Source organism: Blastococcus sp. SYSU DS0539, assembly GCF_054050855.1.
In genome coordinates, this window is the sequence record NZ_JBJHAF010000011.1 from 115,344 (window position 1) to 164,466 (window position 49,123).

51 protein-coding genes (1 of these 51 running past the window's edge) are annotated in these 49,123 nt (G+C 76.2%); 33 read left to right on the forward strand and 18 right to left on the reverse strand.

The genetic code is table 11. The features are described from left to right. A protein-coding gene (locus tag ACI790_RS14610) for a hypothetical protein (RefSeq protein WP_456570506.1) crosses the window boundary here: on the reverse strand, positions 1-578 show its 5' portion. Its footprint begins 163 nt before the window's first position; only the first 578 of its 741 coding nucleotides appear in the window; it begins with the start codon at positions 576-578; its stop codon lies beyond the left edge, outside the window. Positions 579-676: 98 nt separating this feature from the next. On the opposite strand from ACI790_RS14610, the gene ACI790_RS14615 reads away from it, so the two are divergent. Continuing rightward, entirely contained in the window at positions 677-1,246 is a 570-nt protein-coding gene (locus ACI790_RS14615; protein WP_456570507.1) for a hypothetical protein, read from the forward strand. Positions 1,247-1,249: 3 nt separating this feature from the next. Here the strand turns inward: ACI790_RS14615 and ACI790_RS14620 are convergent, their stop codons facing one another. Further along, positions 1,250-1,513 (reverse strand): helix-turn-helix domain-containing protein, encoded by a 264-nt coding sequence (locus ACI790_RS14620; RefSeq protein ID WP_456570508.1) that lies wholly within the window; start codon positions 1,511-1,513, stop codon positions 1,250-1,252. 200 nt (positions 1,514-1,713) lie between these two features. Here ACI790_RS14620 and ACI790_RS14625 point away from each other — a divergent pair, with 200 nt between their 5' ends. The 5 genes from ACI790_RS14625 (at position 1,714) to ACI790_RS14645 (ending at position 6,573) form a co-directional block, all read left to right on the forward strand. Further along, positions 1,714-2,589, forward strand: coding sequence for an SAF domain-containing protein (locus ACI790_RS14625; protein ID WP_456570509.1), 876 nt, complete (start codon positions 1,714-1,716; stop codon positions 2,587-2,589). After that, complete coding sequence (locus tag ACI790_RS14630; protein ID WP_456570510.1) at positions 2,589-3,884, forward strand: AAA family ATPase; 1,296 nt, start codon at positions 2,589-2,591, stop codon at positions 3,882-3,884. The genes ACI790_RS14625 and ACI790_RS14630 overlap by 1 nt, the downstream gene beginning before the upstream one ends. A gap of 64 nt (positions 3,885-3,948) precedes the next feature. Further along, entirely contained in the window at positions 3,949-5,328 is a 1,380-nt protein-coding gene (locus ACI790_RS14635; protein WP_456570511.1) for a WS/DGAT/MGAT family O-acyltransferase, read from the forward strand. A gap of 58 nt (positions 5,329-5,386) precedes the next feature. Then, positions 5,387-5,899, forward strand: coding sequence for a DUF6912 family protein (locus tag ACI790_RS14640; RefSeq protein WP_456570512.1), 513 nt, complete (start codon positions 5,387-5,389; stop codon positions 5,897-5,899). 164 nt (positions 5,900-6,063) lie between these two features. Beyond that, on the forward strand, positions 6,064-6,573 hold the full coding sequence (locus tag ACI790_RS14645; RefSeq protein ID WP_456570513.1) for a MaoC family dehydratase: 510 nt from the start codon (positions 6,064-6,066) through the stop codon (positions 6,571-6,573). A gap of 28 nt (positions 6,574-6,601) precedes the next feature. Here the strand turns inward: ACI790_RS14645 and ACI790_RS14650 are convergent, their stop codons facing one another. Further along, entirely contained in the window at positions 6,602-7,018 is a 417-nt protein-coding gene (locus ACI790_RS14650) for an NUDIX domain-containing protein (RefSeq protein ID WP_456570514.1), read from the reverse strand. Between the two features lie 66 nt (positions 7,019-7,084). Here ACI790_RS14650 and ACI790_RS14655 point away from each other — a divergent pair, with 66 nt between their 5' ends. From ACI790_RS14655 to ACI790_RS14675, 5 genes are all read left to right on the forward strand, one after another. Continuing rightward, entirely contained in the window at positions 7,085-7,708 is a 624-nt protein-coding gene (locus ACI790_RS14655; protein ID WP_456570515.1) for a DUF6758 family protein, read from the forward strand. Positions 7,709-7,872: 164 nt separating this feature from the next. After that, the gene (locus ACI790_RS14660) at positions 7,873-8,031 is read left to right on the forward strand and encodes a hypothetical protein (protein WP_269192982.1); all 159 of its coding nucleotides are present in this window, start codon (positions 7,873-7,875) and stop codon (positions 8,029-8,031) included. A 5-nt stretch (positions 8,032-8,036) separates the two neighbouring features. Beyond that, positions 8,037-8,672, forward strand: a complete 636-nt coding sequence (locus ACI790_RS14665; protein ID WP_456570516.1) for a PH domain-containing protein — start codon at positions 8,037-8,039, stop codon at positions 8,670-8,672. Between the two features lie 52 nt (positions 8,673-8,724). After that, positions 8,725-9,582, forward strand: coding sequence for a PHP domain-containing protein (locus ACI790_RS14670; protein ID WP_456570517.1), 858 nt, complete (start codon positions 8,725-8,727; stop codon positions 9,580-9,582). A gap of 58 nt (positions 9,583-9,640) precedes the next feature. After that, on the forward strand, positions 9,641-10,492 hold the full coding sequence (locus tag ACI790_RS14675; protein ID WP_456570518.1) for a RecB family exonuclease: 852 nt from the start codon (positions 9,641-9,643) through the stop codon (positions 10,490-10,492). Between the two features lie 3 nt (positions 10,493-10,495). On the opposite strand, the gene ACI790_RS14680 is transcribed toward ACI790_RS14675, so the two are convergent. From ACI790_RS14680 to ACI790_RS14695, 4 genes are read right to left on the reverse strand one after another with little or no spacing between them, the layout of a single operon-like run. Beyond that, positions 10,496-11,365: an oxygenase MpaB family protein gene (locus ACI790_RS14680; RefSeq protein WP_456570519.1), complete on the reverse strand. Its 870-nt coding sequence runs from the start codon at positions 11,363-11,365 to the stop codon at positions 10,496-10,498. Further along, positions 11,362-12,279 carry an alpha/beta fold hydrolase gene (locus tag ACI790_RS14685; protein ID WP_456570520.1) on the reverse strand — a complete coding sequence of 306 codons (918 nt, stop codon included), beginning with the start codon at positions 12,277-12,279 and terminating at the stop codon, positions 11,362-11,364. The genes ACI790_RS14680 and ACI790_RS14685 overlap by 4 nt, the downstream gene beginning before the upstream one ends. 54 nt (positions 12,280-12,333) lie before the next feature. Then, positions 12,334-13,461 carry an outer membrane protein assembly factor BamB family protein gene (locus ACI790_RS14690; RefSeq protein ID WP_456570521.1) on the reverse strand — a complete coding sequence of 376 codons (1,128 nt, stop codon included), beginning with the start codon at positions 13,459-13,461 and terminating at the stop codon, positions 12,334-12,336. A gap of 14 nt (positions 13,462-13,475) precedes the next feature. Continuing rightward, positions 13,476-15,329 carry a DEAD/DEAH box helicase gene (locus tag ACI790_RS14695; protein ID WP_456570522.1) on the reverse strand — a complete coding sequence of 618 codons (1,854 nt, stop codon included), beginning with the start codon at positions 15,327-15,329 and terminating at the stop codon, positions 13,476-13,478. Between the two features lie 190 nt (positions 15,330-15,519). On the opposite strand from ACI790_RS14695, the gene ACI790_RS14700 reads away from it, so the two are divergent. After that, positions 15,520-16,170, forward strand: coding sequence for a ferritin-like fold-containing protein (locus ACI790_RS14700; protein WP_456570523.1), 651 nt, complete (start codon positions 15,520-15,522; stop codon positions 16,168-16,170). 60 nt (positions 16,171-16,230) lie between these two features. Here ACI790_RS14700 and ACI790_RS14705 read toward each other — a convergent pair whose 3' ends face one another. Together ACI790_RS14705 and ACI790_RS14710 are read right to left on the reverse strand one after the other, a co-directional pair. Further along, positions 16,231-16,479, reverse strand: a complete 249-nt coding sequence (locus ACI790_RS14705) for a DUF3107 domain-containing protein (protein WP_456570524.1) — start codon at positions 16,477-16,479, stop codon at positions 16,231-16,233. Between the two features lie 96 nt (positions 16,480-16,575). Continuing rightward, positions 16,576-17,220, reverse strand: coding sequence for a TetR/AcrR family transcriptional regulator (locus tag ACI790_RS14710; protein ID WP_456570525.1), 645 nt, complete (start codon positions 17,218-17,220; stop codon positions 16,576-16,578). 71 nt (positions 17,221-17,291) lie between these two features. Between ACI790_RS14710 and ACI790_RS14715 the strand changes: the two genes are divergently transcribed. The 10 genes from ACI790_RS14715 (at position 17,292) to ACI790_RS14760 (ending at position 29,404) form a co-directional block, all read left to right on the forward strand. Further along, positions 17,292-18,350 carry an alpha/beta hydrolase gene (locus ACI790_RS14715; protein ID WP_456570526.1) on the forward strand — a complete coding sequence of 353 codons (1,059 nt, stop codon included), beginning with the start codon at positions 17,292-17,294 and terminating at the stop codon, positions 18,348-18,350. A 113-nt stretch (positions 18,351-18,463) separates the two neighbouring features. Then, positions 18,464-19,309, forward strand: coding sequence for a DUF3152 domain-containing protein (locus ACI790_RS14720; RefSeq protein WP_456570527.1), 846 nt, complete (start codon positions 18,464-18,466; stop codon positions 19,307-19,309). A gap of 106 nt (positions 19,310-19,415) precedes the next feature. After that, positions 19,416-20,576: an adenylyltransferase/sulfurtransferase MoeZ gene (moeZ, locus tag ACI790_RS14725; protein WP_456570528.1), complete on the forward strand. Its 1,161-nt coding sequence runs from the start codon at positions 19,416-19,418 to the stop codon at positions 20,574-20,576. 79 nt (positions 20,577-20,655) lie between these two features. Continuing rightward, on the forward strand, positions 20,656-21,243 hold the full coding sequence (locus ACI790_RS14730; RefSeq protein ID WP_456570529.1) for a TIGR03086 family metal-binding protein: 588 nt from the start codon (positions 20,656-20,658) through the stop codon (positions 21,241-21,243). Between the two features lie 30 nt (positions 21,244-21,273). Further along, positions 21,274-21,579 (forward strand): MGMT family protein, encoded by a 306-nt coding sequence (locus tag ACI790_RS14735; RefSeq protein ID WP_456570530.1) that lies wholly within the window; start codon positions 21,274-21,276, stop codon positions 21,577-21,579. Between the two features lie 143 nt (positions 21,580-21,722). Further along, the gene (locus tag ACI790_RS14740; RefSeq protein ID WP_456570531.1) at positions 21,723-21,884 is read left to right on the forward strand and encodes a hypothetical protein; all 162 of its coding nucleotides are present in this window, start codon (positions 21,723-21,725) and stop codon (positions 21,882-21,884) included. A gap of 69 nt (positions 21,885-21,953) precedes the next feature. Continuing rightward, complete coding sequence (locus ACI790_RS14745) at positions 21,954-25,136, forward strand: ATP-dependent helicase (protein ID WP_456570532.1); 3,183 nt, start codon at positions 21,954-21,956, stop codon at positions 25,134-25,136. Then, on the forward strand, positions 25,133-28,465 hold the full coding sequence (locus ACI790_RS14750) for an ATP-dependent helicase (protein ID WP_456570533.1): 3,333 nt from the start codon (positions 25,133-25,135) through the stop codon (positions 28,463-28,465). Before ACI790_RS14745 ends, ACI790_RS14750 begins: the two co-directional genes overlap by 4 nt. Positions 28,466-28,496: 31 nt before the next feature. After that, positions 28,497-28,916 carry a hypothetical protein gene (locus ACI790_RS14755; protein ID WP_456570534.1) on the forward strand — a complete coding sequence of 140 codons (420 nt, stop codon included), beginning with the start codon at positions 28,497-28,499 and terminating at the stop codon, positions 28,914-28,916. Positions 28,917-29,020: 104 nt separating this feature from the next. Further along, positions 29,021-29,404 carry a VOC family protein gene (locus tag ACI790_RS14760; RefSeq protein ID WP_456570535.1) on the forward strand — a complete coding sequence of 128 codons (384 nt, stop codon included), beginning with the start codon at positions 29,021-29,023 and terminating at the stop codon, positions 29,402-29,404. Positions 29,405-29,475: 71 nt separating this feature from the next. On the opposite strand, the gene ACI790_RS14765 is transcribed toward ACI790_RS14760, so the two are convergent. After that, positions 29,476-30,327: an alpha/beta fold hydrolase gene (locus ACI790_RS14765; RefSeq protein ID WP_456570536.1), complete on the reverse strand. Its 852-nt coding sequence runs from the start codon at positions 30,325-30,327 to the stop codon at positions 29,476-29,478. A 91-nt stretch (positions 30,328-30,418) separates the two neighbouring features. On the opposite strand from ACI790_RS14765, the gene ACI790_RS14770 reads away from it, so the two are divergent. Further along, entirely contained in the window at positions 30,419-31,831 is a 1,413-nt protein-coding gene (locus tag ACI790_RS14770; RefSeq protein WP_456570537.1) for a dipeptidase, read from the forward strand. 109 nt (positions 31,832-31,940) lie between these two features. Here the strand turns inward: ACI790_RS14770 and ACI790_RS14775 are convergent, their stop codons facing one another. Then, positions 31,941-32,720, reverse strand: a complete 780-nt coding sequence (locus ACI790_RS14775) for a putative protein N(5)-glutamine methyltransferase (protein WP_456570538.1) — start codon at positions 32,718-32,720, stop codon at positions 31,941-31,943. 64 nt (positions 32,721-32,784) lie between these two features. On the opposite strand from ACI790_RS14775, the gene ACI790_RS14780 reads away from it, so the two are divergent. From ACI790_RS14780 to nudC, 4 genes are all read left to right on the forward strand, one after another. After that, on the forward strand, positions 32,785-33,678 hold the full coding sequence (locus tag ACI790_RS14780) for a DUF2510 domain-containing protein (protein WP_456570539.1): 894 nt from the start codon (positions 32,785-32,787) through the stop codon (positions 33,676-33,678). 229 nt (positions 33,679-33,907) lie between these two features. Next, a complete protein-coding gene (locus tag ACI790_RS14785; protein WP_456570540.1) occupies positions 33,908-35,218 on the forward strand; it encodes a M16 family metallopeptidase in 1,311 nt (436 codons plus the stop codon). Continuing rightward, a complete protein-coding gene (locus ACI790_RS14790) occupies positions 35,215-36,579 on the forward strand; it encodes a M16 family metallopeptidase (RefSeq protein WP_456570541.1) in 1,365 nt (454 codons plus the stop codon). Before ACI790_RS14785 ends, ACI790_RS14790 begins: the two co-directional genes overlap by 4 nt. Further along, a complete protein-coding gene (gene nudC, locus ACI790_RS14795) occupies positions 36,576-37,475 on the forward strand; it encodes an NAD(+) diphosphatase (protein ID WP_456570542.1) in 900 nt (299 codons plus the stop codon). The genes ACI790_RS14790 and nudC overlap by 4 nt, the downstream gene beginning before the upstream one ends. 8 nt (positions 37,476-37,483) lie before the next feature. On the opposite strand, the gene ACI790_RS14800 is transcribed toward nudC, so the two are convergent. From ACI790_RS14800 to ACI790_RS14810, 3 genes are all read right to left on the reverse strand, one after another. Then, positions 37,484-37,951 (reverse strand): uridine kinase, encoded by a 468-nt coding sequence (locus tag ACI790_RS14800; RefSeq protein ID WP_456570543.1) that lies wholly within the window; start codon positions 37,949-37,951, stop codon positions 37,484-37,486. A 188-nt stretch (positions 37,952-38,139) separates the two neighbouring features. Further along, a complete protein-coding gene (locus ACI790_RS14805; protein ID WP_456570544.1) occupies positions 38,140-38,790 on the reverse strand; it encodes an ANTAR domain-containing protein in 651 nt (216 codons plus the stop codon). Between the two features lie 6 nt (positions 38,791-38,796). Then, positions 38,797-39,063 (reverse strand): mycoredoxin, encoded by a 267-nt coding sequence (locus ACI790_RS14810; protein ID WP_456570545.1) that lies wholly within the window; start codon positions 39,061-39,063, stop codon positions 38,797-38,799. A gap of 187 nt (positions 39,064-39,250) precedes the next feature. On the opposite strand from ACI790_RS14810, the gene ACI790_RS14815 reads away from it, so the two are divergent. The 4 genes from ACI790_RS14815 (at position 39,251) to ACI790_RS14830 (ending at position 42,496) form a co-directional block, all read left to right on the forward strand. Then, on the forward strand, positions 39,251-41,245 hold the full coding sequence (locus ACI790_RS14815) for an ATP-dependent helicase (RefSeq protein WP_456570546.1): 1,995 nt from the start codon (positions 39,251-39,253) through the stop codon (positions 41,243-41,245). Positions 41,246-41,442: 197 nt separating this feature from the next. Next, on the forward strand, positions 41,443-41,766 hold the full coding sequence (locus ACI790_RS14820; protein ID WP_456570547.1) for a hypothetical protein: 324 nt from the start codon (positions 41,443-41,445) through the stop codon (positions 41,764-41,766). A gap of 140 nt (positions 41,767-41,906) precedes the next feature. Continuing rightward, entirely contained in the window at positions 41,907-42,251 is a 345-nt protein-coding gene (locus ACI790_RS14825; protein ID WP_456570548.1) for a WhiB family transcriptional regulator, read from the forward strand. Then, a complete protein-coding gene (locus ACI790_RS14830; RefSeq protein ID WP_456570549.1) occupies positions 42,248-42,496 on the forward strand; it encodes a hypothetical protein in 249 nt (82 codons plus the stop codon). Before ACI790_RS14825 ends, ACI790_RS14830 begins: the two co-directional genes overlap by 4 nt. Before the next feature lie 151 nt (positions 42,497-42,647). Here ACI790_RS14830 and ACI790_RS14835 read toward each other — a convergent pair whose 3' ends face one another. The 3 genes from ACI790_RS14835 to ACI790_RS14845 all read right to left on the reverse strand — a co-directional run bounded on the left by ACI790_RS14835 (position 42,648) and on the right by ACI790_RS14845 (position 45,440). Next, complete coding sequence (locus ACI790_RS14835; protein WP_456570550.1) at positions 42,648-43,970, reverse strand: ABC1 kinase family protein; 1,323 nt, start codon at positions 43,968-43,970, stop codon at positions 42,648-42,650. Positions 43,971-44,036: 66 nt separating this feature from the next. Next, on the reverse strand, positions 44,037-45,143 hold the full coding sequence (locus ACI790_RS14840; RefSeq protein WP_456570551.1) for a ThiF family adenylyltransferase: 1,107 nt from the start codon (positions 45,141-45,143) through the stop codon (positions 44,037-44,039). A 144-nt stretch (positions 45,144-45,287) separates the two neighbouring features. Beyond that, positions 45,288-45,440, reverse strand: coding sequence for a DUF5679 domain-containing protein (locus ACI790_RS14845; RefSeq protein WP_012950213.1), 153 nt, complete (start codon positions 45,438-45,440; stop codon positions 45,288-45,290). 411 nt (positions 45,441-45,851) lie between these two features. On the opposite strand from ACI790_RS14845, the gene ACI790_RS14850 reads away from it, so the two are divergent. Then, the gene (locus tag ACI790_RS14850; protein WP_456570552.1) at positions 45,852-46,442 is read left to right on the forward strand and encodes a M48 metallopeptidase family protein; all 591 of its coding nucleotides are present in this window, start codon (positions 45,852-45,854) and stop codon (positions 46,440-46,442) included. On the opposite strand, the gene ACI790_RS14855 is transcribed toward ACI790_RS14850, so the two are convergent. Further along, on the reverse strand, positions 46,439-47,881 hold the full coding sequence (locus tag ACI790_RS14855; RefSeq protein ID WP_456570553.1) for a zinc-dependent metalloprotease: 1,443 nt from the start codon (positions 47,879-47,881) through the stop codon (positions 46,439-46,441). The two genes, ACI790_RS14850 and ACI790_RS14855, sit on opposite strands and share 4 nt — an antisense overlap. 109 nt (positions 47,882-47,990) lie before the next feature. Here ACI790_RS14855 and ACI790_RS14860 point away from each other — a divergent pair, with 109 nt between their 5' ends. Further along, entirely contained in the window at positions 47,991-49,013 is a 1,023-nt protein-coding gene (locus ACI790_RS14860; RefSeq protein WP_456570554.1) for a YlbL family protein, read from the forward strand. Positions 49,014-49,123 lie beyond the last annotated feature (110 nt).

A 49,123-nucleotide genomic window follows, 5' to 3' on the forward strand; every position in this document is an offset into this window, starting at 1 on the left:
TGCCACAGGCAGTCGCCCCGCACGACGACGTGCTCTCCGGCCGCCGGTGCGCCGGGCCAGTCGGGGACGACGTCGCCGGCCCGCAGCCGGTCGTCCGGGGCCGGCGGGGCCGCCGGCGGGCCGGCCGGCCAGTCCGGTGCAGGGCCGCCGGTCGACGCGGCCGGGCCGGCGGGCGAGGCATCGGCCGAGGCGGCGGCCGGCGTCGCGGCGAGCACGGTCACCGCCGCACCCAGCACGGGCGGGGCGATCCCGAGCCCCACTCCCAGGGCCAGTGCCGCGGCACGCCGGGCGCCACGGGGGAGCAGCGCCCCGAGGGCCCCGTGCGCGGCGGACCCGGCCGCACCGGGCGCCGCGGAGAGCGCGGTCAGCAGCAGCCCGAGCGCGCCCCAGCCCCACACCAGCCAGGCCAGCAGGCCGACCAGGTGCAGGACCAGGACGTCGGCCCCGGCGGCGTCCGCGGTGCGCTGCGCCGCGGCGAGTGCGGTCAGCGAATCGGGTGGCGCGGGCGTCAGGACCGCCAGCACGCCGGCGATGCCGGCCATGCCGAGCGCCGTTCCGACCAGTCGTCGTGGTGACACCCGTGCCCTCCTCCGCGTTGACGTTGCGTCACTAAAGCAACCAAACGCAAGTAAATGCAAGTGTTCGCACGATCTAGGCTGTCGGCGGAGGTGGGGGCATGCGGTGGCAGCAGCTGTTCGCGGACCTGCAGGCGCAGTTCGAGGCCGCGGAGGAGGCGGAGTCGCGGGCCGAGTGGGCCTCGCGGGCACGGGCGGAGATGGGCGCGGTCCGGTTGAGCGACCGGCTCGGCGGCTCGATCGGCGCGGAGCTGGTGCTGACCTGCCGGGGAGCCGGCCGGGTCAGCGGGGTGCTCACCGATCTCGGCGTCGACTGGCTGCTGCTGGCCGGCGGGCGCGGCCGGGAGGACCTCGTGGCCACCGGTGCGGTCCGCGCGGTCGCCGGACTGGGCCGGTGGACCGCGCCCGCGCAGGAGGACGGCGCGGTGCGGGCCCGGCTGGACCTGCGCCGTGCGCTGCGCGGTCTGGCGCGCGACCGGACCGCCGTCCAGGTGCTGCTCGACGACGGCGCGGTGCTGACCGGGACGATCGACCGGGTGGGCGCCGACTACGTCGAGATCGCCGAGCACCACGCGGACCAGCCGCGCCGCCCGGGGGTGGTGCGGCAGGTGCACGCGGTGGTCATCGACGCGGTGGCGGTGGTCCGGACGCTGGTGCCCGGCTGGGACTGACCCTCAGACGCGCTGCTCGGAGGTCTCCGTCGCGGCGCCGGGAGCGGGCTCGGCCGCGGGCTCGGGAGGAACGGTGCCGGCGCGGGCCTCGGCGTACTTCTGCTGGATGAACCGTTCCAGCTCGTCGACCTCGATGCGCCACTGGCCGCGGCCACCGATCTGGATGGCGATCAGTTCCTTGCGGCGCACCAGCGCGTAGGCCTGCGACCAGGAGACGTTGAGGATCTCCGCGACGTCGTCGAGGGTCAGGAATCGAGGTGTGGGCATCGGCGTCTCCATCCGTTCGCCGGCCAGTCTGTCAGCCGAGCCGGTGGTCCGGAGCAGACATCCACACACGAACGTGTGGATGACCAGTGCACGAGAACGGGGTCGTGCCGCATCATCTGCGTCCGAACGTCGTCACTGACCCGCAACCGCGGTCCGATGCGCCGAACCGGCGTGCGACGTGCCGGAGGAGATGAGGTGGCGTGACCGCCGTGCGCAACCCGGGCCCCGCCCCGGAGACCACCGAGCTGCCGGCCGGCCCCGCGCCCCGGCGGGTCCGGGCGCCGGGCTGGCTGGACCTGCGCCTGGTGCTGGGGGTACTTCTGGTCCTGGCGTCGGTGCTGCTCGGCGCACGTGTGGTGAGCGCGGCGGACGCCACGGTCCCGGTCTGGAGCGCCGCGGTGGACCTGGCGGCCGGCACGGAGCTCACCGCCGGGGACCTCGTGGTGGTCGACGTCCGGCTCGACTCGGCGGCGGGTGCGTACCTGTCGGGGCGCACCCGGCCGGAGGGGCGGATCCTCGCCCGGGGGGTGCGGGCCGGGGAGCTGCTGCCCACCGCGGCGCTGGAGGAGCCGTCGGACCTCGTGCAACTGGCCCTGCCGGTCCAGGCGGGGTACGTCCCGCCGGGTCTCCGGCGGGGGCAGGTGATCGACGTGTACGCCATCGCCGATCCCGCGGCCGGTGCCACGGGCCCCGGCGTCGGCAGCGTCTCCCTGGTCGTCGGCGCCGCGCCGGTGCAGGCCCTGTCGGGCGGCTCCGACGGCGTGCTGTCCACCCCGACGACGACGGTGCAGGTGGTGGTCGCCGTGGCGGCGGGCGAGGCGGACGACGTGCTGGCAGCCATCGCCGGGCGGCCGCTCGTGGTCGTCGTCCACCCCGCCGGGGCCGGCGCGGGGGAGCGGACGGCGTCCCCGGCCCGGACCACCCCGACAACCACGCCCAGCGCCACCGCCAGGCCCAGCGCCACCGCCAGGCCCAGCGCAACCGCCACGCCCAGCCCGGCTCCCGTGCCGGCGCCGGTCCCCGCCCCGGCGGCGGCCCCGGAGGGTGCGCCCGAGCCGGCGGGGCCGGCCGGCTGATGGCGCTGCAGGTCTTCACCGCCGTCACGGGCGCGGGCTGGGAGTCGGCGCTGGTCGGCGCCCTGGACCGCGACGACCACGGGGTCACCGTCGTCCGCCGCTGCGTCGACGTCTCCGACCTGCTGGCCGCCGCGGCCACCGGCACCGGGCAGGCGGCGCTGCTGTCGGCGGAGCTGCGCCGGCTCGACGGCGACGCCGTGGCCCGGCTGCACGCGGCGGGCGTCGCGGTCGTCGGGCTGGTGGAGCCGGGGGACGAGGCCGCGGCCCAGCGGCTGCGCCGGCTCGGGGTCGCCCAGGTGCTCCCGGCCGACGCCGACCCGGAGCTCATCGCCCGCGCGCTGCGCGACGCCGTCTCGGGCGGGCCGGCGGCCGGCCACGACCTCGCCGACCCGCGGGCCGCCCTGCCGCTGCCCGGCACGCCGGGAGAGCCCGCGCGGACGCCCGGCGGCCGGGGGCGGGTGGTGGCCGTGTGGGGCGCCACCGGTGCCCCCGGCCGGACGACCGTCGCCGTCGGGTTGGCCGACGAGGCCGCCCGGCTGGGCACCTCGTCGCTGCTCGTGGACGCCGACGTCTACGGCGGCGTGGTGGCCCAGGTGCTGGGGCTGCTCGACGAGTCGCCCGGGCTCGCGGGCGCGGCCCGGCAGGCCGGGACCGGCGCGCTGGACGGCCCGTCGCTGATCGCGCTGGCGTGGGCGGTGCGCCCGCAGCTGCGCGTGCTGACCGGTCCGGCCCGCGCCGACCGCTGGCCGGAGCTGCGGCCGGGGGCGGTCACCACCGTGCTCGAGGAGGCCCGCCGGATCGCGGAGCTGACCGTGGTCGACTGCGCGTTCAGCGTGGAGGACGACGAGGAGCTCTCGTTCGACACCGCCGCTCCGCGCCGCAACGGCGCCACCCTGGCCGTGCTCGAGCACGCCGACACGGTGCTGTGCGTCTCCGGGGCCGACCCCGTCGCGCTCCAGCGGTGCGTGCGGGCACTGGACCAGCTGCGCGACGTCCTGCCCGGGGTGGCGCCCGAGCTGGTGGTCAACCAGGTGCGCCGGGGGCCGGTGCCCGGCCATCCGCGCCGGGAGGTCGGGGACGCGCTGGAGCGCTTCACCGGCCGCCGCCCGCGGTGGTTCCTGCCCGCCGACCGGCGGGCGACCGACGCCGCGCTGGCGGCCGGCCGGACCCTCGCGGACGTGGCGCCGGGCTCGGCGCTGCGCACCGACCTGCGGGCGCTCGCCGCGGAGCTGACCGGTGCCGCCGCCCCCGTCGCCGGCCGGCGGGGCCCCTGGCGCTCCCGCCGGGCCGGCTGAGCGTCCGACTGTCCGACCCCGCCGCCGCCGCCGTAGCGTGAGGCTCCGTCCCGTGAGGAGAACGATGGTCGAACGGCTGAGCACTCTGGAGGCCTCGTTCCTCTACCTGGAGGAACCCGGCACCCCCATGCACGTGGGCGGGGTGCTGATCCTCGAGACGCCGCCCGGCGGGCTGGACGCGCTGGCGGCGCTGATCGAGGGGCGGCTGTCCCTGGTGCCCCGGTACCGGCAGCGGGTCGCGGAGGTGCCCGGCCACCTGGCCAACCCGGTGTGGGTGGACGACCCCGACTTCGCCCTCGACTACCACCTGCGGCGCAGCGGGCTGCCCCGGCCGGGCACGGAGGAGCAGCTGTTCGACCTGGTCTCCCGGCTGACCTCCCGCCCGCTGGACCGCACCCGCCCGCTCTGGGAGGCCTACCTGGTCGAGGGGCTCAGCGGGAACCGCGTCGCGGTCATCACCAAGACCCATCCGGCGCTCGTCGACGGGCTCGGCGCCGTCGACATCGGGCAGGTGCTGCTGGACGTCTCCCCGGACGCGCCGGCACCGGAGCCGGCGGAGTGGCGGCCGCGCCGGTCGCCCTCCGGCGTGGAGCTGGTGTGGTCGGCCCTGGAGGACTACCGGCGGCGGCCCTCGTCGCTGGTGGAGCTGGCGCGGTCGGCGGCGACCGACGCCCGCGCCACCGCCGTGCGGGTCGGCGGCGTGGCCGGCGGCCTGCTCCGCACCGCGCGCTCGGCGATCCTCCCGGCGCCGCACAGCCCGCTCAACGCCCCGATCGGGCGGCAACGCCGGGTCGCGGTGGCCTGCGCCGACCTCGACGACCTCAAGCGGGTGCGGAAGGCGCACGGAGGCACGGTGAACGACGTGCTGCTCACCGTCGTCGCCGGGGCGCTGCGCGAGTGGCTGCTGTCCCGCGGGGAGCCGGTGGTCGGGGGGACGTCGGTGCGCGCCCTCGTCCCGGTGTCGGTGCAGGACGAGGACGGGTCGGCCGGCAACCAGGTCTCCTCGCACCTGGTGGACCTGCCCGTCGGCGAACCCAACCCGCGGGTGCGGCTGGCCCGGCTGACCTACGCCATGCGCGGCCTCACCCAGCACGGGGAGTCGGTCGGTGCCGACAGCCTCATCGCGCTGTCCGGGTTCGCGCCGTCCACGCTGCACGCGCTCGGCGCCCGCGCCGCACGCGGGCTCTCCCGGCGGCTGTTCAACTTGGTGGTCACCAACGTGCCCGGCCCGCAGGTCCCGCTGTACGCGGCCGGCGGCCGGATGCTCGGGGTGTTCCCGGTGGTGCCGCTGGCCCGCGGCCAGGGCCTCTCGATCGGCATGACCTCCTACGACGGCCGGGTCTTCTTCGGCCTCAACGCCGACCGGGACAGCGTCGCCGACGTCGACGTGCTCGCCGACCTCATCGAGCAGGAGGTCGCGGAGCTGGTCGAGACCTCGGCCTGAGCCGGCGTCCGGGTGGACGGCTACGGTCGTCCTTCCACCGACGAAGGGGGTCAGCCGGGTGCGCGTGTACCTGCCGGCGACGACGACCGTGCTGCGGACGCTCGTGGACGAGGGGCGGCTGCCCGCTCCGCAGACCGTCTTCGCGGTGACGCCGCAGCTGCGCGAGTTCTACGCGCTCAGCGACGCCGGGGCCGACACCGAGGAGCTCGAGTACGCGGCGCTGCTGGGTGCGGCGCGGGCGAGCCTGCGGCTGCTCGACCTCGACCCCTTCGCCGCCCGCCGGCGCGTGGTGGTGGCCGCCGACGTGCCCGACGGCGCGGTGACCCCGATGGACGACCCGCACGTCGAGCGGGGTGCCGCCCGGGTGGCGCACGAGATCGCGCTCGCCGACGTGGCCAGCGCGCACATCGACGCCGCCGACGCCGAGGACGACGTCCGGGCCGCGGTCAACGTCGTGCTCGAGGCCGACCTCGGCAGCGACGACGCGCAGTTCGTCGTCGACCAGGCCGAGGGTCACGAGCTGGGCTGGTACGCGACGCAGGAGATCGGTCCGGCGCTGGAACTGCTCTGAGGCCACCGGCCGGGATCCGGCCCGCGGATGCGGCGCCGGGCGGCCGCCGTAAGATCACGACCCGTCCAGACGGGTCGCCGGTGCGTCGTCGCGGGCGCCCGCCGCGGCGCGCTGCCTCCGCGCTGCCGAGGACCCGCACGCGCGTCGACGTCGGGAGCGAGTCCATGCAGTTCGGTCGGTACTACGAGGAGTTCGAGGTCGGGGCCGTCTACAAGCACTGGCCCGGGAAGACCGTCACCGAGTACGACGACCACCTGTTCTGCCTGCTCACGATGAACCACCACCCGCTGCACCTGGACGTGAACTACGCGGAGAAGACCACCGACTTCGGCAAGAACGTCGTCGTCGGGAACTACATCTACTCCCTGCTGCTCGGCATGAGCGTCCCGGACGTCTCGGGCAAGGCGATCGCGAACCTGGAGATCGAGTCGCTGCGGCACGTCGCCCCGACCTTCCACGGCGACACGATCTACGGCGAGACGACCGTCCTGGACAAGACCCCGTCGAAGTCCAAGGACGACCGCGGCGTCGTCTACGTGGAGACCATCGGCTACAAGCAGGACGGCACGGTCGTCTGCATCTTCCGCCGCAAGGTCATGGTGCCCAAGCGGTCCTACGGCGAGGCCCGCGGCGGCGAGCAGCCCGGCCGCCCCGAGCCCACGCCCCGGGGCTGATCCGCTCGCGGCGGGGCGTGCCTGCCGGTCAGCCCGGCAGCACGCCCCAGCCGCCGAGCGTCTCCACCAGCCGGGGGGTGCAGCGCAGCCCGGCCAGCGTCGCCGCGTCCGCGAAACGGGCATCGGCCGCGTCGTCCCCCGCGACGGGTCGCGCGTCGCCGTCCACCAGGGTGCACGCGACGTCGACGACGTCGTAGACCACCGGGCCGCCGTCGATGCGGATCCGGCCCACCTCGGCGCCGGCGCGCACCCGCAGGCCGGTCTCCTCGAGCACCTCGCGCTCGACGGCGGTCGCCACGGTCTCGCCCGGCTCGACCCGGCCGCCGGGGACCGACCACAGCCCCCGGCCCGGCTCGTTGCGCCGGCGCACCAGCAGCAGCCGGCCGGCGGGGTCGTGCACGATCGCGCCGACGCAGGGCACCACCGGTGGCTCGGGAGCGGTCACGCCGGGAGGCTACGCACCGCCCCGCTGCGCTTGACGATTCCGGCCGCTCCCGCGACGGTGTCCCCGATGAGTGCGTCGCCGGTCTGCCCGCGCTGCGGTGAGCCGCTGGTCGTCCGCCACGGGTCGCAGGCGCAGGCCTGGTGCCACCGGCACGGCGCCGTCACGCCGCTGCACCACACCGCCCTGGTCGCGCACGACGCGATCGCGGCGGTCACCGCCGACGCCCGGGTCCCGGCGTGGGTGCCCGACCCCGTGCCGCCGGGCTGGGCGGTCACCGGGCTGGCCTGGGGCGGGGAGCCGGGGGCGCGGGCGATCGTCGTCGACTGTGCCGGACCGGCCCCTCTCGGGGGGTCCGCCGAACTGGTGCTGGTGGCCGAGGAGCCCGGCACCGGCGTCGGCTGCGGCTACGCCGGCCTGCCGGGCCTGGACCCGGGGGACGTGATCTCCGGCCCGAGCTCGGTCGAGGTCGAGGCGGCCGGGCAGCACGCGCCGCTGTGGGCGGTCCCCACCAGCGACGACCGCGCCGCCTTCGTCGGGGAGGCCTACGGCGTCTGGCTCTGGCTGGTGATGTGGCCGATGAACGCCGCCTGGCTGCTCGTCGAGCGGCTGGAGCTGCTCGACCTGCGCGAGCGCATCTACCCGGACCTGCCGCTGGGCCCGCCGGGGGAGCACCTGCTGCCCGGGCGCTGACCGGCCGGACCCGGAACCCGACCGGCTCCGTCCCGGTCGGCGCGTCGGCCGGGGAGGCCCTGGGGCCTGTGTTACTCATGGGACGAACGCGTCCGCCGCACGCTCGGCGGGCTTCCGTGCACGCCCGGGAACGGGCCTGCCTCATCCACACCACGGAGGTGGCGGTGAACCTCAAGAAGGTCCTCACCTGGGTGGTCGTCGCCTTCGTGCTCTTCTACGTCATCCAGCAGCCGGAGAAGTCGGCCGAGCTGGTGCGCAACGCCGGCGAGGCGCTGGGCTCCGCGGCGTCGTCGCTGTCCGAGTTCGTCGGCTCGCTGGTCTGACCTCGGTGGCCGCCCCCGCCGGGATGCCGGCCCGCGCCGCCAAGGACGTCGAGAAGTACCTGCTCGACGACGAGGACGCGGTGGTGGCCACCCGCCGGCACTGGGCGGTGCTGGTCGTGCCGACCGCCAAGTTCCTGCCGGTGTTCCTCGCCGGGGGCTGGCTGCTCGTGCTGGACCCGGAGAACCGGGTCACCAGCACGGTGGGGATGCTCGTCGTGGTCGCCGCGCTGCTCCTCTACGCGCTGCGCGTCGGCGAGTGGTGGATGCGGCACTTCATCGTCAGCCGGCGCCGGGTGCTGCTCACATCCGGGGTGATCGTCCGCACCGTCACGCTGCTCCCGCTGCGCCGGATCACCGACCTGACGTGGAAGGAGACCTTCTTCGGCCAGCTGCTGGGCTACGGGACCTTCCGCTTCGAGTCCGCCGGTCAGCAGCAGGGGCTGTCGGAGATCACCTTCCTGCCGCAGGCCGGTGCGCTCTACCGCCAGGTCAGCGGCCTGCTGTTCGGCAGCGACTGGGGCGGGGGCGCCTCCGGTGGGGACGACGAGGGCAACCCGGAGTCCTCCTCCGGCGGGCCCGTGGCCACGGGGGGCCGCCGGGACACCGAGCCGATCCCGGGGCTCCCGCCGCGCGAGCCGTGACCGCGACCGGCCGCCGGGTGGACCGCGGCGCTCTGGGGCAGGCTGACCGGTGATGCGGATCGACCTGCACACCCACTCCTCGGTGTCCGACGGCACCGACGGCCCCGCCGAGCTGCTGGCCGCCGCCCGCGGCGCCGGCCTCGACGTCGTGGCCCTCACCGACCACGACACGACCGCCGGCTGGGCGGCGGCGGAGGCCGCGCGGCCTCCGGGCCTCACCGTCGTCCCCGGCATGGAGCTGTCCTGCCGCTGGTTCCCCGACGACGAGCCGCCGATCAGCGTGCACCTGCTCGGCTACCTGTTCGATCCGCTGCACCCCGCCTTCGCCGCGGAGCGGGCCCGGCTGCGCGACGAGCGGCTGAGCCGGGCCGAGCGGATCGCGACGGCCCTGGCCGCCGACGGCTACCCGGTCCGCTGGGACGAGATCGTGGCGCACGCCGGCGGGGGTGTGGTCGGCCGGCCGCACCTGGCGCGGGCGCTGGTGCGCGGCGGCGTCGTCGACACCGTCGAGCAGGCGTTCGCCGGCCTCCTGCACCACCACGGCGGGTACTACGTCGCCAAGGCCGACACCGACGTCCGGCAGGGCATCGCGCTCGTCCGCGCGGCGGGTGGCGTGCCGGTGTTCGCCCACGGCCTGGCGACCGCGCGCGGGCGGGTGGTGGGCGACGGCGCGATCGCCGCCATGGCCGAGGCCGGGCTGCTCGGCCTGGAGGTCGACCACCCCGACCACACCGAGGAGCAGCGGGCCCACCTGCGGTCGCTGGCGGCGGACCTGGACCTGCTGACGACGGGCTCCAGCGACTACCACGGCACGAACAAGCGGACGCCGATCGGCGCGTGCACCACCGACCCGGAGCAGTTCGAGCGGCTGCTGGCGGCCGGCACGGGCACCGCGCCGCTGCGCGGCTGAGCCGCGGACCGTCGGTGGCCCCGGCTACCGTGGCGGCCGTGGACGGCGGGGTGCGGGGGTGAGCGACCAGCTCGAGATGCCGGGCATGCCGCGGCGGTTGTTCCCGGCCACGCCGAGCAAGCTGGCCACCTTCGCCGACTGCCCGCGCCGCTACCGGTTCACCTACGTCGACCGGCCGCAGCCGCCCAAGGGGCCGGCCTGGGCGCACAACACCGTCGGCTCGGCGGTGCACGCGGCGCTGCGCTCGTGGTGGGACCTCCCGGTGCCGCGGCGCACCGCGGCCGCGGCGCGCCAGCTGCTGCACGGCGTCTGGTCGCCCACCGGGTTCCGCGACGCCGAGCAGTCGCAGCGCTGGCGGGCGCGCGCGGCCGGCTGGCTCACCGAGTACGTCGCCGGGCTCGATCCCGCCGACGAGCCGGTGGGCACCGAGCGCACCGTCGCGGCGACCACCGAGCGGCTGGCCCTCTCCGGGCGGGTGGACCGGATCGACCAGCGGGGCGACGAGCTGGTGGTCGTCGACTACAAGACCGGTCGCGTCCCGTCCACCGACGACGAAGCCCGCGGGTCACCGGCCCTGGCGGCCTACGTCCTCGGCGTGCGCCGCACCCTCCGCCGGCCGTGCAGCCGGGTCGAGCTGCACCACCTGCCCAGCGGCACGGTCGCCGCCTTCGAGCACACCGACCGGTCGCTGGCCAACCACGTGCGCCGGGCCGAGGACATCGCCGACGACATCACCTCCGCCACCAGGGCGCTGGCCGGCGGTGCGGAGGTCGACACCGCCTTCCCGCCGGTCCCCGGCCGGCAGTGCGGCTGGTGCGACTTCCGGCCCAGCTGCCCGGCCGGCCAGGCGGCGGGGCCGGCCCGGGAGCCGTGGAGCTTCCTGCCCGAGGAGCCGGCGACGGAGGCGTGAGCGTCAGGCGCTGAGCCGCTCCGCGCCGACCCGGTCGAAGCCGCCCCAGACGATGGGGGAGCGCTGGGCCCGGCGCGGCAGCCGCAGCACGGTCTGCCGGAAGACGCGCACCGCGGCCGTCGCCGCGGCGTCGGTGAGCCCGAGGCCGGGCAGCGAGTACAGCCGCCGGGCCCACTGCGGCAGCAGCGCCACGGCGAGCGTCGCCAGCCCGCCCCACGCCGGCTGGGCGGGGGTCAGGAAGCGCACCCAGGTCGGCATCGGGGGCAGCACGATCAGGCGGTAGGCGTCCCGGGCCGCCGCGGTGGCGGCCAGCGACGGCCGCATCCGCTCGAAGTAGGCGACCAGTTCCGCCGCCGAGGCGGGGACGTCGGCCCGCTCCACCCCGACGAGCTCGGCGGCGGTCACCTGCTCGGCGACGTACCGGTCGGCGTCGTCGTCGGTGAGGGGCACCCCGGCGCGCCGGGCCACCGCCAGCAGCGAGTCGACCTCGCAGCAGTGCACCCAGAGCAGCAGGTCGGGGTCGTCGACGCGGTACGCCCGGCCGGTGGTCTCCTCCACGGCGCCCAGCCGGCGGTGGATGCCGCGGACGCGGGCGACGGCCCGCACCGCCTCGGTGCGGGTGCCGAAGGTGACGGTGTCGACGTAGGTCGCCGTCCGGACCAGCCGTGGCCACGGGTCGTCGCGGAACGCCCCCGAGAAGCGGGCCACGCCGTCCATGGCCACCGGGTGCAGCGCCTGCAGCAGCAGGGCGCGCAGGCCGCCGAGGGAGAAGGACGGGTCGGCGTGCACCCGCCACGTCACGCTGCCGGGGCCGAAGAAGCCCAGGCGGTCCTCCTCGGCGGTCCAGTCGGCCGGTGACGGCAGGGCGGTCACGCCGTCACCGCGGTGGCCCAGAAGTCGCACAGCACCTCGAGCGTGCGCGGCGGGTTCTCGACGGCGGGGGAGTGGATCGAGCTGTTGATGACCTCGTGCCGGGCGCCCAGCCGCTGGGCCATGTCGGCCTGCACGTGCGGCAACCATGCGTCGTCGGCCTCGCCGTGCGCCACCATCACCGGCACGCCGGTGGCCTTCAGCTCCGCCACCCGGTCGGGCTCGGCCAGCATGGCGTCGGCCATGCCGCGCAGCCCGGCGGCGGAGTTCCGCAGGAAGCGGCGGGTGTAGAACTCCCGGGTCGGCGCAGGAACGGCCTGGGCCTTGGGGTCGGTCATCGCCACCTGCTCGAGGGTCTGGTGCACCAGGGGCACGCCGCCGGTGTCCAGCAGCGGCCCGAGGTGGTCGAGCAGTTCGGCGCGGCGCCCGGTGAGCCGGGACGGCCCCGAGCCCAGCAGCGTGAACGTGGTGAACAGGCTCGGCTCGGCGAGCACCGCGGCCCGCGTCACCAGCCCGCCGAAGCTGTGGCCGACCAGGTGCAGCGGCTCCCCGGACTCCTCCCGGAGCACCCGCGCGACCGCGATGACGTCGCCGCCCAGGATCTCCACCGAGTACCCGGCCGGGTCGTCGGGCCCGGGCGACTCGTACTGGCCCCGCTGGTCCAGCGCGACGACGCGGTAGCCGGCCTCGGCCAGCGGCCGCAGCAGCGGGGCGAAGTCCTCCTTGCTGCCCGTGTAGCCGGCCACCATGAGCACCGTGCCGCGGACGGCGGTGCCGCCGGTGTCCAGGGCGGCCAGTGGTCCGGCCCCGCCCGGGAAGGTGCGGGTGCCGGCGTCGTGCCGGGCCAGCTGGCGGAGGTCGTCGGGGGCGATGGCGAGGGGCACGGGGAGGGGATCGGAGCCGCCGGGCAGGACCATGGTCCCCAGTGAACCCCGATCGCGGCGCCCGTGCCGCAGCGGGGTCGGCGCGCGTCAGCGGTAGCCGCGGACCCCGTCGGGCAGGCGGAGCACCACGGTGTCCCCGACTGCGGTCGCCGTCCCGCCGGCCGGCAGCCCGGGCGCCGCCGAGCGGTCCAGCTCCTCGCCGGTGGCCAGGTCCCGGTGCACGAAGCCGTCGGGGACCGGGACGGTCAGCCGCAGCCGGTCGCCGTCCGCGACCGGTTCGCCGGGCAGGCCGGTGGCGGGCACCTCCCAGAGCCGCTGCCCCGAGGCCGGGTCGACGGCGGTGAGTGCGCCGCCCGCCGCGACCAGCACGGCGCCGTCGGCAGCCGACTGCCGCACCGCACTCCCGGCGCCGGCGGGCAGCGTGGTCAGCGGCGCCCCGTCCGCAGCGGAGAGCAGCTCGACCCGGTCGCCGACCCGCACGCCCACGAGCAGGTCGGCGCCGATCAGCTCCGCGTCCGCGCCGTCGGGCAGCGGCAGGTCACGCGTCCAGTGCACGTCCCCGTCGAACCCGTCCAGCAGCCGCAGCTGCAGGGTCCGCGACCCGCCGCACCGTTCCAGCACCGCCACGCCGGCGTCCCCGGCATCGGAGCCGAGGAGCTCGCACCCCGACGGCGGGGCGTGCCGCCAGCGGATGTTGTTGCCGGTCGGGTCGAGCGTGACGATCCCGGTCGGGCTGTGCGCGAGCACGATGCGGTCGGTGGACGACAGGGTCATGCCGGCCCGGAAGTTGACGTTCCGGGTCCACGCCCGCACCCCGGTGCCGGCGTCGAGGGCGACCGCCTCGTCGCACCGGTCCTCGGTCCGGAAGACCGCGATGACGACGCCGTCGGTGGCGGTCAGGCCGCACAGGCGGGCGTTGGCCCGGGTGTAGCGCCAGGCCACCTCCCCGGTGGCCGGATCGAGCCCGCGGACGCCGGAGCCGGAGCCGGCCAGCACGCGCCCGCCCTCGACGACGTCGGCGGTCCGCGGATCGCCGGGGACCGACCAGACCTCGGAGACGGCGCCGGCCGGCGTCCCCGAGGGGGCGTCGGCCGGTGCTGCGGTGGTGCTGTCGGTGGCGGCCGCGTCCGAGTTCCGCCAGAGCAGGGCGGCGACGACGACCAGCGCGACGGTGGCCGCCGTCCAGACCCAGACCCGCAGGGGCGGGCGCGACACGACGGCCACCGGAACTAGTCGGTGGGACCGGCGCCGGCGTCCGGACCGGTGCTACCGCCGCCGGCGTCCGCGCCGCTGCGCCCGGCACCGCCGCGACGGCGGCGACGACGGCGCGGCTTGGCGCTGCCGCCCTCGGACGAGCCCTCGGCGCCGGCCGGTGCGTCGCCGGCCGCGGACGGGTCGGTGCCCTCGGCCGGGTCGCCGGAGCCGCTCCCCGTCCGGGTGCGACGGCGGGGACGGCTCTTGCCGCCGCCGGCCGGCTTGTCGTCCCCGGCGGTCCGGTCACCCGGACCGCGCGAGTCGTTCCCGCGGCCGGCCGGGCGGTTGCGCTTGCCGGTCTCGCCGAGGTCCTCGAGCGTCTCCGCCTCCAGACCCTCGCGGGTCCGCTGCGAGCGGGGCAGCCGGCCCTTGGCGTTCTCGGGGACGTCGAGGTCGGTGTAGACCCACGGCGAGGTCGAGTAGGTCTCCGGCGGGTCGTCGAAGCCCAGGCCGAGCGCCTTGTTGATCAGCTGCCAGCGGGGGATGTCGTCCCAGTCGACCAGCGTGACGGCGACACCGGTGCTGCCCGCGCGGCCGGTGCGGCCGATCCGGTGCACGTAGGTCTTCTCGTCCTCGGGGCACTGGTAGTTGACGACGTGGCTGACGCCGGTCACGTCGATGCCGCGGGCCGCGACGTCGGTGGCGACGAGGACGTCGACCTTGCCGCTGCGGAAGGCGCGCAGCGCCTGCTCGCGGGCGCCCTGGCCGAGGTCGCCGTGCACGGCCGCGGCGGCGAAGCCGCGGTCGACCAGCTCGTCGGCGACCTTCTGCGCGGTCCGCTTGGTGCGGCAGAAGACCATCACCAGGCCGCGATCGCGGGACTGCAGGACGCGCGAGAGCAGCTCGGGCTTGTCCAGGTTGTGCGCCCGGTAGATGTACTGGGTGGTCTGCGGGACCGTCGAGCCCTCGTCGTTGCCGTGCGCCCGGATGTGCGTGGGCTGCGTCATGAACGACCGGGACAGCGTGACGATCGGGCCGGGCATCGTGGCGGAGAACAGCATCGTCTGCCGCTTGTCCGGGACCATCGCCAGGATCCGCTCGATGTCGGGCAGGAAGCCCAGGTCGAGCATCTCGTCGGCCTCGTCCAGGACGAGAACCTTGACCTTGCCCAGGATCAGGTCACCCCGCTGGGCCAGGTCCAGCAGCCGGCCGGGCGTGCCGACGACGACCTCGACGCCCTGCTGCAGCGACTCGACCTGCGGCTCGAACGCGCGCCCGCCGTAGATGGCCTGCACCCGGATGCCGCGCCTGGTGCCGGCGGTGGCGAGGTCGCGGGACACCTGCACGCACAGCTCACGGGTCGGGACGACGACCAGCGCCTGCGGAACGCCGTCGCCGCCCTCGGCCGGAGGCGTGACCCGCTGCAGCATCGGCACGCCGAAGCCGAGGGTCTTGCCGGTGCCGGTGCGCGCCTGACCGATCAGGTCGTTGCCGGCCAGCGCCAGGGGGAGGGTCAGCTCCTGGATGGCGAAGGTGCGGTGGATGCCCGCCTCGGCCAGCGCCGCGACGATGTCCGGGTGGACGTCGAAGTCGCTGAACAGCGGGCTGTCGGGGGCCACGGGGGCGCCGCCGAGCTCCTCGACGGCCTGCTCGAGCTCCTCGGGGGCCGGGGCGCCGGTCTCGGCGCGGTCGAGCTCGGCGGCGGGGGCGCCGGTCGTCTCGGTGGGGGTGTCGGTGGGGTTCGTGTCGGTGGAGGTCAGTGCTCTCGCCTCTGGTCGGCTGGGGGACCGGCTCCGGCGGCGGCGCTGCCGCCTCGTGCCCGTCCGCGGTCGGATGTCGCGGGATGAGTTCCAGCGCCGACGCGGCCAGCGAGACCGGGCGTCGAACACGTCCGGGAGACGGCCCAGGGGGCGTCGTCCAGCGGTCGTCAGCGCACAGATACACGAGCGCGCCCGAAGGCTCGCCGATTCCCATGCTAGCGCGGGCACCGGTTAGCCTCTCGGCGCCGCGCTCCCCGCTGTCGGATGGATCACTCGTCGGGGGCACGCGGGTCCTGCCGTCGAACCCCCGGGAGTTGCCGTGCCACCGGTCGAGAACGCGGCCGTCGCCGACCTGCTGGGCGTGCTCGCCTACGCCGAGCTGACCGCCTTCGACCGGCTGGCCGAGGACGCCCGGATGGCGCCGACCCTGACCGGCCGGGCGGCGCTGGCCCGCATGGCCGCCGCCGAGATCGGCCACTACGCGCAGCTCAGCGCCCGGCTGGCCGAGCTGGGCGTGGACCCGGCCGTGGCCATGGCGCCGTTCGTCTCCGCGCTGGACACCTTCCACGAGAGCACCCGGCCGAGCACCTGGCTCGAGGGGCTGGTCAAGGCCTACGTCGGTGACGGCCTGGCGACCGACTTCTACCGCGAGATCGCCGGCTTCCTGCCCGAGCCCGACCGGGGCCTCGTGCTCGAGGTGCTGGCGGACACCGGCTACGCGGACTTCGCCGTGCGCGAGGTGCGCGGCGCCATCGCCGCCGACCGGAAGGTCGCCGGGCGGCTGGCGCTGTGGGGCCGCCGGCTCGTCGGCGAGGCCATGACGCGCTCGCAGGCGGTCATCGCCGAGCACGACCGGCTGGCCGAGCTCATCGTCGCGGGCACCGGGGACCTGTCGGGCATCGGCCGGCTCATCGAGCGGATCACCAAGGCCCACACCCAGCGGATGAAGGCCCTCGGGCTGAACCCGTGAGAGACGGAAGGGGCGCTCCCGCGCATCGCGGAAGCGCCCCTCCTGCTGCTGGCCTCGAGATCAGCTGCCGGTGCTGGTGCCGGCGATGAAACCGACGCGGCGCTGGTCGGCCTGCGCGATCTCCACGTAGGCGATGCGGTCGACGGGGACGAGGACCTTGCGGCCCCGCTCGTCGACCAGGGTGAGCAGCCCGTCCTTGGTCGAGCCCGACATGGCCTTGGCCACCTCGGCCGCGATCTCGTCGGGGGTCTTGGGGCTGTCGATGACCAGCTCCTTGGGCGAGTGCTGGACGCCGATCTTGACTTCCACGTGGGCGATGCCTCCTCGGTTCGCGACTGGGCCCAACGCTAGTCCAGGCGCCGGGGCCGGGAGCGGTCGAGCGGGTGCGCCGTCAGCGAACGCCGCTCAGGAGGGCGGCAGGTCGCCGTCCACGCGGGGGAAACCGGAGATCCCGCGCCAGGCCAGCGAGGCCATCAGGGTGACCGCCTCGTCGCGGGAGACCGTGCCCTTGCGCGGCAGCCACCACCGGGCGCTGCTCTCGGCCAGACCGGTCAGGCCGGAGGCCAGCAGCAGCGCGCGCTCGGGGTCGGCGCCGGTGTCGGCGGCGATGACGCCGGCGATCGCCTCGACGCAGACCGCCGTGCCGCGGTCGACGATGCCCCGGACGTCCTCGTCGTTGCGCAGGTCGGACTCGAAGACCAGCCGGAACGCCTCGCCGTCGGCGTCGATGAAATCGAAGTACGCCCCGACGGCGGCGTTCACGCGCGCCCGGTTGTCCGCGGTGCCACCCATCGCCTCCCCGACCCGGTCGGCCAGTGACGAGACGTGCTCCTCGAGCAGGGCCAGGTAGAGCTCGCGCTTGCCGGGGAAGTGCTGGTAGAGCACCGGTTTGCTCACCCCGGCCCGGACGGCGATGTCGTCCATCGCCGCGGCGTGGAAGCCCTGCGCGACGAAGACGTCCTGGGCCGCGCGCAGCAACTGCAGGCGGCGGGCGCCGCGCGGCAGTCGGGACGTGCGCCGGTTGGCTGCGGCGGGCGATGAGGGCTGCATGGCAGAGCGCATGCTACCGGCGGGTTCCCGCCGGCGATCACCTACGGCACGCGCCGTTACCGTCGTAGGCGATGTCCGACGCCGCGCTCTCCGCCACCCCGATGCCGACGCCGGGGCCGGCTCTCCGGCCCTGGCCCGGCGAGGAGGTCCCCGTCCGCGGCGGAGCGGTCTTCGTCCGGCGGACCCCGTGGACCGGCCCGGTGGACGGCGACGCCGGCACCGGTGGGCCGGCGGCCGCGCCCCGGGAGCGCGCGCTCTACGTCCACGGCCTGGGCGGCGCCTCCACGAACTGGACCGACCTGGCCGCCCTGCTGGCGGTCCGCTTCGACGGCTGGTCGGTGGACCTCCCGGGATTCGGCCGGTCGCGGCCCCTGTCGCGCGGGCGGTACTCCGTCCGGAGCCACGTGCGGGCCGTCGTCGACGTCCTGGAGCACGTCGCCGCGCAGCCGGGCGAGGGCGCCGGCCGCCCCGTCCACCTGGTCGGCAACTCCCTCGGCGGGCTGGTCAGCCTGCTGGTGGCGGCGCTGCGCCCGGACCTGGTGGCGACGCTGACGCTGGTGTCCCCGGCCATGCCGGTGTACCGGGTGCCCCCGGCGTTCAGCCGGGTGCTGCTGCTCCTGCTCGTGCCCGGCGTGCCGACGCTGGCGGAGCGCCGGCTGGCCGCCGTCTCGCCGGAGGCGAGCGTCCGGTCGATGATCCGGATGTGCTTCGGCGACCCGGCCGCGGTCCCGCCCGAGCGCGTCGAGCAGGCCGTCCGGGAGATGCACGAGCGGGCGGAGCAGCCGTGGGCGGACCGGGCGCTGGCCCGGAGCATGCGCGGCCTGATCACCTCCTACCTGCGCCTGGGCCCGGCCAACGCCTGGCGGGCGGCCCGCGGCCTGCGCATGCCCGTCCTCGTGGTCTGGGGCGGGCGGGACCGGCTGGTCGACCCGGCGATGGCCCCGCGGCTGGCCGCGACCGTGCCCGACGGCCGGCTCCTCGTGCTCGACGGCGTCGGGCACGTGGCGATGCTGGAGGCGCCGGAGCCGATGGCGCGCGCGGTGCTCGGCATGGTCGAGGGGCGACCCGCCGATCCGGACGCGGCGGACCGCCCGGTTGTCACGGCCACGCGACGCAGCGTGAGACGCTGACCCCACCGGGGTGGCGCGACGGAGCAGGAGGACGGCCGGTGGGCGGACGTCTGACCGACGGTCGGCCCGCGTCCCGCCGAGGGCCGCTGGTCGCGCACGACGAGCCCCGTCCGGTGATCCGCCGTCGCGGCCCGGACCGGCCCGGCGGCCGGCTCGGCCGGCTCGGCCGGCTCGCGCGGCGGTACGGCTGGCGGGCCTACGCGATCCCCGTCCTCGCGCTCGCCACGATCGCCGTCCTCGTCGACCTGGTGCTGAACCCGCCCGGCTCGGCCCCGGCATCTCCCGTCGCCGGCCAGGCCCCCGCGACGACGTCGGCGTCCGAGGCCGCTCCGCCGAACGAGCCGTCGGCCGAGCCGTCGGTCGAGCCGGTGGCTCCCGCGCAGGGTGACGCCGGGCCGAGCGAGACGCCCGCGGCGCCGACCGCCGAGGAGTACGTGCAGCAGGGGGCGGGGAGCCTTTCCGTGGTCGACGGGGGGTCCGAGGTCCACGGCACCGGACCGCTGCAGCGCTTCCTCGTCGAGGTCGAGAACGGGATCGGGGTGGACGGCGCGGCCTTCGCCGAGGCGGTGACGGCGACGCTCGCCGACCCCCGGTCGTGGGGCAACGGCGGGCGGCTGTCCTTCCAGCGGGTGGGCGTGGGCGCCGACTACGACTTCAAGGTCAGCCTCGTCAGCCCGGGGAGCATGGAGACCTACTGCCCGGGAGTCGGCACGGGTGGCTACACGTCCTGCCGGTACGGGGACCGCGCGGTCATCAACCTGGCCCGCTGGGCCACCGCGGTGCCGCACTACGGCGGCGACCTGGCGACCTACCGGCACTACGTGGTGAACCACGAGGTCGGCCACGCGCTCGGCAACGGGCACGAGGGGTGCCCCGGGCCCGGCCGGCCGGCTCCGGTCATGCAGCAGCAGACCCTCTCCCTCGGCGACTGCGTGAAGAACGCCTGGCCCTTCCCCTGATCCGGAACCGGCCGCGGGCGGCGGGATTACGGAGGGCTGGCAGGCTGTTATGCCCACGAACGTCGGCCCCGGTGCGGGCCGCTGTCCGCGATCAAGAGGAGCAAGCGTGACCCTGCCACCGCTGGTGGAGCCCGCAGCCGACCTGTCCATCGACGAGGTCCGCCGGTACAGCCGCCACCTGATCATCCCCGACGTCGGGATGGACGGGCAGAAGCGGCTCAAGAACGCCAAGGTGCTCGCCGTCGGCGCCGGCGGCCTCGGCTCGCCGGTGCTGATGTACCTGGCTGCGGCCGGTGTCGGCACCCTGGGCATCGTCGAGTTCGACACCGTCGACGAGTCCAACCTGCAGCGCCAGATCATCCACGGGCAGTCCGACGTGGGCCGGTCGAAGGCCGAGAGCGCACGGGACTCCATCAAGGAGATCAACCCGCTGATCGACGTCCGGCTGCACGAGACGCGGCTGGACAGCGAGAACGTGCTCGACATCTTCCGCGAGTACGACCTCATCGTCGACGGCACCGACAACTTCGCCACGCGCTACCTGGTGAACGACGCCTGCGTGCTGCTGGACAAGCCCTACGTGTGGGGCTCGATCTACCGGTTCGACGGCCAGGTCTCGGTCTTCTGGAACGAGCACGGCCCGAACTACCGCGACCTCTACCCGGTGCCCCCGCCGCCCGGCATGGTGCCCAGCTGCGCCGAGGGCGGCGTGCTCGGCGTCCTCTGCGCCACCGTCGGCGCCATCCAGGCGACCGAGGCGGTCAAGCTGATCACCGGCATCGGGGAGACGCTGCTCGGCCGGCTCATGGTCTACGACGCCCTGGAGATGACCTTCCGCACGATCAAGGTGCGCAAGGACCCCGAGGGTGAGCCGATCACCGGCCTCATCGACTACGAGGCGTTCTGCGGTGTCGTCTCCGAGGAGGCCCAGCTGGCGGCCGCGGGCGCGACGATCACCGTCGACGAGCTCAAGGACATGATGGACGCCGGCAAGGACTTCGAGCTGATCGACGTCCGGGAGCCCAACGAGTACGAGATCGTCTCGATCCCCGGCGCGAAGCTGATCCCCAAGGACGAGATCCTCTCCGGCCGGGCGCTGGCGTCCCTGCCGCAGGACAAGCCGATCGTGCTGCACTGCAAGACGGGCGTGCGCTCGGCCGAGGCGCTCGCCGCGGTGAAGAACGCCGGCTTCAAGGACGCCGTGCACGTCCAGGGCGGCGTCACGGCATGGGCCACCCGCATCGACAAGGCACTGCCGACCTACTGATCCGCAGGGTCGGTCCGAGGGCCCGGTCGGCCTCTCCCCAGGAGAGGCGGGCCGGGCCCTCGGCATGTTCACTGGCGCCATGGCCGACTACTCGCCCGTCGAGCTCCTGGAGCTCTTCCAGCGCGCCCAGAACCAGTTCACCGACCGGGTCGACGCCGTGGCGCCGGACCGGTGGGAGGACGAGGCGCTGCCCGGGTGGACGGTCGCCGATCTCGTCGCGCACCTGGTGAGCGAGGCGCTGTGGGTGCCCCCGCTGCTGGCCGGCGAGCCCGTCGACCTCGTCGACGGCCGCTTTCCCGACAGCACCTCCGACCTGCTGGGCGCCGATCCGCTGCTCGGCTGGGAGTCCGCGGCCGACGGCGCGCTCTCGGCGTTCGCCGAGGACGAGGGGCTGATCCGGACGGTGCACCTGTCCCGCGGCCCCACGCCCAGCGCCGAGTACATCGTGGAGATGACCACCGACCTCACCGTGCACGCGTGGGACCTGGCCCGCGCCACCGACGGCGACACGGTGCTGGACGGCGAGCTGGTGACCGCCGCCCTCGTCTACGCCGAGCGGCTCCCCGAGGACGGCGTGCCCGGGTTGTTCGACCCGCCGCTGGACGTCTCCGCGGCCGCGCCGCCGCAGACCCGGCTGCTGGCGAGGTTCGGCCGCAAGGACTTCTGATCCGGTGGTCCGAGGGGCCACCATGAGCGGGTGACCGGTGCCGCGCTGGACGTCGACGAGGCCGTCTTCGACGCGGTCGAGCGCATCCCCCGCGGGCGGGTGAGCACCTACGGCGCCATCGGCCGGCTGGTGGGGGTCGGGCCGCGGCGGGTGGCGCGGGCGCTGAGCTCGGGCGGGGCAGCGGTGCCCTGGCACCGGGTGGTACGCGCCGACGGCTCGGCCGCCGAGCCGGTGCGCGCCCGCCAGCTGGAGCTGCTGGCCGGCGAGGGGGTTCCGGCGCGCAGCGGGAAGGTGGACCTGGCGGCGGTCGGCTGGCCCGACCGATCCGGATCCTGATCGCGGCTCGGGTGGGCGGGAGCCGGCGGTCCTGCCGCGTGCACCCGCCGGGCGCCTGTGTCGGGCACGTGTCCGGCTCCCTCGCGCGTACCGATTGCGCGCATCGCCTCCAGTTCCGGCGGGATCGTGCCGATCCTCCGGCCATGAACACGATGGCGTGCCGGGCGGTCGCCCAGGCCGGGCTGGTCGCTGGAACCGCGTCGCTCGACTCGGAGCGGGCCTTTCCGCTGCTGCTCGTCGCCGGCTGGCTGACCACCGCGGCGGACCTGATGCTCGCGCAGTCGCTGCTGGACTCGCTGGTCTGATCCCGGCGGGCGCCGCGCCCACCCTCGCGCCCGCGCCGGATCGTCGTACCCCCGTGATTCCATCGAGGGGTGGCACAGCACGGGGGTGAGAGCGGTCCGGTCTACCGGCTGCTGCCGGGGGAGCCGCCACGCACCACGGCTCCGCTGCTCGACCCGACCCAGCAGGCGGTCGTCGACCACCCCGGCGGGCCGCTGCTCGTGCTCGCCGGCCCCGGCACCGGCAAGACGACGACGATCGTCGAGGCCGTCGCCCGCCGGATCGACGCCGGCATCGATCCCGAGCAGATCCTGGTCCTCACCTTCAGCCGCAAGGCCGCCGCCGAGCTGCGCACCCGGATCACCTCGCGGGTGGCGCGCACCATCCGGGAGCCGCTGGCCCGGACGTTCCACTCCTACGCCTACGGCGTGCTGCGCCGCGCCGCCGTGCTGCGGGGCGACCCGCCGCCGCGCCTGCTCACCTCCGCGGAGCAGGACGCGGTCGTCGCCGAGCTGCTGCGCGGTGACGCCGAGGGCGTGGGCACCGTCCGCTGGCCCGACGACCTCGCGCCGGCGCTGGGCACCGAGGGCTTCCGGGCCGAGCTGCGCGAGCTGCTGCTGCGCGCGACCGAGCGCGGTGTCGGTCCCGAGCGCCTGGCCGCCTGGGGCCGCGAGACCGGCCGCGACCACTGGGTGCACGCCGCCGCGTTCCAGCAGCAGTACGAGAACGTCAGCGACTTCTGGGTCGCCTCGCGCGGTGACGCCTCCGGCTACGACCCGGCGGAGCTGGTCCGCCAGGCCATCCTGGAGCTGAGCGAGGACCCGGAGCTGCTGCGCCAGGAGCGCGAACGCGCCCGCTGGCTGTTCGTCGACGAGTACCAGGACACCGATCCGGCGCAGGTCGAGCTGCTGGCGCTGCTCGCCGGGGGCGGCGGCAACCTGGTCGCGGTCGGCGACCCCGACCAGTCCATCTACGCCTTCCGCGGTGCCGAGCCCCGCGGCATCGTCCAGTTCTGCGACCGGTTCCGGCACACCGACGGCCGCGCGGCCGCCCGGGTCTCGCTCGGCGTCTGCCGGCGGTCGGGGGAGGAGCTGCTGCGGATCAGCCGCGCGGTGGCCGAGGGGCTGCCCGGCCCCTGGGAGCACCGCCGGCTGACGGCGGGGGAGTCGACACCCCCCGGAGAGGCGGAGGTGCACGTCTTCGGGTCCGCCGCGGTCGAGGCCGCCTACGTCGCCGACGTCCTGCGCCGGGGGCACCTGCTCGACGGCGTCCCGTGGTCGCAGATGGCGGTGGTCGTGCGGACCGCCGGGGTGCTCGCCCCGTTCCGCCGGGCGCTCGCGTCCGCCGGCGTGCCGGTCACCGTCTCCACCGACGACCTGCCGCTGGCCGCGCAGCCCGCGGTCGCCCCCTTCCTGCACGCGCTCTCCGCGCTGCTGCCGCGCCCCGACGGCGAGCCCACCGGTCTCGACGAGCCGGGCGCGGAGGCGCTGCTGGCCTCCCCGCTCGGTGGCGCGACGGTGCTCGACCTCCGGCGGCTGCGCCGGGCGGTGCGGGTGGCCCTGGCCAGGCAGGGCATCGACGCCGCCGAACGGGGCACGCCGCTGGCCGACGCGCTGACCGACGAGGCGCTGCTGGGGGCGCTGCCCGAGCACCTGGCCCGGCCCGCCGCCCGGGTCGCCGCGGTCATGGCCGCCGGCCGGCTGGCGCTCGCGCAGGACGGCACCGCCGAGGACGTGCTGTGGGCGATGTGGCAGCGCAGCGGCCTGGCGGGTCGGTGGGCGCGGGCCAGCGCCGCCGGTGGTCCCTCGGGAGCCGTCGCCGACCGCGACCTCGACGCCGTCGTCGCGCTGTTCGACGCCGCCGCCGGGTTCGTCGACCGGCTGCCGTCGGCCGACGTCCGGGCGTTCGTCGCCCACCTGTCGGCGCAGGAGCTGCCCGGCGACACCGGCGCCGCGCGGGCGACCGCCGGCGAGACGGTGCGGCTGCTCACCGCGCACGCCGCCAAGGGGCTGGAGTGGGACCTGGTCTGCGTCTCCGGCGTGCAGGAGGGCGTCTGGCCCGACCTGCGCGAGCGGGCGTCGCTGCTCGGTGCGGAGGTGCTGGTCGAGAAGGCCGCGGGCATCGACGGCACCGGCACCGACCGCCGCGCGCTGGCGCTGGCCGAGGAGCGCCGGCTGTTCTACGTGGCCACCACCCGGGCCCGCCGGCGCCTCGTCGTCACCGCGATCGAGGGCGCGTTGGACGGCGCGGACGCGGGCGCCACCGCCTCCCGGTTCCTGGACCTGGTCGAGCCGCCCCCCGCCGACGGCCGCCCGCTCACCGAGCTGCCCCGCGCGCTCACCCTGCCGGCGCTGGTCGCCGAGCTGCGCCGGGCGGTCACCGACCCGCACACGCCCCCGGCCCGCCGCTCCGCCGCGGCGGCGCTGCTCCGCCGCCTGGCCGACGACGGCGTGGCCGGTGCCGCGCCCGCCCGCTGGTGGGGGCTCGCCCCGCTGTCGGACGACGCGCCGCTGGTTCCCGAGGAGGAGCCGGTGCGGGTGCGGCCCTCGGCCATCGAGACCTTCCAGCGCTGCCCGCTGCGCTGGGTGCTCGGCGCGGTCGGCGCCGAGGCCTCGCCCGACGCCACCCGCACCGTCGGGACGGCGGTGCACGCGGTCGCCCAGCAGGTCGCCGAGGGCCTGCCGCCGGCCGACGCGCGCGGGGTGCTGGACGCCGAGCTGGACCAGCTCGACCTCGGCCCCGGCTGGGCCGACCAGCGGCAGCGCGTCCAGGCCCAGGAGATGCTCGACCGCTTCCTCCGCTGGCACGCCGCCAACGGCCGGGAGCTGCTCACCGCGGAGGGTGACGTCGACGTGGTGGTCGGCCGGGCGCGCATCCGCGGGCAGGTCGACCGGTTGGAGCGGGACGCCGAGGGGCGCCTGGTCGTCGTCGACCTCAAGACCGGCAGGACGGCGGCCAGGAACACCGAGGAGCACGGCCAGCTCGCCGCCTACCAGGTCGCGGTCGCCGCGGGCGGGTTCGCCGAGCACGGCACGGTGCCCGGCGGCGCCGCGCTGCTGCAGGTCGGCACCGGCGCCAAGGCCAAGGAGCAGCACCAGGAGCCGTTGCCCGCCGACGTGCCGCTGGACCAGACGTGGGCGGGGCAGCTGGTGGCCGAGGTCGGGGACGGGATGGGGGCCGGCACGTTCGAGGTGCGCACCGGCACCCACTGCGCGCGGTGCCCGGCCCGCCGCAGCTGCCCGCTGCAGGAGCGCGGACGGCAGGTGACCGGATGAGCGACGACGGGCAGCTGTCCTTCGACGACCTGCTGGCCGAGGCCCCCGCGCCGCGGGAGGAGCCGCACCGGCTGCTGACGCCGGCGGAGGTCGCCGAGCGCTGCGGGCTGCCCTACGCGCCGTCCGACGAGCAGGCCGGCGTCGTCCGCGCCCCCGCCGACCGGCCGCTGGTGGTCGTCGCCGGCGCCGGCTCGGGCAAGACCGAGACGATGGCCGCGCGGGTGTCCTACCTGGTCGCCAACCGGATCGTGGCGCCCGAGGCGATCCTCGGCCTCACCTTCACCCGGAAGGCCGCCAGCGAGCTGAACGAGCGGATCCGGCGCCGGCTGGGCGCCCTGGCCCGGCACCCGGACACCGAGGACGACCTCCGGGAGCGCCTCGCCATCGCCCAGCCGACGGTCTCGACCTACCACGGGTACGCCGCGTCCCTGGTGGCCGAGCACGGGCTGCGGATCGGCGTGGAACCCGGCGCCGGAGTGCTGGGCCCGGCCATGTGCTGGGGGCAGGCGGCGACGGTGGTGGCGGCCTGGACCGGCGACATGTCCGACGTCCCCCTGACGCTGCTCACCACGGTGGAGGACGTGCTGGCCCTCGCCGGCGAGATGGGCGAGCACGACGTCACCCCAGCCGCGCTGCGGGCCTGGACGGCGCGGCTGGAGGCGCAGCTCGCCGGCTATCCGGACGCCCCGAAGAAGAAGGGGCCCTACGCCGCGGTCACCGAGATGCTCGCCCGGCAGCGGGCCCGGGTCGCCCTGCTGCCGCTGGTCGAGGCGTTCGAGGCCCGCAAGCGGGCGATGGGCTCCATCGACTACGCCGACCAGGTGTCCTACGCAGCGCGGATCGCCGTCGCCTCGGCCGAGGTCGGCCGCCGCGAGCGGGCCCGCTGGCAGGTGGTGCTGCTGGACGAGTACCAGGACACCAGCGTCGGTCAGCTGCGCATGCTCGAGGCGCTCTTCGGCGGCGACACCGGGCACCCGGTGCTGGCCGTCGGCGACCCCCGCCAGTCGATCTACGGCTGGCGCGGCGCCTCGGCCGGCACCATCGAGCGGTTCGCCCGCACCTTCCCGGGCCGTCCCGGTCGCGGCGCCGAGCGGCTGACGCTGGCCACCAGCTGGCGCAACGACGAGTCGGTGCTCGCCGTGGCCAACGCCGTCTCGGCGATGCTCCCCGAGCCCGCCCAGCCGCTGCCCGACCTCGCTCCCGCACCCACCGCGGGCCGCGGCGCGGTCACCGTCGGGCTGTACGAGACCGTGGCCGACGAGACCACCGCGCTGGCCGACCGGTTCGCGGCCTGCTGGGAGGGCCGTGACCCCGCCCTGTCGCCACGATCCGACGGACAGCACCCCTCGATGGCGGTGCTGGTGCGCACCCGCAAGCAGCTGCCGGGCATCGCCGCGGCGCTGCGCGAGCGCGGCCTGCCGGTCGAGGTCGTGGGGCTGGGCGGGCTGCTCGAGGTGCCCGAGGTCTCCGACGTCGTCGCCACGCTCACCGTGCTGGTCGACCCCACGGCCGGGGACGCGATGGGCCGCCTGCTCACCGGCGCCCGCTGGCGGATCGGCCCGCGTGACCTCGCCGCGCTGGAGGCCCGCGCCCGGGCGCTGGTGCACTCCCGCCGCCCGGCCCCCCCGGACGACGGCGGCCCGCCGGCCGACGGGCCGGCCGCCGTCGAGGCGCCGCAGGAGCGCGGCAGCATCGTCGAGGCGCTGGACGACCTCGGGGACGCCGCCCAGTACTCGCCGACCGGCTACCGGCGGCTGCGCCGGCTAGGTGGCGAGCTCGCCCACCTGCGCACCCGGATCGGCGACTCGCTTCCCGACCTGGTCGACGAGGTGGCCCGCACCCTGGGGCTGGAGACCGAGCTCGCCAGCGCCCCCGGCGTCAGCCCGGCCGGCGCGCGGGCGCACCTGGACGCGCTGCACGGCGTCGCCGCGGAGTTCACCGAGCTGGCCGAGCTGCCCTCGCTGCCGGCCTTCCTGGGCTACCTGCGCGACGCCGAGGAGCGCGAGCGGGGGCTGGAGCCCGGCGAGGTGGCGGTCAACCCCGAGGCGGTGCAGCTGCTGACCGGCCACTCCGCGAAGGGGCTGGAGTGGGACGTCGTCGCCGTGCCCGGGATGACCGTCGACCAGTTCCCCGCGCGCAGCAACGCCAGCGACTCCTGGATCAAGGACCCGGGCGCCGTCCCGGTGGACCTGCGGCTCACCGACCGCGAGGAGCTGCCCCGCCTGAAGCTGCCCGTGCCCGGGTCCGGCGACCAGGCGGTGGTCCGGGACGCCCTGGAGGAGTACGTCCAGGACTGGAAGGACTTCGGCCGCGACGAGGAGATCCGGCTCGGCTACGTCGCCGTCACCCGCGCCAAGCGGCTGCTGCTGTGCTCGGGCAGCTGGTGGCGCGACGGCATCAAGCCGTGCGGGCCGTCGTCCCTCCTGCACACCGCCAAGGAGGCGTGCGAGGCCGGCGCCGGCACCGTCGTGCACTGGGCTCCGGCTCCGGAGGACGGCGCCACCAACCCGGCGCTGGAGGAGTGGCCGGTCGGGGTGTGGCCGGCCGATCCGCTGTCGGAGCCCCGCCGTCGCGCGCTGACCGCCGCCGCCCAGCTGGTCGAGGGCGCCGCGCCGCACCCGCTGGACCCCGAGCGCAGCCTGGGCGGATCCGACGAGCTGGTCGAGCAGTGGGTCCGCGACGCCGACCTGCTGCTCCGCGAGCGCGCCGCCGCGGCCCGCCCCGCCGTCGAGGTGCCGCTGCCGTCGCACCTGTCGGTGTCGGCGCTGGTCACCCTGCGGCGGGACCCGGCCGAGCTGGCCCGCCGGCTGCGCCGGCCGATGCCGGCCGCACCCGCCCCGCAGGCGCGCCGGGGAACGGCCTTCCACGCCTGGCTGGAGGAGCGGTTCGGCGCCGCCCGGCTGGTCGATCTCGACGAGCTCCCCGGCTCCGGTGACGAGCGGGCCGCCCCCGACGACCAGCTCGAGGAGCTGCGCGCCGCCTTCCTCGCCGGCGAGTGGGCCGACCGCCAGCCGGTCGAGGTCGAGGTGCCGTTCGAGACGCCGCTGGGGCCGTTGACCCTGCGCGGGCGGATCGACGCGGTGTTCCAGCGGGAGGACGGCGGCTACGAGGTCATCGACTGGAAGACCGGGCCCCCGCCGTCCGGCGCGGAGCTGGCCGCCGTCGGCGTGCAGCTGGCCGCCTACCGGCTGGGCTGGTCCCGGCTGACGGGGGTGCCGGTGGAGCAGGTCAGCGCCGGCTTCCACCACGTCACGGCCAAGGAGACGATCCGCCCCGTCGACCTGCTCGACGAGGCCGGCCTGCTCGCCCTGGTCACCGGGACGGGCTGATCCCGTCCCGTCGAGCACCCGAGGAGGCGCGATGGACCTGCCGCGGCGTCGCACCGTGCGGGCCCTGCTCGCACCGGCCGCCGTGCCGCTCCTGGCCGCGTGCGGTGGCGGCGAGGTGATCCCGGCAGGCGACGTGACCGTTCTCGTGGCCGAGCAGGCGGGCTCCGGCATGGACGCTCTCGGTGGCGGCCGGCTGGAGGTCGTCGGTGGATGCCTCGGGGCCGGCGGCTACGTGATCGTCTGGCCGCACGGCACCGAGGTGGTCGACGAGGACCCGGTGACGATCGACGTCCCCGGTCACGGCACCTACGGACTGGGCGACGAGGTGGAGGTCGGGGGCGGCTTCGTGCTCGAGCACTCCTCCCAGGACGTGGCGCCCGGTCCCTTCGAGGTCGCGGGCGTGACCGTTCCCCCCGGGTGCGCGGAGCACGACGTCTTCCTCGCCCACTGACGGTGCTGCCGTCCGCGGCGGTGCACCGTCGGGCCCGTCCGGCCACCCGGCCGGGGACGGGCTCCGCAGCGCGCAGGCCGCACGGTCGGACGAGGATGGCGCCCATGGACGTCCTGAGCAGCCGCATCCTGCTGCGACCGTCGGACGCGCGGCGGTCGCAGTCGTTCTACCGGGACGTCCTCGGGCTGGCGGTGTACCGCGAGTTCGGCCCGGCCGAGCATCCGGGAGTCGTCTTCTTCCTCGGCAACGGGCTGCTGGAGGTCTCCGGCGGATCAGCGGAACGCCCGACGGGCCTGGCCCTGTGGCTGCAGGTCCGGGACGTCACCGCCGAGCACCGACGCCTGGCGGCGGCCGGCGTGACGGTTCCGCAGCCGCCCCGGCTGGAGCCGTGGGGACTGGTCGAGATGTGGATCGAGGACCCCGACGGTGTCCGGATCGCCCTGGTCGAGATCCCCGACGAGCATCCCCTGCGCCGCGACCAGCGCTGAGCCGACGTTCCCACGGGAACGCGTCCTCGGGCGTGGACCGTCCCCCGGGTGTGCCGGTGCGCGGCCGGGAGTCAGGTCGAGGCGACCCGGTCCAGGATCGCGGCGGCCAGCTGCTCGGGGGCCTGCTCCGGGATCCAGTGCGTGATGCCCGGCAGCTCCACGAACCGGTAGTCGCCGGTCACGAACTCCGCGCACGCCTCGGCGGCGGTGCGGCCGATGGCGACGTCGGCGTCGCTCCACACGTAGGTGGTCGGGACCTCCACCTTGTCCACGCGGACATCGGAGCTCATCGCCCGGTACCAGTTGAGCGCCGCGGTGAGTGCGCCCGGCGCGGACAGCGCCGCCACGTACTCGTCGGCGGCCTCGGGGGAGACCCCCGTCTCGCCCTCGGTGCCCAGCAGCATCCGGCGCAGCCGTCGGCCGTCGTCGGCGAGCAGCACCTCCTCGGCCTTGCCCGGCTGCCAGAACAGCCGGATGTAGGCCGACCGCTCCTTCTGCTCCGGGTCGATGCGGAAGGCCGCGGTGTAGGCGGCCGGGTGCGGCACCGACACCGCCGTCAGCGACCGCACCCGGTCGCTGTGCCAGGCGGCGACGGTCCAGGCGACGTTCGCGCCCCAGTCGTGCCCGACGACGTCGGCCACCGGGATCTCCAACGCCGTCATGAGGTCCGCGGTCACCTGCGCGAGGTTCTGCGCGGCGTAGGCCTCGACCTCACCGGGCCGCGCGCCGGGGGAGTAGCCCAGCTGGTCGGGCGCGTAGGTGCGCAGCCCCGCCTGCGTGAGCAGCGGCGTCACCGCGGCCCAGGACGCCGACGTCTGCGGAAAGCCGTGCAGCAGCAGCACCGGCCGGCCGTCCTCGGGTCCGTCGACGCGCACGTCGAAGGTCAGGTCGCCGACATCGGTCCGCAGCAGTTCTCCGGGCATGCCTGGACGCTAACGGTCCTCCCTGGCCATCGCGCCCCCGTGGCCGGGCGCGGCGCACGCCCGGTCCGGCCCGCCACTACCGTCGGGGACCGTGACCAGCGCCGAACGCGACTTCGTCCTCGACCACCTCGACGACCTGCACGCAGATCTCGACGCCTGGCTGCGCATCCCGTCGATCTCGGCGGACCCGGCGCACTCCCGCGACGTCGCCGCCAGCGCCACGTGGCTGGCCGACGCGCTGCGCCGCGTCGGCTTCCCGACCGTGGAGATCTGGCCGACGGACGGCGCACCCGCGGTCTTCGCCGAGTGGCCGTCGGCCAACGCCGGTGCGCCGGTCGCCCTGGTCTACGGCCACCACGACGTCCAGCCGGTCGACCCGCTGGAGCTGTGGGAGCACCCGCCGTTCGAACCGACCCGGGTCGAGGGCCCCGACGGGCCGGAGCTGCACGCCCGCGGCGCGATCGACGACAAGGGCAACATCGCCTTCCACCTGCTCGGCATCCGCGCGCACCTCGCCGCCACCGGACGCGACACCCCGGCCGTCACCGTCAAGCTGCTGGTCGAGGGGGAGGAGGAGTCCGGCTCCCCGCACTTCGCCGCCCTGCTGCAGGAGAAGCGCGACCGGCTGGACTGCGACGTCGTCGTCGTGAGCGACACGGGCATGGCCGCGCCCGACGTACCCAGCGCCGTGACGGCGATGCGCGGGCTGGCCGACGCCGAGATCACCCTGCGCGGCCCGGCGGTCGACCTGCACTCCGGCTCCTTCGGCGGCGCCGTCCCCAACCCGCTGCACGCCCTCGCCGAGCTCGTGGCGACGCTGCACGACGAGCAGGGCCGGGTCACCCTGCCCGGGTTCTACGACGCGGTGCGCCCGCTGACCGAGCGCGAGCGCGAGCTGATGAGCCGGGTGCCCTTCGACGAGCAGGCGTGGCTCGCCGGCCCGGCCGCGTCGCGGGCGACGTACGGCGAGGCGGGCTTCAGCACGCTGGAGCGCACCGGTGCGCGGCCCACCGCCGAGGTCAACGGCATGTGGGGCGGCTACACCGGCCCCGGCCACAAGACGATCATCCCGGCCGAGGCGCACGCCAAGATCACCTTCCGGCTGGTCTCCGACCAGCGCCCGGAGGACATCGGCCCGATGCTGCGCGACTGGGTGGCGGCTCACGTTCCGGCCGGCATCGAGGCCGAGGTGCACACCCCGCCCGGTGGCGTCTCGCCGTGCGCCAGCGACCTGGACTCCCCGGCGATGGACGCGCTGCTGGCGGCCATCGGCCAGGCCTTCGACACCGCGCCGGAGGACGTGCTGTTCACCCGGGAGGGCGGCAGCGGCCCGGAGGCCGAGCTGGTCGAGGCCCTCGGGGCACCGCTGCTCTTCCTGGGCGCGGGCCTGCCCACCGACCGCATCCACTCGCCGAACGAGCGGGTGCTGCTGCCCATGCTCCACCGCGGCGCGGAGGCCGCGGCCCACCTCTGGCGAGAGCTGGCGGCCGCGCGGCTGCGTTAGCCAGGGGTCGTGCGGCGGACCGCCCGATCCGGCGCGCCGGTCGAGCGGTGTGCGTCGAGGGCGCGTTCCTGGCGTGGGATCGCGCCCTCGACGCACATCGCCGCCGGGCTCAGCGGAAGCTGCCGACGACGACGGTCGCGCCCAGGTCGTCGTCGGTCACCAGCCGGGCGGCCAGGCCGGCGGCGGTGACGACGTCGAGCGCGGTCGCGGCCTGCCCCTCACCGCACTCGAAGAGCACCGCGCCGCCGGGCGCCAGCCAGGCGGGCGCCTCGGCGACCACCCGGCGGACCAGGGCCAGCCCGTCCTCGCCGCCGTCCAGCGCGACCCGCGGCTCGTGGTCGCGCGCCTCCGGCGGCATCCACGCGATCGCCGCCGTCGGCACGTACGGCACGTTGGCCGTGAGGACGGCGACCCGGCCGGCCAGCGCCGCGGGGAGCGCGGCGAACAGGTCCCCCTCGTGCACCGGCACGCCCGGCAGGTTCCGCCGGGCGCAGCGCACCGCCGCGGGGTCGACGTCGGCGGCGTGCAGGTCGATCCCCGGCGCGGCGGCGGACACCGCCGCACCCACCGCGCCGCTGCCGCAGCACAGGTCGACGACGACGGCACCCGGCCGGGCGAGCGCGACCGCCTCGCGGACCATCAGCCCGGTCCGCCGCCGGGGGACGAAGACCCCCGGCGCCACGCCGATCCGCAGGCCGCAGAACTCCGCCCAGCCCACCAGCTGCTCCAGCGGCGTCCCGGCCACCCTCCGGTCCACCAGCCGGGCGAGCTCGCCGTGGTCGCGGGCCGCCGTCGCGAGGAGGACGGTCTCGTCCTCGGCGAAGACGCACCCGGCCCCGCGCAGCCGCAGGACGATCGCCGGGTCCGGCCGCGCTGCCTCCCTGCTCACGGCGACCTCCTCGGACGGCCACCGGTGCCGGTGACGGGGACGGGGCACGCCCTAGGCTGACGGCGTGACCGGAGTGGGGCAGGGCGCCGCGCCGGGCTGGTACCCCGACCCGAGCGGTGTTCCGGACACCGTCCGCTGGTGGGACGGGGCGGGCTGGTCGGACGTCATGATGCCCGCCGGTCCGGGTGTCTCCGTGCACCGCGATCCCGCCCGGCCGCCGGCGGCGCAGCCGGCCGAGGGGGCCGCGCCCGCAGCACCCGCCGCGGCGCGCTCCCGGTTCCGCCCGTCGGTGGTCGCCGGTGCGGTGCTGGTGCTGGTCGTGGCCGTCGTCGCCACGGTGCTGGCGCTGCGCCCGGACGGCGGCCGGGGAACCGGCACGCCCACCGCGCAGGACCCGGGCCCGGTTCCGCCGCCGGCCGCGGGGCCGTCGTTCCCGCCGGGCACCGTGCGGATCTTCGACGAGGCCGCCGGCATCTCCTACCCCTACCTGGGTGAGGGGTGGAACGAGTGGGCGCTGTGGGACCAGGTGGAGACCACCGAGACGGCGGGCCAGTACTTCACCACCCAGGAGCTCACGCCCGACGGCACGACGTTCATCTCGCAGTGCTCCTCGGGGCCGCTGATCGACGTGTTCGCGTACTCCGGCCCCGCCAGCCTGGCGGCGACGACCGCCGTGGTGGCCGACAGCGTGCGGCGGAACTACTACCCGGGGCCGAACGAGCGCGAGGTGCTGCGCGACGAGCCCCGCACCGTCGACGGGCACGCCGCCCACCTCTACGAGTTCGCGCTGAGCTGGGACGTCGAGGGCTACGACGCCTCCGGGGAGCGGGCCGCGCTGCTGCTCATCGACGTCGGCCGCCCGGCGCCGGCGCTGCTCTACGTCTCCATCCCCAACACCCACGCCGAGCTCTACGGCGTCATCGACCAGGTCATCGAGGCCGTCGACGTGATGGAGTGACGAGCCCCGGCGGGCGACCGGCGAGCGGGGCCCGGAGGGTTCCCCGAGGAGGAACGCGGTCGCAGGGGCTCACCACGGATGGGGACGGCAACCGGCCGCGGTGGGCGACCGACGAGCGGGGCCCGGAGGGTTCCCCGAGGAGGAACGCGGCCGCAGGGGCTCACCACGGATGGGGACGGCAACCGGCCGCGGTGTCACCCGGAGGGTGACGTCGTCGTAGTGTCGGTGCGTGACTGCAGCTGGGACCGAACTGACCCTGCGGCACCCGATCGAACGATTCACGCTGGACAACGGCCTGCGGGTGGTTCTCGCCCCCGACCGCAGCGTGCCCGTGGTGGCGGTGAGCGTCTACTACGACGTCGGGATGCGCAACGAACCCGAGGGGCGGACCGGCTTCGCCCACCTCTTCGAGCACATGATGTTCCAGGGGTCGGCCAACGTCGCGAAGATGGAGCACGCCCGGCTGGTGCAGGCCGCGGGCGGCACCTTCAACGGCTCGACCCACCAGGACTACACGAACTACTTCCAGGCGCTCCCCGCCGAGGCCCTGGAGCGCGCGCTGTTCCTCGAGGCCGACCGGATGGCCGCCCCGGCGATCACGGAGGAGAACCTCCGCAACCAGATCGACGTGGTGAAGGAGGAGATCCGGGTCAACGTGCTCAACCGGCCCTACGGCGCCTTTCCCTGGCTGCAGCTGCCGCAGGTCGCGTTCGAGAGCTTCGCCAACACCCACGACGGCTACGGCTCCTTCGTCGACCTGGAGTCCTCCACGGTCGACGACGCCACCGACTTCTTCTCCCGCTACTACGCGCCCGGCAACGCCGTGCTGTGCATCGGCGGGGACCTCGACGTCGCCGAGACCGAGCAGCTGGTGCGCCGCTGGTTCGGGCCGATCGCCGGCCGGGACGTCCCGCCGCTGCCGTACACCGGTGAGCCCTCGCCGACCACGGTGCGCAGCGCGGTCGTCGAGGACCGGCTGGCCACCGCGCCCGCGCTGGCCATCGGCTGGCGGGTGCCCGACCCGGTCGGCGACTTCGACACCTACCTGGGCAGCGTGTTGCTGGCCGAGCTGCTCAGCGAGGGCGACGCCTCCCGGCTCGAGCTCCGGCTGGTCCACGACGACCGGATCGCCATCGCGCAGAGCAGCTACGTGGGTCTGTTCGGCGACCCGTTCGACGTCCGCGACGCGACGCTGCTGACCACCCAGGTGCACCACCCGGCCGCGGTGCCGGCCGAGCGGGTGATGGCTGCCGTGCACGAGGAGGTCGGCCGGATCGCCGAGGACGGCGTCGACGCCGACGAGCTGCGCCGGGTGCAGGCCCGCATCGAGGCGCAGCTGCTCCAGCAGGCCGACTCGGTGCTCGGCCGCACGCTGGCCTTCGCCGCCGCCGAGCTCGTGCACGGCCGCGCCGAGCTCGCCGGCGAGTTGGCCGCCCGGCTCGCCGCCGTGACGCCGGAGGCCGTCCAGGGGGCGGCCCGCGGGCTGGACCCGGGCACCGCCGCGGTGCTCGAGCTGCGACCGGCGGGGGGCGCCCGATGACCACGACCCTGGAGAGCTCGCCGATCCCGCCGCTGGGCGAACCCCGACCGCACCCGACGCCGGTCGCCGAGGAGACGACGCTGGCCAACGGCCTCCGCGTGGTCGTGGTGCCCCGGCCCGGTGTCCCGCTGGTGGAGCTGCGGCTGCGGGTGCCGTTCGCCGCGCCCAGCGCCCGCAACGCCGGGGTGCACGCCGCGCGGGGCGCCGTCCTGTCCGGTGCCGTGCTGCTGGGCACCGCGCGGCACGACCAGACCGGCATCGCCCAGCTGCTGCAGAGCCACGGGGCCGAGCTGTCGGTCAGCACCGACGCCGACCGGCTGATCTTCGGGACGACGCTGCTGCCCGGCGGGCTCGGGCCGGTGCTGGAGCTGATCGCCGAGCTGCTCACCGGTGCGAGCTATCCGGCCGGGCAGGTCGACGGCGAGCGCGACCGGCTGGCCGAGAGGATCGCGATCGCCCGCACCCAGCCGGGCACGATCGCCCGCACCGCGCTGGCCGCCCGCCGGTACGGCGCCCACCCGTACGCCATCCAGCTGCCCGACGCCGAGCTGGTGGCCGCGGTGCGCGCGCCGGCGCTGCGCCGGCTCCACCGGGAGCGCGTGCTGCCGGCCGGCAGCATCCTGGTGCTCGTCGGCGACCTGGACCCGCGGGCCGCGGCCGACACCGTGGCCGCCGCCCTCGAGGGGTGGGGCGGCACCGGCAAGGCGGTCGAGACCCCGCCGGTCGCCGAGCAGCGGGTGGACGGCATCGAGCTGGTCGACCGCCCCGGCGCGGTGCAGTCCAACCTCCGCCTCGGCGGGCCGGCGCCCAGCCGCACCGATCCCGACCTGCCGGCGGCGCGGCTGGCGGCCATGGTCCACGGCGGCTACTTCTCCTCCCGGCTGGTGGAGAACATCCGCGAGCGCCGCGGCTACAGCTACAGCCCGCGCAGCGGCATCGAGCACCAGCGCGCCTCGTCGTCGTTCCTGGTGGAGGCCGACGTCGCCACCGAGGTCACCGGCCCGGCGCTGCTGGAGACCCTCTACGAGCTGGGGCGCATGGCGCTGACCCCGGTGACCGAGGCCGAGCTCGACGCCGCCCGGCGCTACATCCTCGGCAGCATGGCGCTGTCCACCTCCACCCACGCGGGCCTGGCCAGCACCCTCTCGGCGCTGCTGGGCGTGGGCCTGCCGGCCGACTGGCTGACCACCCACCAGCGCGACCTCACCGCCGTCACGGTGGAGCAGGTGCAGGCGGCGGCCGCCCGCTACCTGGCGCCCGAGGCGCTGACCGCCGTCGTCGTCGGCGACGCCGGCCGGGTCGCCGCCGAGCTCGGTGCCCTGGCGCCGGTCACCGTGACCGGGAGCGGCGAGCAGGCATGACCGCCGGATCCCGCGCCGACGACGGCCGCCCGGTGCTGTCCCGGGCCGGGCACGACCGGGCGCACCTGGCCCGGCTGCTGCCGGACCCGACCGGTGGCCGTCCGGTGCGGGTGCTGACCGTCGACGCCCAGCGCGCCGTGCCGGTGCAGGAGGGCCCGTCGGGCCCGGTCCTGGTGTGGGACGAGCGGCCGGAGCTGCCCCCGGGGGCGGTGTACCTCGGGGAGGACGGCGGGGTGCCCTACGCCGCGGTCCGCGGTGAGCGGTCCCTGACGGTCAACGGCCGCCCGGTGGACCGGTGGGCCGGGTTGCGCGATCTGGCCACCGAGCTCGGCGACCTGGACGCCGGCCTGCTCGTCGAGGCCATCGGGATCCTGGAGTGGCACGAGCGGCACCGGTTCAGCCCCCTCACCGGCGCGGCGACGACCGTCGAGCGGGCCGGCTGGACGCAGCGCGACCCGACGACGGGGGTCGAGTTCTTCCCGCGGGTCGACCCCGCCGTGATCATGCTCGTCCACGACGGGGCCGACCGCGTGGTGCTCGGCCGGCAGGCGGTCTGGCCGCCCGGCCGGTTCTCCATCCTGGCCGGCTTCGTCGAGCCGGGGGAGTCCGCCGAGGCGGCGGTGGCGCGCGAGGTCCAGGAGGAGGTCGGCCTGCGGGTCACCGACGTGCGCTACGTCGCCAGCCAGCCGTGGCCGTTCCCGCAGTCGCTGATGCTCGGCTTCGTCGCCCGCGTCGACGGCGACGACGAGATCCGGGTCGACCCCACCGAGATCGAGGAGGCGCGCTGGTTCACTCGGGACGAGCTGCGGACCCCCGACGGCCGGCTGGCGGTGCCCCCGTCGATCTCGATCGCCCGCCACATCCTCGACCGCTGGGTGGACGGCGAGCTCAGCTGAAGCGATGCTCATGGGGCTGTCGTCAGGCGCCCGCCGAGCACCAGGGCCGGCCGGTCGGGGTGGTCGGCCAGCACGACGGCGTCGGCCAGCGCGACCGGATCGACCTCGTCGTCGTAGCGGTCGAAGGCCGGTAGCGCCCACGCCTCGTCCGCCGGGGTCCGCCGCCGCCGCGCGGCGGGACCCACCCGCAGGTGGACCACGACGTCCAGGGCGAGGCCCACGCCCTGCAGCAGCGCGCCCGCGACCAGCAGCACGGCACCGGGCGGCAGCGGCACCCGCGGCACCCGGGCGGCGCGGTCCCGCGCCAGGTCCCAGAGCACCGGCAGGTACTCCGCGGACCCGCCGGGCCCGGCCGGACCGAGCACCTCGCGGTTGAGCGCCCCGACGTCCAGCCAGTCGGTGTACCGGGCGTCGGGGTCGGTCCGGCCGTGCTCGAGCCGCAGCGACGCGGGCCGGTAGAAGCCCGTCGCGGGCACGACGACGGCGGTGCGGCCCAGCGCCGGCAGGCGGTCGGCGATCGCGGCGGCGAGGGCCTCGGGTGCGGCCAGCTCCGGCCCGTCGACGGCGACGCGCAGCGCGGCGGCGCCCGGCTCGGCGGGTACGTCCGCCAGCAGGGCGGCCAGGCGGTCCGCGAGGGCGGCGGGGGAGAGCGGCTCCGGCCGGGTCAGGACCGGCCGTCCGCGGTCGCGACGGCACCGCTCGGCACCGGCACCGGCCGCAGTGCGGGCGCGGGCGCCGCGGTCACCGGGGCCGGGGCGGGGGTGGCCGGGGCGGTGGCCGGGGCGTCGGGCACCAGCCCCTCGAGCACCTCGCGGGCGAGCTCGACGACGGAGCGGCCCTGCGTGCGCGCCTCGCGGCGCAACCCCTCGAACGCCGTCCGGAGGCTGACCCCCTGCCGCTCGGCGAGGACGCCGAGGGCGCGCTCGGTGGACACCCGGGCAGCCAGCGCGTGCTCCAACTGGGCGACGGTCCGCTCCAGCGCGGCGATCCGCGCGTCCACCGGGTCGGTCCCGGCCGGCGCCCCCGCGGGGCCGCGCGCCCAGCGCCGTGCCGTGCGGTCGGGCTCGGGCCGCGCGCCCAGCTCGTCGGCCACCAGGTCGGCCAGGGTCATCCCCTCGACCAGGTCGGCCACCGGGTCACCGGCGACCGGGACCCCGGGCAGCGGCACGACGGCCCAGCCCCGCGCGGTGCGGGTCAGCGCGATCCGCGGCCGGTCGTCGGCCGGGGGGCACCCCGGGCCCTCCGGACGGAGCGACGACGCAGCGGGGAGGACGGGCCCGTCGAGTTCGTCGGAGGGCCGGGGGCCGGGGACCACGGGAGCTCACGCCTCCGGAAGCTGTGCGAGCTGGGCCTTGACCGCGTCGATGCTCGGGTTGGTCAGCGCGCTGCCGTCGGGGAAGACCAGCGTGGGGACGGTGCGGTTCCCGCCGTTGGCCTGCATGACCAGATCCGCCGCCTGCGGGTCGGTCTCGATGTCGACCTCCGAGAACTGGATGCCCTCGCGCTGCATCAGCTTCTTGAGGCGCACGCAGTACCCGCACCACGTCGTGGTGTACATGGTGACGGCGGAGCCGGGGGTCGTGGTCATCGCGGGGAGTCTCCCTGTTCGTGCCTGGCGGGTCCAGCCCCGGAACGGGGTGGCGTGCTGCGTGCATCCCAACGTGTTGCTCCTGGGGATGCTTCCCGCCGTCGTCGGACCCGGCTGGGAGGATCGTCCCCGGGGGCCGACGGCGCCCGGGGACGAGCAGGTCGAGGAACGGGGAGGGACGCCGGCGATGGCGCATGCGGACGCGGAGGCCGTGCTCGAGGGCCTCGACGACGAGCAGCGCGCGGCCGCGCAGGCGGTGTCGGGGCCGGTCTGCATCCTCGCCGGTGCCGGCACCGGCAAGACGCGCACGATCACCCACCGGATCGCCTACGGGGTGCACACCGGCAGGTACGTCCCCGAGCAGGTCCTGGCGGTGACCTTCACCGCGCGCGCGGCCGGTGAGCTGCGCGGCCGCCTGGCATCACTCGACGTGGGCGGGGTTCAGGCCCGCACCTTCCACGCCGCGGCCATGCGCCAGCTGCGCTACTTCGCCCCCCGGGTCCTCGGTGGCCCGATGCCCGGGCTGATCGAGAACAAGCTGCGGGTGGTCGCCTCCGCCGCCGCGCGCAACCGGCTGACCACCGACCGGACCAGCCTGCGCGACCTCGCCAGCGAGATCGAGTGGGCCAAGACCACCCTCGCCACGCCCGAGGACTACCCGGCCCGCGCGAAGGCGGCCGGCCGGGAGGCCCCGTTCGAGCCGGCCGCCGTCGCGGCCGTCTACGCCAGCTACGAGTCGGCCAAGCAGCGCGACGGGGCCCTCGACTTCGAGGACCTGCTGCTGGTCACCGCCTACGCCATCGAGGAGCACCCGGACGTCGCCCGGCAGGTGCGCGCGCAGTACCGGCACTTCGTCGTCGACGAGTACCAGGACGTCAACCCGCTGCAGCAGCGGCTGCTCGACGCCTGGCTGGGCGGCCGGGCCGAGATCTGCGTGGTCGGTGACCCGAACCAGACCATCTACTCCTTCACCGGTGCCGACCCCGACTACCTGCTCGGGTTCGCCGACCGCTACGCCGACGCCGCCGTGGTGAAGCTCGAGCGCGACTACCGCTCCACGCCGCAGGTCGTCGGGCTGGCCAACCGGCTGATCGGCCAGGCGCCGCCGCGCAAGGGCCTGCCCGGGCTCCGGCTGCTCGGCCAGCGGCCGCAGGGCCCCGAGCCGACGTTCGTCGAGCACCCCGACGAGCCGGCCGAGGCGGCTGCGGTCGCCGCCCGGTGCAAGGCCCTGATCGACGACGGCACGCCCGCCGCGGAGATCGCCGTGCTGTTCCGGATCAACGCGCAGTCGCAGGTGTACGAGTCCGCGTTGGCCGACGCCGGGGTGCCGTACGTGCTCAAGGGCGGGGAACGCTTCTTCGAGCGGCCCGAGGTCCGCGAGGCGGTGCTGCTGCTGCGGGGGGCGGCGGCCGGCGGGAACGACCCGGGCATGCTCGTGCCCGCCGTCCGGGACGTGCTGGCCTCCACCGGCTGGGCGGAGCACCGCCCGCCGGCCGGCGGAGCGGCGCGGGACCGCTGGCAGTCGCTCGCCGCGCTGGTCGACCTCGCCGTCGACCTGGTCGCCGAGAACCCGTCGCTGGACCTCGCCGGCTTCGTCACCCACCTCGCCGGGCGGGCCGACGCCCAGCACGCACCGACCGTCCAGGGCGTCACCCTCGCCTCGATGCACGCCGCCAAGGGGCTGGAGTGGGACGTCGTCTTCGTCGTCGGCCTGGTCGACGGCGTGCTGCCGATCGCCCAGTCGCTGAGCCGGCCGGTCGCGGTGGAGGAGGAGCGGCGGCTGCTGTACGTGGCCGTCACCCGGGCCCGCGAGCAGCTGACCCTGTCCTGGTCGCTCGCCCGCAACCCCGGCGGCCGGCGCGCGCGTCCGCGCAGCCGGTTCCTCGACGGCCTCGCGCCGGACTCGGGGCCCACCGCCCCGCCGGCCCGCCGCCCGGCCAAGCGGCCCAAGGTGGTGCTGGAGGGCGAGGCCGGCGAGCTGTTCGAGCGGTTGCGCGCGTGGCGCAGCCAGGCCGCCCAGTCGGCGTCGGTGCCGGCCTACGTGGTCTTCACCGACGCCACGCTGCAGGCCATCGCCGAGACCCGGCCGGCCAGCCTGCGCGAGCTGTCCGGGCTGCCCGGCATCGGCGCGCGGAAGCTGGAGCTCTACGGCGAGGACGTGCTGGCCGCCGTCACCGGCTGATGCGGTGAGCGGGTGGTCGCCCACGGCGACGGCAGGCGGCTCCGGAACGGGTGCGGACGCCGTCCGGAGGAATCGTCGTTAATTCGATTGACCCGGAAATCGCCCCGGTCATAGTGTCCCGTCGCACACGAGCTGCGCCCCGTTGCGCGCCCGGCCGACCGGCTGGGACGCGGACCCAGGAAGGAGGACGAGCTTCGATGACCAGCATCACCTGGACCGCCGCTGCCTCCGACCTCCTCGTCCGGGGCGGCGCCGACGTGCGCGAGGGTGGCCTGATCATGACCGGTCCCGCCGCCCCGACCCAGGGCACCGGTCTGTCCGTCGCCCCCTGCACCGGCGGCCCGGCGGCCACCGGCCCGATCGGTTCGATCGCCGGCACGGGCTCGTCCCGCGTCGCCCCGGTCGCCGTCCGGCGCCCCAAGTCGCTGCACACCGTCGAGCGCTTTCTCGCGCCCACGCGCCTGCCCCAGCACGACAGCACCACCCTCGGGATCCGTTCCCCCGGGAGACCGCTGAGCTAGCCGCTCACCGGTCCTCCTCGAGGCCGCGGAACCCGAACCCCGGGATCCGCGGCCTTTCTCGTTGCTCCGCGGCACCCGGTCCCGACCTCGGTCGGCGGACCACCGCCGGCCGGACCCGACGAGTACGAGGAGGAGCGGCAGTGCAGCAGACGATCGACCGCCCGACGTCCCACCGCCGGCCCGGGCTCCCCTGGACCGACGGCGCGACGCCGCGGCATCCGCGCCCACCGCTGTCACCCGCGCCGGTCCGGCGACCCCTGCCCTGCCGGGTGGAGGACGCCGAGCTGTGGTTCGCCGAGAGCCCGGCCCAGCTGGAGCTCGCCAAGAGCTTCTGCGGGGACTGCCCGGTCCGGGAGTCCTGCCTGGCCGGCGCGCTGTCGCGCGCCGAGCCGTGGGGCGTCTGGGGCGGCGAGATCTTCGAACGGGGGGCGGTCATCGCCCGGAAGCGGCCCCGCGGCCGCCCGCGCAAGGTGGTCGCCGCATGACCCCGGCGGCGCGCACCCCCACCACCACGACATCCAGCATCCCGGCGGCCCGGCCGCCGACTCCAGCGAAGGAACCCGCCATGTACCTGCTCGAGCACGAGATGGCCCGCAGCCGCATGCAGGAGCTGCAGGCCGAGGCGATGGCCGCCGGCCGCGCCCGTCGTCTCTACCTGGCGCGACGGGCCACCCGTCGCGCCGAGCGTGCGGTCCGCCGGGCCGCGCGCGCCAGCGCCTCGGTCTACTGAGTAGATCGCGGTGCTCCGGACCGCACCGCCTCCAGCTGCCGTCCCCCGGTCGCGTGGAGCCGGTCAGGCGCGCCTGCGCGGAGCCCTCCGGGCCCCACTCGGCACGACAGCACCGGGTCCGGTCGGGCACCTCCGGGTGCCCGACCGGACATCACTCCGTGAAGCCGGGGAGCCACTCCTCCAGGACCGCGCGCCAGTCGGCCGCCGCGTCGAGCTGGCACAGCACCCCGATGGAGCCCATCGAGACCCGGTGGATGAGCAGGTAGGCGGGGGGCAGGTTCAGCTGCCGGCCCAGCCGGTTGGCCTCGGTCCGCGGGTCGGCGATCCGCATCGCCTGCTCCTGCATCCACGCGCGGGTGAAGTGGAAGTGGTGCCCGGCGATCGGCTCCAGCAGCGGGCGCAGGTAGTCGAGCACCGCGTCGGGGTCGACATCCACCCCCGGCCGCACGAACCCCTCGGTGCGCAGGTCGGCCAGCACCTCGGCCGCGCGCCCGGCCAGCGCCCAGCGCAGCAGCCGCCCGATCGGCTCGGGATGACCGTCGGGCAGCCGGGCGATGGCGCCGAAGTCGATGACCCCCAGCCGGCCGTCGGGCAGCAGCCGGAAGTTCCCCGGGTGCGGATCGGCGTGCAGCAGTCCGGCGCGCTGCGGGCCGGAGAAGTGCAGCGTGGCCAGCAGCCGGCCGGCGCGGTCGCGCTCCTCCCGGGTCCCCGTGGTGATGATCCGGGACAGCGGGGTGCCCTCGATCCACTCGGAGACGACGACCTTGGGTGCGCTCGCCACCACCCGGGGGACGGCGATCTCCGCGTCACCGGCGTAGGCGGCGGCGAACGCCCGCTGGGCATCGGCCTCCAGCCCGTAGTCCAGCTCCTCGACCACGCGCGCCTTCAGCTCGGCGATGAGCGGCTTGACGTCCAGCCCGGGGAGGACCGCGGCGAACAACCGGGCGAACCGGGCCAGCTGGTTGAGGTCGCTCATCAGCGCCGTCGCGGCGCCCGGGTACTGGATCTTCACCGCGACGTCGCGGCCGTCCCGCCAGGTGGCCCGGTGCACCTGGCCGATGCTCGCCGCCGCGGCCGGGGCGTCGTCGAACTCGGCGAAGCGCTGCCGCCACGTGCCACCGAGCTGCTGCGCGAGGACCGCGTGCACGGTCCGCACCGGCATCGGCGGGGCCGCCTCCTGCAGCTTGGTGAGCGCCTCCCGGTAGGGCGCTGCCATCTCCTCGGGCACGGCCGCCTCGAACACCGAGAGCGTCTGGCCGAGCTTCATGGCGCCGCCCTTGAGCTGCCCCAGCACCGCGAACAGCTGCTCGGCCGTGCGCTGCTGCAGCTCGGCGTTCACCGCGTCCGCGGACTGGCCCGACAGGCGCTTGCCGATCCCCAGGGTGGCCCGGCCGGCGGCGCCCAGGGGGAGGGAGGCCAGGCGTGCGGTCCGTGCGACCGACCCCCGTGGCATCACCGGTCGCTCGTCGCTCACGCGTCCTCCTCGCCGGCGCCCGGTCCGGGCGGCGCCGTGTCGTGTCCGGTGAGCCCGTGAGCTCGCTCAGCGGCCCATTGTTGCCTGTTCTCCCGGGGTCGTGCCGGGGAGAGGTCCGACGTCGCCCCCGGGAGGGGTGTCGTCGTCCGCAGCCGCACCGCAGTCGCAGGCCGGGTGCGGCACCCATCGTCGCAGGCGGGGGAGCAGGTCCGGTGGGCGCAGCTCCACCGTGGCGTCGAGCGTCACCGGCGCGCCGGACCCGTCCAGGAAGGCCAGCACCTGCCCCGTCGCGAGGAGCGCGGTGAGCAGGCAGGTCACCGTGGCGCCGCTGGGCGGTGGCTCCGACGCGGAGAGCTGCGCGGCGAGCCGGGGCCAGCGGGCGTCGGCGTCCCGGCGGTGGAGGTCACCGCAGCCCAGGCAGCTGGTGGCGCCGGGGACGACCAGCGGTCCGACGACTCCCGTCTCGCCCCGCACGGTGGCCACGAGGTGGGGGCCGGCGATCCCGGCGACCAGCGGGTCCGAGGCCGCCCAGGGCCGGGTGAGGACGGTGAGGTCCGGCTGGAGGCCGGCGGGCAGCGGCCCGAGATCGGTGAGGGGGCTCGCCCGGCGGACCGCGTCGGCCGCCGCCACGGCGCGGGGCCGGCCCTCGTCGGCGGCGGTCAGGCCGCCGACCACCGCGTCGGCGGCGGAGACCACCCCGGCGTCGCGGACGACGACCCGGCCGACCCCGCTGGCGGCCAGCACCGCCGCGAGCGGGGTGCCGACGCGGGTCGCGCCCTCGACCACCACGGTCGCCAGCCGCCGCGCCCGCCAGACGGAGGAGCCGGGGACGGCGGCCGCCGTGGGCAGCTCGACCGCCGCCCGCGCGGCCGCGGCGGGGCCGGCGCCGACGGCGATCACGTCGGCGGCATCCAGGTCGGTCAGCAGGCCGCCAGCGCGCAGGGCCGCAAGCACCGCGTCCACGAGGCCGGGATCCAGGCCGTCCCGGACGGCGTCGGCCCGCACCGACCGCTGCGAGCGGCGGCCGTCGAGGCCGCGCAGCAGGGCAGCGAGGCCCACGCCGGGCTCCAGCAGCAGCCCGTCGGTGGAGTCGACGCCACCGACCTGCACGCCGCCGTCGCCGAGCAGCAGGGGTGTCGCCGCCGGGAGCAGGGGATGGGCGTTGTCGCTCACCCCGGCAGGGTCGCAGCCGGACGCGGGTCGCGGGCCCGTCGTCCACAGGACGACGAACGGCGGCGTCCCGCAGGGGGACGCCGCCGTCGCGACCGTCGTCCTCCTCCGCCGCGGGCGTGCGCGGGGACGGGAGGAGAGGTTCTCTCAGGCCTTGCCGAGGATCCGGTTCATCTTGGTGCCGCACACGGGGCAGGTGCCCTGCGCCATGCGGCGGCCCGACTCGCTGACCTTGACCTCGCCGTCGAAGTCGCGCTTCTCCTTGCACTTCACGCAGTAGCCGTTGTAGCTCTCCGCCACGGGATCTCCTCGTCTCCGGGGCGCCTCGGCTCGCACGCCGGGCGCCGTTGCGCGAGAACGCTACCCGTGCGGACCCCCCGCGACGCCGTCGGCGGCCCCCCGGCGACCGGTACCCGGGTGCGCCGCGGCGGCGCTTTCCCCACAGCTGTGGACAACCCTGTGGACGCCATGGGGACGACCAGGCGTGTCGCTGTGCGGAACCCCGGGACGGGGCGGGGACGGGCCGCCCGGCGGGGTGGTCCACGGGCCTGCGAGCTGCGCGGATGTCCCCGTCCGGGGTGTGGACGGCGCGCGGCTCGCGACCCTCGTCACCGGGTGGAGCGGCCGCCGTGTCCACCGTCCGTGCGACCTGCACCCGAGCGGGTGTCTCCGCGCAGGCGCCGCGCCGGGGTGGTGTCCTACGGTTCCCTCGTGCCCGGAACGACTCGCGACTCGACCGCCCTCCCCGAGCCGGCGGACGACGGCGTCGTCGAGGTCCGGCGGAGCACCCGCCGCCGGCGCACGGTCACCGCGTACCGCGAGATGGGCCGCACCGTGGTGCTGATCCCGGCGGCCTTCAGCCCGGCCGAGGAGCAGCGGTGGGTGGCCCAGATGGTCGCCAAGCTGCGCACCCGCGAGGAGCGGCGGAAGCGGTCCCTCGGGGGCGACACCGAGCTCCTGGCGCGGGCCCGCGCGCTCTCGGCCGAGCACCTGGACGACCTCGCCGACCCGGCCAGCGTGCGGTGGGTGGACAACCAGCACCGTCGCTGGGGGTCCTGCACCCCGGCGGACCGGACGATCCGGCTCTCCAGCCGGCTGCGGTCGATGCCCGAGTACGTCGTCGACTACGTGCTGGTGCACGAGCTGGTGCACCTGCTCGAGCCCGGGCACGACGAGCGCTTCTGGGCGCTGGTCGCCCGCTACCCGCGGGCCGAGCGGGCCCGCGGGTTCCTGGAGGGCGTCGAGCTGGCGAACACCGCGGGTGCGGCCGGCGAGGACGCGGCGCCCGACCTCGTCGACTAGCCGCGCTGCTCCCCGGTGCCGGGCTCGTCGTCGGTGTCCCCGTCGGCGTCCCCGGCCGTGTCCCCGTCCGCCGGCTCGGCGTCGGTCGAGGGCTCGCCGGGCGCGGCGCGGTCGGCGTCGTCAGCGGTCAGCGCGGCGAGCTCGTCGTCGAGGCCCTGACGGGCGACGAAGTCCAGCGGCTCGTCGAGGTCCTCCGACGTCGGCAGCAGGTCGGGGTGCGACCACAGGCGGTCCCGGTCGGCGCTGCCGTGCTGCTGGCCCATGGCGCCCCAGACGGTGGCGGCGTCGCGCAGCCGGCGGGGACGGAGCTGCAGGCCGACCAGGGTGGCGAAGGTCTGCTCGGCCGGCCCGCCGGAGGCCCGGCGGCGGCGCATCGTCTCGGCCAGGGCGGCGTACCCGGGGAGCCGGTCGGCCGCGGCCGCCGCCACGACGGCGTCGACCCAGCCCTCGACCAGCGCCAGCAGGGTCTCCAGGCGGCGCAGCGCCATCTGCTGCTCGGGGGTCTCCTCGGGCTCGAGGACCCCGCTGCCGAGCAGGCGCTGGATGCTCTCCGGGTCGCTGGGGTCCAGCCCCTCGCCCATCCCACCGGCCATGGCCTCGTTGATGCCGCGCTCGATCGCCTCGCGGTCGATGGTGATGCCACGGGCGTAGGCGTGCACGGCGTCCTGCAGCTGCTGGCGCAGCCAGGGGACGTGCGCGAACAGCCGCTGCGAGGCGGCCTCGCGCAGTGCGACGAACAGCCGCACCTCGTCGGCGGGGCGGTCGAGCCCCTCGGCGAACGCGGCCAGGTTCTGCGGCACGAGCACCCCGGTGCCGCTCGGGGCCAGCGGCAGACCGACGTCGGTGCTGGTGAGCACCTCCTCGGCCAGCTTGCCGAGCGCCTGCCCCACCTGGGCGCCGAACATGAGGCCGCCCATGCGGCCCATGATCCCGGCGATCGGCCCGAAGGACATGGCCGCCTCCTGGGGGAGGGCGCTGGTCATCGCCGCCACCACGCGCTCGGCGAGCGGGTCGATCAGCGCGCCCCACGCAGGCTGGGTCTGCTCCACCCACTCCACCCGGGACCACGCGGCGGTCCGCTCGATCCCGGAGGGCAGGTCGGTGACCTGGTCCAGCCACAGGTCGGCCAGCCGGAGGGCCTCGGCGGCCGCGGTGCGCTCCTGCTCCGACGACGGCTGGTGCCCGGCCGCGAGCTGGCTGATCGCGCCCTGGCGGGCGAGGTCCCAGTTGACCGGGCCGCCCGACCAGTTCATGAGCTTCTGCAGCTCGGCGAAGAGCGGCATCTTGCCGAGCACGTCCTCGGGCGACCCGCCGCCGGCCATGCCGCCGAAGAGGGCGCCGAGACCGAACGGGTCGCCGCCCTGGTCGCCGCCGCGGCCGGGCTCCCGGCGCTCGGGGTCACGGTCGGGAGGGCCGAAGCCGAACGGCACGTCACTCATGGGTCCACGGTAGACGCGTGATCTTCGGTCGGGGGCCGCGGCGCTGCGCCGGCAGCGGACAGCTCCGCGGTGCGGCACCGCCCAGGTCGGCGACATAGGCTCGCGCCTCGTGACCCGTCGGAGCGCCGTCCTGAGCATGGGCGCCGTGCTGCTGCTGCTGTTCGGCGTCCTGGGCACGAGCGTGCCGGTGCCCTACGTCGCGCAGGTGCCCGGCCCGACCTTCAACACCCTCGGCGAGATCGACGGCGAGCCGATCATCGCGGTGCAGGGCCGGGACCGCAACGAGGTCGAGGGCAACCTGAACCTGACCACCGTCGGCGTCAGCCGGGGCGGGCTCAGCCTCGTGCAGGCCGTGCGCGGCTGGTTCGACGACGAGGTCAGCGTCGTCCCCGAGGAGCTGGTCTACCCGCCCGACCGCAGCGAGGAGGAGACCCGGCAGGTCAACCGTCAGGCGTTCCTCACCTCGGAGCAGGCCGCCGAGAGCGTGGCCCTGGGCGAGCTCGGCTTCCCGCAGAAGGTGGTCGTGCGGGAGGTGCCCGAGGGGTCCCAGTCGGAGGGGCGGCTCGAGGAGGGCGACGCGCTGGAGTCCGTCGACGGGCAGCCGGTCCCCGACTCCGACGTGCTCGCCGACGTCCTGACCGGCATCCCGCCCGGCACCACGGTCCCGGTCACCTACACCCGGCTCGGCGAGCGGGGCACGACCACGGTCACCACCGGGGCCGCGGAGGGCCGGGCGGGATCGCTGCTCGGCATCTCCGTGCTCGACCAGCCGTCGGCGCCGTTCGACGTCGACATCCAGGTCGCCGACGTGGGCGGACCGTCGGCCGGCCTGATGCTGACCCTCGGGATCCTCGACCTGGTGGGGGAGGAGGACCTGACCGGCGGTGCGGTCATCGCCGGCACCGGCACCATCGACCTCGAGGGCAACGTCGGGCCCATCGGCGGCATCCCGCTCAAGATCGTCTCTGCCCGGGACATCGGCGCCGAGGTGTTCCTCGTCCCCGCCGGCAACTGCGCGGAGGCGGTCGCCGCCCCCGACGCCGGCGTCCCGCTGGCGAGGGTCGCCACCCTCGACGACGCGCTGGAGGCCCTCGCCGACGTCCGCGCCGGCCGGACCCCGGAGAGCTGCTGACCCCATGGCCCCCCCCCCCCCCCCCCCCCCCGGCGGGCGCGCGCGCGCCCGGGGCCCGCGTTCCGGGCGCCGCTGACAGACTGCGGTGATGAGCACCACAGCCGGACCGC

Bases quoted from the DNA above. Each gene is read 5' to 3' on its own strand.
- ACI790_RS14615 (WP_456570507.1), top strand. From the start codon at position 677: ATGCGGTGGCAGCAGCTGTTCGCGGACCTGCAGGCGCAGTTCGAGGCC.
- ACI790_RS14620 (WP_456570508.1), bottom strand. From the start codon at position 1,513: ATGCCCACACCTCGATTCCTGACCCTCGACGACGTCGCGGAGATCCTC.
- ACI790_RS14630 (WP_456570510.1), top strand. From the start codon at position 2,589: ATGGCGCTGCAGGTCTTCACCGCCGTCACGGGCGCGGGCTGGGAGTCG.
- ACI790_RS14635 (WP_456570511.1), top strand. From the start codon at position 3,949: ATGGTCGAACGGCTGAGCACTCTGGAGGCCTCGTTCCTCTACCTGGAG.
- ACI790_RS14645 (WP_456570513.1), top strand. From the start codon at position 6,064: ATGCAGTTCGGTCGGTACTACGAGGAGTTCGAGGTCGGGGCCGTCTAC.
- ACI790_RS14655 (WP_456570515.1), top strand. From the start codon at position 7,085: ATGAGTGCGTCGCCGGTCTGCCCGCGCTGCGGTGAGCCGCTGGTCGTC.
- ACI790_RS14670 (WP_456570517.1), top strand. From the start codon at position 8,725: ATGCGGATCGACCTGCACACCCACTCCTCGGTGTCCGACGGCACCGAC.
- ACI790_RS14685 (WP_456570520.1), bottom strand. From the start codon at position 12,279: ATGGTCCTGCCCGGCGGCTCCGATCCCCTCCCCGTGCCCCTCGCCATC.
- ACI790_RS14710 (WP_456570525.1), bottom strand. From the start codon at position 17,220: ATGCAGCCCTCATCGCCCGCCGCAGCCAACCGGCGCACGTCCCGACTG.
- ACI790_RS14715 (WP_456570526.1), top strand. From the start codon at position 17,292: ATGTCCGACGCCGCGCTCTCCGCCACCCCGATGCCGACGCCGGGGCCG.
- ACI790_RS14730 (WP_456570529.1), top strand. From the start codon at position 20,656: ATGGCCGACTACTCGCCCGTCGAGCTCCTGGAGCTCTTCCAGCGCGCC.
- ACI790_RS14740 (WP_456570531.1), top strand. From the start codon at position 21,723: ATGAACACGATGGCGTGCCGGGCGGTCGCCCAGGCCGGGCTGGTCGCT.
- ACI790_RS14750 (WP_456570533.1), top strand. From the start codon at position 25,133: ATGAGCGACGACGGGCAGCTGTCCTTCGACGACCTGCTGGCCGAGGCC.
- ACI790_RS14755 (WP_456570534.1), top strand. From the start codon at position 28,497: ATGGACCTGCCGCGGCGTCGCACCGTGCGGGCCCTGCTCGCACCGGCC.
- ACI790_RS14760 (WP_456570535.1), top strand. From the start codon at position 29,021: ATGGACGTCCTGAGCAGCCGCATCCTGCTGCGACCGTCGGACGCGCGG.
- ACI790_RS14765 (WP_456570536.1), bottom strand. From the start codon at position 30,327: ATGCCCGGAGAACTGCTGCGGACCGATGTCGGCGACCTGACCTTCGAC.
- ACI790_RS14790 (WP_456570541.1), top strand. From the start codon at position 35,215: ATGACCACGACCCTGGAGAGCTCGCCGATCCCGCCGCTGGGCGAACCC.
- nudC (WP_456570542.1), top strand. From the start codon at position 36,576: ATGACCGCCGGATCCCGCGCCGACGACGGCCGCCCGGTGCTGTCCCGG.
- ACI790_RS14810 (WP_456570545.1), bottom strand. From the start codon at position 39,063: ATGACCACGACCCCCGGCTCCGCCGTCACCATGTACACCACGACGTGG.
- ACI790_RS14815 (WP_456570546.1), top strand. From the start codon at position 39,251: ATGGCGCATGCGGACGCGGAGGCCGTGCTCGAGGGCCTCGACGACGAG.
- ACI790_RS14820 (WP_456570547.1), top strand. From the start codon at position 41,443: ATGACCAGCATCACCTGGACCGCCGCTGCCTCCGACCTCCTCGTCCGG.
- ACI790_RS14830 (WP_456570549.1), top strand. From the start codon at position 42,248: ATGACCCCGGCGGCGCGCACCCCCACCACCACGACATCCAGCATCCCG.
- ACI790_RS14855 (WP_456570553.1), bottom strand. From the start codon at position 47,881: ATGAGTGACGTGCCGTTCGGCTTCGGCCCTCCCGACCGTGACCCCGAG.